Genomic DNA, 57,671 nt, shown 5'->3' with positions numbered 1-57,671 from the left:
GTTTGCCGCCGGATGGCCCAAATCGCGATAATCTCCCACGGTAATCTCCCACAACAGCTGGGACGTGCCCCATGTGGCAATCCCTGCATACCGTCCCGGTGGCCGGCGCAGACAGGGGTCCGCATCTGCGGGAGCGGACATATCCGGCCGCAAGCCGCCGCCGCGAGCCTCCGGCCGCGCGCCGCCCGCCATCGCAACATCAAACGTGACACGGGGAAAAAGGGCGCGGAAACGGTCAAAAATGCGTGGGGGTCGTGCTAGCATCGGTATAGATACCGTCACAGCGAGGGCATTACTCAAAGCGAGGTGGAGATTTATGGCTCTTTTGACGCCTAAGGATATTAGGGAGCATACCTTCCAAACGGTACGCTTCAAGGAAGGCTATGACGTCGATGAAGTCGATGACTTCCTTGACCAGGTAACCGAGACCGTGGAGGCTCTCGGCAAGCAGGCGATGCAGAACGGCCCCGCCACTCAGCCGCTCGGGCAGGACGTGGCGAATCTCAACGCCAAGATCTCCGAGCTGAACAACCAGATCGAGTCCCTCCAGAAGGAGAACGCCGGACTCAAGGCGTCCGCCGCGGCAGCCCCCGCCGGCAATGCCGCCGATGCCGAGAAGGCCTCGAAGGCCGCGGCCGAGCTGAGCAAGGCCGAAGAGAACAATCGTACGCTCGCAGCGCAGAACGACCAGTTCAAGCGCCAGAACGAGCAGCTTATCGCCCAGGGCAACCAGCTGCGCTCCCAGAACGAGCAGGCGAAGGCCCAGACCGAACAGCTGAAGACCCAGAACGCCCAGCTCAAGGGCCAGCTTGACCGTCTCAGCGCCCAGGTCGACCAGCTCACCGCGCAGGCCGCCAAGGAGTCCGGCAACAAGGATGTCGCCGCCCAGCTTGCCGCAGTCACCCGTGAACGTGACGAGTTCCGTGCGGACACGGAGAACCTCAGCCGTGAGCTCGCCACCGCGCGCCAGCAGCTGGCCGTGCAGCAGCAGGCCGGCAATCAGGTCAAGGACCTCCAGCGTCAGCTCGAGGAGTCCCGCGAACGCGAGAACAAGCTGCGCACGCAGATCGAGAAGGTCGAGCCGAGCACCGAGACCGGCAGCCTGCAGAAGATCGCCGGTGCCGCACAGGGCGCCTCCAGCGAGCCCGAGCGCGCCACCGCCATGCTCACCCTGGCCATGCAGCTGCACGACCAGTACGTTGACAAGGGCAAGGCCAAGGCCAAGGAAATCACCGAAGCCAGCCAGGCGAAGTACGAGGAGCTCGTCACCAAGGCGAACGATTACTCGAGCCGCACCCGCACCGAGGCCGACGATTACAGCAAGGCCGCCCGTGCCGACGCCGACGACTACAACAAGAAGGTTCACGCCGAGGCTGACGGCTACTCCGTCAAGACCAGGCAGGATGCCGACCTGTATTCCAAGAACAAGCGTGAAGAAGCCGACAACTACGAGGCCGAAGTCCAGCGTCGCGCTGCCGACTACGACAACAAGACCCGCTCCGGCGCAGACAACTACGCCAAGCAGGTCCGCGGCGAGCTGGAGAATCAGGTCAAGGTCATCGAAGGCAACATCCAGGGTCTCAAGCAGTTCGAAACCGAATACCGTGCACGGCTCACCGACTTCCTCGGCCAGCTGATGAACCAGGTGTCCGATTCGAACGCCTACAGCAAGGTGGACCAGTCCCAGTCCAGCCCGCGCAAGCACTGAGCGCGGTCCTGACACAACTGATACAGGTTCATCAGGTTTGGGTTCCATGAACAAACTAGCAACAAGACGGCCGCGTGGCATGTACGTGGCCGTCTTTGCCGTAGTGGCAATCATCGTGCTCGTCCTTGACCAGGGGAGCAAGGCATGGGCGAAACAGGCGCTGTCCGACGGGCGTGAGGTGGCGGTGATCCCGCGGTTGCTGAGCTTCTTCCTTGTGCACAATCCAGGCGCCTCCTTGGGATTCGGTTCAGGACACACCTGGGTCATCGCCGTACTGGCGATCATCGCATGCGCGCTGCTGGTCTACGCTTCCGCGGTAACCGATTCGAAGCCGTGGGCGATCCTGCTGGGGGCGGCTTTCGGCGGCGCGGCCGGCAATCTTATCGACCGCATCGCATACGCGCACGGCTTCCTTGACGGCAAGGTCGTGGATTTCATCAATTACGGCTGGTCCGTCGGCAATGTCGCGGATATTTTCCTCAGCATCGCCGGCATCGGCGTGGTCATCCTTGTGCTGTGCGGCATACCCTTCCGCCGCGAGCCTGACGTCGCCGTCACCAACGCACGCGACACCGGCGCGCGTGATACAGACGCGCGTGATACCGACGACCAGGACGCTTCCGAGCATGATCGCGGGGTGAACAGCCAAGGGAGTGAGAGCCGATGAGCCGTCTCGCCCCGGCACCGGATGCGCTGATCGGCAAACGGTTCGACGTGGCCGTCTCCAAGATGCTCGGCATGTCGCGCGCCAAAGCCGCCGAACTCATCGAAACCAGCCAGGTTCGCGGCCTCAACCGTGACATGGCGAAATCAAGCACGCTCATGGAAGGCGACATCGTCGAATTCGATATCGCCGAAGAGCGCCACGACCCTGAGCCGCTCGCCGAAGACATGGCGGTCGTCTACGAGGATGACGACGTGGTCGTGGTCGACAAGCCGGTGGGGGTCGCAGCCCATGCCTCCGTAGGCTGGACCGGACCGACCGTCCTCGGCAGCCTGCTGCAGCGTGGCGTGCATATCACCGCGCTCGGAGCGGCCGGCAGGCAGGGCATCGTCAGCCGACTCGACGTGGGCACCAGCGGGCTCATGCTCGTATGCAAGTCCGATCTCGCCTACAAGGAGATGCGCCGGCAGTTCGCCGAGCATGAGGTCGTGAAAACCTATCATGCGCTCGTCCAAGGCAACCTCAAGGAAGACAGGGCGACCATCGAGGCGCCGATCGGGCGGGCGAAAGTCTCCGACTTCCGGTTCACGGTGACCCCCACCGGCAAGGAAGCGATCACGCATTGGGATGTGCTCGAACGCTTCGGCGAAGCCACGCTGGTGAAAGTCAACCTCGAAACCGGGCGCACCCACCAGATCCGCGTCCACTTCTCGTCCATCGGGCATCCGCTGGTAGGCGACCCGATGTACGGGGCGAACCCGGTCATGGCGAAGGAGCTGGGTCTCGAACGGCAATGGCTGCACGCCATGCAACTGGAATTCCGCCATCCGCGCACCCACGTGTGGACGACCGTCAAGTCGCGTTACCCCGCCGATCTGCAACACGCGTTGGATTCGCTGGAAGCCAAGCACGCCACGCCGCCGGTCAACTCGCTTGGTTAGAGTGGACGGCATGACAGATTCCGGAAACTTCGTCCAGCTGCACAACCACACGCATTACTCGCTGCTCGATGGTGCCTCGAAAATCCCGGATCTGGTCAAGCGCGTCAAGGAACTCGGCATGCCCGCGGTCGGCATCACCGACCACGGCAATATGCACGGAGCCTACGAGCTCTGGCGTAACGCCGTCGACCAGGGCATCAAGCCGATCATCGGCATCGAAGCGTATGTGACGCCGGAAACCGCGCGGCAGGACAAGACCCGTGTCTCCTGGGACACCAACTGGGTGCCGCAGCCGCATCACGAACGCAATCCTGACGACGTCTCCGGCGGCGGCCTGATCACCCACCTCACCCTGTGGGCGGAAAACGACGAAGGGCTCGTGAACCTCATCAAAGCCTCGTCCGTCGCCAACCTCGAAGGCCGCGTCATGCGCTACCCGCGTATGGACAAGGAAGTGCTCCAGCGCTACCACAAGGGTGTTATCTGCTCGTCAGGCTGCCCCTCGGGCATCATCCAGACCCGCCTGCGGCTCGGCCAGTTCGACGAGGCCCTGCGTGCCGCCGGTGAAATGCAGGACATCTTCGGCAAAGACAACTTCTACATCGAGCTCATGGACCACGGGCTGGACATCGAGCAGCGCGTCACCAAAGACCTCCTGACCATCGCCAAGAAGCTGGACGCCCCGCTGCTCGCCACCAACGACTCCCATTACGTGCACGAACAGGACCGGGACGCGCAGGACGCGATGCTATGCATCAACTCCGGCTCCAGGCTCGACGACCCCGACCGCTTCAAGTTCGACGGTTCCGGCTACTACATCAAATCCGCGCAGGAGATGCGCGACCTGTTCAAGGAGCTGCCCGAAGCGTGCGACAACACGCTCGCCATCGCCGACCGGTGCAACGTGATCTTCGACGACCACGAGGACGGCGCGTTCATGCCGCGCTTCGACTGCCCCGAAGGCTGGGACGAGACCTCCCTGTTCCTCAAGCACGTGGATGAGGGCCTCAAACGCCGGTACGACGGCAATCCGCCCATCGAAGTGCTCAAGCAGGCCGACTACGAGTGCGGTGTCATCTGCCAGATGCAGTTCTGCGGCTACTTCCTGGTGGTCGCCGACTACATCAACTGGGCGAAATCGCATGGCGTGATGGTCGGCCCAGGCCGTGGCTCGGCGGCAGGCTCCATGGTCGCCTACGCCATGGGTATCACCGAACTCGACCCGCTCAAGCACGGCCTGATCTTCGAACGCTTCCTCAACCCCGAACGCGTCTCCCTGCCGGATATCGACGTCGACTTCGACCCCGACGGGCGTATGAAAGTCCTCGACTACGTGGCCAACAAGTACGGGCACGACAAGGTCGCCCAATGCGTGATCTACGGCACCATCAAAACCAAGCAGGCCTTGAAGGACTCCGCGCGCATCATGGGCTACGAGTTCTCCGTGGGCGAGCGCATCACCAAGGCGCTGCCGCCCAGCAAGAACGGCAAGGACGCGAGCCTGCACGACATCTTCGACCCCACGTCGAAACGGTACGCCGAGGCCCGCGAGTTCCGTGAACTGTACGACGCAGACCCGGATGCCAAGCGCATCACCGAGGAGGCCAAGGGCATCGAAGGGCTGATCCGGCAGACGGGTGTGCACGCGTGCGCGACGATCATGGGTTCCGAACCGATCACCGACACGTCGCCGCTGCTGGAACGCACCGACGGCACCATCACCACGACCTTCGAATACCATACGTGCGAGACGCTCGGCCTGGTGAAGATGGATTTCCTCGGGCTGTCCAACTTGACGGTCATCCGCGACACGCTGACGAACATCCGCAACAACGGCAAGGAGCCGATCGACTACACGAAGATCCCCCTTGACGACAAGCCGACCTACGAGCTGCTCGCCCGCGGCGACACCCTGGGTGTGTTCCAGCTGGATTCCGACGGCATGCGCTCGCTGCTCAAGACCCTGAAGCCCGATAACTTCAACGATATCTCCGCACTGATTGCGCTGTACCGGCCGGGCCCGATGGATATGGACTCGCATAACAACTATGCGAAACGCAAGAACGGCCTGCAGAAGATCACGCCGATCCACCCGGAGGTGGCCGAGCCGCTCAAGGAGGTGCTCGATGAGACCTACGGCCTGATCGTCTACCAGGAGCAGGTGCAGTCGGCCGCGCGAATCCTCGCGGGTTATTCGCTGGGCAAGGCAGACGTGCTGCGCCGAGCGATGGGCAAGAAGAAGCCCGAAGTGCTGGCCAAGGAGAAAGTCCCGTTCTTCCAGGGCATGAAGGAACACGGGTATTCGATGGAAGCCGCGCAGGCGGTGTGGGATATCCTGGTCCCGTTCTCCGGGTACGCGTTCAACAAGGCGCATTCCGCGGCATACGGCTTGATTTCGTACTGGACGGCGTACCTGAAGACGCATTACCCGGTCGAGTTCATGGCGGCGCTGCTGCAGAACGAACGCACGAACAAGGACAAGACCGCGCTGTACCTCGGCGAGGCTCGCCGCATGGGCATCAAGGTGTTGCCGCCGGATGTCAACGAGTCGCGGCTCGAGTATTCGGCAGTCGGCGATGTCGTGCGTTTCGGCCTGGGCGCCATCCGCAACGTGGGCGACAAGGCGGTCGCGGATATCATCGCGGAGCGTGAGACCAGTCGTGGCAAGTACGTGAATTTCATGGATTTCGTCCGCCGTGTGCCGGTCACGGCGCTGAACCGCCGTCTGGTGGAATCGCTGATCAAGGCGGGCGCGTTCGACTCGATCGACCCGAACCGTCGGGCGTTGTATGAGATCCATGAGACGGCCATCGAATCGGTGATCGGGCTCAAACGCAAGCAGGCGGAAGGCCAGTTCGACCTGTTCGCCGATGACGATGACGGCGGCACGGACATGATGGGCGACGCTTCGGTCGTGGTGCCGGACATCGAGGAGTGGGACAAGAAGACCAAGCTCAATTTCGAACGCGAGATGCTCGGCCTGTACGTGTCCGACCATCCGTTGAGCGGCATGACCGCGATCCTGGCGAACCTGCGGGAAATGTCCATCGCGCATCTGATCGACCGGGCCAAGACCATGGGCGACGGGCAGCAGGTCACCATCGCTGGGCTGGTCACGAACGTGGACCGGCGCGTGTCCAAGAAAGGCAACCCGTGGGCCATCGTGACGGTGGAGGACATGGAAAGCTCCATCCAGTGCATGTTCTTCGGCAAGGTGTACGAAGCCGCCGCAGCGCAGCTGGCGATCGACGAGGTCGTGCAGGTGCGCGGGCAGGTGGAGGTGCGCGACGAGACGGTCAGCCTGCGCGCCACTGAGATGCAGGTGCCGTCACTCGACGCCGAGGATGCCAGGCCGGTGGTGATCACCTTGCCGCAGGTGGCGCTCGACCGCGACCATGTGATGCAGCTGGGGCACGTGCTCATGAACCATCCGGGGTATTGCCCGGTGAAGCTCGCGATCATGGGGGAGAAGGGCGACGCGCAGGTGCTGACCTTCGGCGACCGGTTCCGGGTCAAGCGCGACACCTCGCTGTTCGCGGAGATCAAGATCCTCTTCGGGCCGAGCTGCCTGTCCGCCGCCTGAGGGCTCGCGGCTGGTTGTCTGGCGGCTGGGTGTCTGTCGGTTGTCTGGGCGTCCGCCGGTTTTCGGTCGGTATCTGTCTGCGGTGTGACCGAGTTGTCGCACCGCGAGCAGGTTGTCTGGGTTCTGGCTGGTTGTGCCGGAGTATCTGTCCGTGGTGTGATTCGGCGGTCGCATGGCGGGCGGATATCCCTTGTCTGGGCTATGGTCCGGCGACTATCTGCCTGTAGTGTGACTGGGCGGTCGCATGGCAGACGGATGACTTGGATATTGGTCGGGTTTCCGCCGGTATCTGCTCGCGGTGTGATTGGGGTGTCGCATGGCGGGCGGGTTGTCTGGATTCGGGCTTGTTGTGCCGGGGGAGGGGGTATCCGCCTGCAATGCGACTTGGTGATCGCACGGCGGGCTGATACCTCGGGCTCGGGGTGTTTCCTCCGGGGTATCTGCCTGCGGTGTGATTGGGGTGTCGCATGGCGGGCTGATAGTTTGGGTGCCTGCTAGGTTTCGGTTGGTATCTGCCTGCGGTGCGATTGGGTGGTCACATGGTGGGCGGATATCCCCTGTCTGGGCTATGGCCCGGCTGCTATCTGCTCGCGGTGCGACTGGGGTGTCGCACGGTGGAAGGGTTGTCTGGGTTCTGGCTGGTTGTGCCGGGGGAGGGGGTATCCGCCTGCAATGCGACTTGGTGATCGCACGGCGGGCTGATACCTCGGGCTCGGGGTGTTTCCTCCGGGGTATCTGCCTGCGGTGCGATTGGGTGGTCACATGGTGGGCGGATATCCCCTGTCTGGGCTATGGCCCGGCTGCTATCTGCTCGCGGTGCGACTGGGGTGTCGCACGGTGGAAGGGTTGTCTGGGTTCTGGCTGGTTGTGCCGGGGCTATCCGCCTGCGGTGTGACCGCAGAGTCGCACGGTGGGCGGATACGCCGGCCCGGGATCGGCTCAGCGCAGCACGGCCCACCGTCATCTCAGCATGTGACAGCGGACCGGGATTTTCCCGCGCAAGGTTTTCGCCCGTTGCTACCATGTGAGGGTATGAGCGACAATACGATGCGAATCATTGACCTGCGCGGAAAGCGCCTCACCCGTGCCGAGATGCTGGCGGCGATGCCACGTGCCGAGATGGGCACGAAGGAAGCCACCGATCTGGTGCGCCCGATCCTCGATGATGTCCGCGACCGTGGTGCTGCGGCCCTTCGCGATTTCGAGGAGAAGTTCGACCACGTGCGCCCCGAGCATCTGCGTGTGCCGGTGGAGGCCATGAAGCAGGCGCTCGACGAGCTCGACCCCGAGGTGCGCGCCGCCATCGAGGAATCCGTCCGCCGCAGCCGTGCGGTATCCGCATCCCAGGTGCCGCAGGACTTCCACACCGATCTGGCGCCCGGCGCCCGTGTCGCGGAACGCTGGATCCCCATCCAGCGTGTCGGCCTGTACGTGCCCGGCGGCAAGGCCGTGTACCCGAGCTCGGTCATCATGAACGTGGTTCCCGCCCAGACAGCCGGCGTCGAATCGCTTGCCATCGCCACCCCGCCGAGCAAGGCGACCGCCGACGGCCTGCCTGACAAGACGATTCTCGCCACTTGCGCGATCCTCGGCGTCGACGAGGTCTACGCGGTCGGCGGCGCCCAGGCCATCGCCATGTTTGCCTACGGCGCCAAGGGCTCCGAACCGCAGGACGGCGAGGTCCTGTGCGAGCCGGTCGACAAGATTACCGGCCCGGGCAATATCTTCGTCGCCACCGCCAAGAGCATGGTTTCCGGCATCGTCGGCATCGACGCGGTCGCAGGCCCCACCGAAATCGCCATCATCGCCGACAAGGACGCGAACCCCAGCTGGGTCGCCGCCGATCTGATCGGCCAGGCCGAGCACGACGAGCTTGCCGGCTCCGTCCTCATCACCGATTCCGAGGACTTCGCCAAGCAGGTGCAGGCCAGCCTCGACCAGCGCGTGCCCCGCACCGAGCACGCCGAGCGCGTCGCCACCTCCCTGACCGGCCGCCAGTCCGGCATCATCCTGACCGACAATCTCGACCAGTCCATCGACGCCGCCAACGCGTACGCCGCGGAACACCTGGAAATCCAGACCGCCGACCCGAATGCCGTCGTACCGCGCATCAAGAACGCGGGCGCGATCTTCCGCGGCCCGTACTCTCCGGTCCCGCTGGGCGACTACATGTCCGGCTCGAACCACGTGCTGCCGACCTCCGGTACCGCGCGCTTCGCATCGGGCCTCGGCGTGCACACCTTCATGAAGCCGGTCGAAGTCATCGAATACGACGAGGAAGGTCTGAAGGCGCTCGCAGCCCGTATCAACACCTTCGCTGTTTCCGAGGATTTGCCCGCACATGGTGAGAGCGTGCTGAGCCGCTTCATCGCCGATCCGTACGACAAGGCGACCATCAAGCAGCAGGAAGAGCAGGCAGGACTGCGATGAGCGAGAATACCATCCCCTCCAGCCTCCCGTTGCGCAACGACCTGATCGGCGAGGAGCCTTACGGCGCCCCTCAGCTCGACGTGCCGGTGTGCCTCAACGTCAACGAGAACCCGTACCCGCCGAACCCGGACGTCATCGACACCATCGTCGAACGTGTCCGCGATATCGCCCCCACGCTCAACCGCTACCCGGACCGAGAGCACATCAGGCTGCGCCAGGCGTTCAGCGACTACCTCGCCAAGGAGTCCGGCGCGCGCCTTGATATCAGCCAGCTGTGGGGCGCGAACGGCTCGAATGAGATCATGCTCCAGCTCTTCCAGGCTTTCGGCGGGCCGGGACGCACCGCACTGAGCTGCGACCCCACGTATTCGATGTACCCCGAGTACGCGCGCGACACGTTCACCGGCTGGAAGGTCGTCCATCGCAACGCCGACTTCACGCTTGACGTGGACCGCACCATCGAGGCGATCAACGAGATCAAGCCGTCCATGGTGCTGCTCACCAGCCCGAACAACCCGACCGGCACGCCGCTGCCGCTCGAGGACACCGAACGGCTGCTCGCCGCCTGCGAACAGGCGGATGTCGCCGGTGCAGCGCCAGGAGTGCACCCGATCCTCGTGATCGACGAAGCCTATGTGGAATTCCGCAATCCGGGCACCCCGAGCGCGGTCACCCTCGTCAACAAGCATGAGAACCTCGCGGTCAGCCGTACCATGAGCAAGGCCTTCGCGTACGCGGGCGCCCGCGTCGGCTATCTTGCCGCCTCGAAGGGCATCATCGACAGCGTGCGTATCGTGCGCATGCCGTATCACCTGTCCGCCGTGACCCAGGCCGTCGCCCTTGCCGCATTCGAACACACCGACGAGCAGCTCAGCCGTGTCGCCCATCTGCGCGAGGTGCGCAACCAGACCGCTGCATGGCTCAAACGCCAGACCTACAAGGGCGCACCGCTTCAAGTCGCGGATTCCGAATCGAATTTCCTGCTGTTCGGCGGGCATTTCGACAACCGCGAGCGGATCTTCCAGGAACTGCTTGACCGCGGTATTCTCATCCGCGTGGTCGGCCCGGATGGGTGGCTGCGCGTGTGCATGGGCACCGACGACGAGATGGCCCGCTTCTGCGAGGCGCTTTCCGAAGTGCTGCGCATCGTGGAAGCTGAATAATCCCGGACCGCCATCGGGTGAGTCCCGGCACGGGCGCCGACCCGGCCGACATATCAATCCGGCCCGCACACCCGGGCCGGAACTGAGGAGGAAACATGGCACGTACAGCCCACATCGTGCGCAAGACCAGCGAGTCGACGATCGACCTGTCGTTGAACCTTGACGGCACAGGAAAAACCGAAATCGACACGTCGGTGCCCTTCTATAACCACATGATGACCGCCCTCGGCAAGCATTCGCTCATCGACCTGAACATCAAGGCGAGCGGCGATACCGACATCGACGTGCACCACACCGTCGAGGACACCGCCATCGTCTTCGGCGAGGCCCTGCGCCAGGCGCTCGGCGACAAGCGCGGCATCCGACGTTTCGCCGACGCGACCGTCCCGCTCGACGAGGCGCTCGCCAAAGCGGTCATCGACATTTCCGGCCGCCCGTACGTGGTGTGCTCCGGCGAGCCGGAAGGCTTCGAATACTGCCTGATCGGCGGGCATTTCACCGGCTCGCTTGTCCGTCACGTGATGGAATCAATCGCGCTGCACGCCGGCATCTGCCTGCATTTGCAGCTGCTCGCCGGCCGTGACCCGCATCATATCGCGGAAGCCGAATTCAAGGCGGTCGCCCGCGCCCTGCGGTTCGCCATCGAACCCGATCCGCGCGTCGACGGCATCCCCAGCACCAAGGGAGCCCTGTGATGGCCGATGACACCAGGAAGCCGGGCGATCCGGGCGATCCGGACGGCACTCCGCCTTCGGATGACGGCGAACCCAGCGGCGACGGCCTGCATTTCAACGATGCCGAGCTCGAAGCGGCCATGGCCGATTTCGAACGCGAATTCGAGCAGGACACCGCCGGCGACCAAGCCGGCCGCGATCATCCCGCCGACCTATCCGATACACAGGCCACGGGCCAGCAGACCGCATCCAATGCCGCCGGCGGTCCCGACATGCCAGACGACCCCGACATGCCAGACAATCCCGCCGGTTCCGCCGTCTTCGACATCTCCGATATCGAAGACCCCGACGCGGCAGCCCCAGGCGACAGTCCATCCGCCATCGAAACCAGTTTCGACGACGAGCTGCAAGGACTCCTCGGCAACAAGGCCAAAGTCGCCGCCATCATCACGCGACTGACCTCGGCCGAACTGCTCGCCGCGTTCTGCCAGCTCAGCGACATCAGCGCCATCTGCCTGGACGACCCCCAGGGCGCGGTCGCCGTCCTGCGCAACCTCGACGGCGACGGGCCGGAAGCCGCAGCCAAGGACCTGACCACCGTGGTCTCCGGCATGCCCGCGGTACTGGTCGTCAACCGCGCCGACAAGCTCGAGGCGACCATGTACCTGCAAGGCGAGACGCGGGACAGCTTCGCCCCACCGATCCTGTTCTCCGCCGCGGCGCCGTTCGTCGAGGACCTCATGCTCGGCATCGCCCCGCTTAGCGCCATCCTGGAGGACACCAAGAGCTTCGACTCCGACAACCTCGACCGCGACCAGGCGCTCGCCATCCTCGCGCGACACACCAGATTCGGGCGCGGCAACTCGTCCATCGCCTGACCGGACCGCCGGAAGGGCGAAACAATCGCAGGGTAGCGTAGGAACGCCTGCACACGCCGGCACAACATACGGGCCGCGCGCACGCCGCAACGCGCGCGACAGCAAAGGAAAGGACAACGATGACATCGGTAGTGGTCTTCGACTACGGTTTCGGCAACGTGCGCTCCATGGTGCGCGCGCTCGCCAATCTCGGCCTGGACGTGACGCTCACGTCGGACCACCGTCAGGCCATCGAGGCCGACGGCCTGGTCGTGCCCGGCGTCGGCGCGTTCGGGGCATGCGTGGACAGCCTGCGCGAGGTCGGCGGGGACCGGGTGGTTCTCGACCGTCTGCGCTCCGGACGCCCCGTGCTCGGCGTGTGCGTCGGCGAACAGATCATGTTCGAGCACGGCAACGAGCACGGCGAACCATCCGACGGCCTGGGCCTGATTCGCGGCGACGTGGACCTGCTGGACGCGGACGTGGTCCCGCACATGGGCTGGGACACCGTCGAAGCGCCCCAGGATTCCGTACTGCTGCAAGGCGTGGGCGATGAGCGCTTCTATTTCGTGCACTCCTATGCGGCCATGGACGCGCAGCCCGCGGACCTGTCCGCCGAGCAGATCGACTTCGGCGGAGCGGAACAGAAAGTGACGTGGTGCACGTACGGGCGCAGCCGTTTCGTCGCCGCCTACGAGCGCGGCCCCCTGTCCGCCACGCAGTTCCACCCGGAGAAATCCGCGGAGGCGGGCGCCCGGCTGCTGCGCAACTGGGTCGCGACCTTCTAACATTCCCCGCCCATCCGCGGCGGTGTCGCATCGCGGACGGGCGGATACGCGCACCACAACCGATAGCCGGCCGGGCGGCCGGCCCCGACGGCGGGCACACCCCGCAGAAACGAGAACACCATGACCCTCACCCTTCTTCCGGCAGTAGACGTGCGCAACGGCAAGGCGGTCCGCCTGCGCCAAGGCGAATCCGGTTCCGAAACCGACTACGGCAGCCCGCTCGAGGCCGCCCGCACCTGGGTGGAATCCGGCGCGCAATGGATCCACCTGGTCGACCTCGACGCCGCGTTCGGCACCGGCGACAACCGCGACCAGCTGGGCGCCATCGTCAAGGAGCTGGGCGACAAGGTCAACATCGAGCTCAGCGGCGGCGTACGCGACGACGACAGCCTCGACGCCGCGCTCCAGGCGGGCGCCGCACGCGTGAACATCGGCACCGCCGCGCTCGAGAACCCCGAATGGACCGCCTCGGTCATCAGGAAGTACGGCGACCGCGTCGCCGTCGGCCTCGACGTGCGCGGACACACGCTCGCCGCCCGCGGCTGGGTCAAGGAAGGCGGCGACCTGTTCGAGACCATGACATTCCTTGACTCCGTCGGCTGCTCGCGCTACGTCGTCACCGACGTCGCCCGCGACGGCATGATGAGCGGGCCGAACCTCACGCTGCTGCGCGAGGTAGCCGAACGCACCGATGCCCACGTCACCGCCTCCGGCGGCATCAGCAGCCTCGACGACCTGCGTGCCATCAAGGAACTCGCCCCGCTCGGCGTGGACGCGGCGATTCTGGGCAAGTCCCTGTACGCACGCGCCTTCACCCTTGAGGAAGCGCTCGACGTCACCCGGTGATCGCCTCCAGCGGTGACCCCTGCCGGCAGCCGACACGATACCCACGTAACGCCGCCCGCATCGCGGATGCCGCAACCTGCGAAATCCGCGGTACAACCGGCGAAAAACCACGCAAACCGAGGGATGCGCACGGCAATGTCGCATCCGTGTAGCATGTCCGTAATATTTCGATGGGACGATGAGACCTATGGATAAACAGCAAGAGTTCGCCCTGCGCACAGTGGAAGAACGAGACGTGCGCTTCATCCGCCTATGGTTCACGGATGTACTGGGAACACTGAAATCAGTGGCCATCGCCCCCGCCGAACTCGAAGCGGCGTTCGAAGAGGGGCTCGGCTTCGACGGCTCCTCGATCGAAGGCATGACCCGTGTCTCCGAAGACGACATGATCGTCAAACCGGACCCGTCCACCTTCCAGATCCTGCCATGGCGCGGCGGCCCGCAAGGCACCGCCCGCATGTTCTGCGACATCCTCACCCCGGACGGCGAGCCGTCCCTCGGCGACCCGCGCCACGTGCTCAAGCAGGCGCTCGCCAAGGCCAAGGAGAAGGGCTTCACCTTCTACGTGCACCCGGAGATCGAGTTCTACCTGTTCGAGAACCAGGAAGACTGGTCCAAGGCCCCCACGCCCATCGACGAAGGCGGGTACTTCGACCACGTGCCGCGCAGCCCGGGGATGGACTTCCGTCGTGCGACCGTCAACATGCTCGAGCAGATGGGCATCTCCGTCGAATACTCGCATCATGAGGCCGGCCCCGGCCAGAACGAGATCGACCTGCGATACGCTGACGCGCTGACCACCGCGGACAACATCATGACCTTCCGCACGGTGGTCAAGGAGATCTCCCTCGAACGCGGCATCCACGCGAGCTTCATGCCCAAGCCGCTCGCCGACCAGCCGGGTTCCGGCATGCACACGCACCTGAGCCTGTTCGAAGGCGATTCCAATGCCTTCTACGAGGCTGGCCAGGAGTTCAACATGTCGCTGATCGCCCGCCAGTTCGCCGCCGGCATCCTCTACCATGCGGCGGAAATCTGCGCGGTCACCGACCAGTACGTCAACTCGTACAAGCGTCTGTGGGGCGGCGCCGAGGCGCCGAGCTACATCTGCTGGGGCCACAACAACCGGTCCGCGCTGCTGCGCATCCCGCAGTACAAGCCGGGCAAGGGCAATTCCGCGCGTATGGAGTTCCGCGCGCTCGATCCGGCCGTGAACCCGTATCTCGCGTTCTCCGTGCTGCTGGCCGCAGGCCTTGACGGCATCGAGCAGCAGATGACCCTGGGCGAGCCGACCAGCGACGACGTGTGGGAGCTTACCGACGCCGAACGCAAGGCGATGGGCATCCAGCCGTTGCCCGAATCGCTGGACGAGGCGCTCAAGATCATGGAGAAGTCCGATTTCGTGGCCGGTGTCTTGGGTGAGCACGCCTTCGAGTACTTCCTGCGCAACAAGCACCGGGAGTGGGAGGAGTATCGCCGTCAGGTGACGCCGTACGAGCTCGGCAAGTATCTGCAGCGTCTGTGATTCTTCGGGCTGTTGAGTACCCACCGTGCCCCGTTGCGACTCGATCGCAGCGGGGCACGGCCCATGTTGCTGCCTTTGGGCTTTACGGCGGTTCGTGCCGATGGTGTCTCTGGCGGCTCCGGTGGTTCCTGCGGTTCGATGGCATCAGCGGGATGGGGAGCGCAACCGGTGCGGGCGGAGCGGCAGGATCGTCACACGATTGACACGCTGAAAGAGGATTCAGGCACGCCCGGTGGTTCACTAGGGTGGGCGGCAAACAGCCGCACGGAAGGAGCCTCGGGATATGATTGACGATACCGATACGCGCGAACACCATCCGAAGAACACGCCTACCCACACCAGGTTCTTCACGCCGGCGGTCGTCACCTTGGTCGCGTTGAGCTTCATGCTGGGGCTCAGCGAGTTCATCATGGTCGGTATTCTCCCGCAGATCGCGCGCGGACTGCGCGTGAGCGAAGTCACCGTGGGCAACCTCGTCTCCCTGTTCGCGGTCGCCTACGCCCCGGCCACGCCGATCGGCTCGGCGCTGTCCGCACGCTTCCCGCGTTTCGCCACGCATATGACATTGGTTGCGGTGTTCCTCGCCGGCAATATCCTGTGCATGGTCGCGTCGAACTATCCGGTGCTGCTCGTGGCACGCATCATGATCGCCCTCGTGGCCGGTACCACAGTCGCCGTGTCCATGACGTATGCGCCGGACGTATCCAGCGCTGCGAATCGCACACGGTTCATCGCCTGGGTGTTCTCCGGCTTTTCAATCGCCTCGGTCGTCGGCGTGCCTGTGGGCACGTGGGTCGCGGAGACCTTCGGATGGCGTGCGGCATTCGTGCTGATCGTCGCCCTGACTGTCATCCTCATGATGGCGATGGTCGCGGTACTGCCGCGCAACAGCCATCCGATGACCATCGGTTTTCTGCCGCAATTCCGCCTGTTCGCCGACCGCCGCATCCGTCTGGGCGTGTTCGCGGTGCTGTTCGGTGCGGCTGCCAGCTACGTGTTCTACACGTATCTCACGCCGATCATGCGTGACGATATCGGGATTCCACAACGGTTCGTCAGTATCGGACTCATGGTGTTCGGCGCCGCATGCCTGTGCAGCAACCTGTACAGCGGGCGGCTTGCCAACCGGGGGACCGGCGTGGCGCCGATGGCGCGGATGCGTCCGGTCTACCTCATCCATGCAGTGCTGCTGTGCCTGCTGGCGTTCGCCGGGCTCCTGCCGGTCGCCGGGGCATTGCTGCTCATCATGCTCGGCCTGTTCATGTACCTGCAGAACTCCTCGTCCCAGGTGCTGTACATGGATGTTGCGGCGCAGGCGCATCCGGGATCCATGAACCTTGCGGCGTCACTGAACTCCATGTCGTTCAATATCGGCATCGCGCTCGGATCAGCGGTGGGAGGCGTCGTCAACGACCATCTTGGATTGGCATGGCTGGGGCCGTTCGGCGCCGTCTTCGCGCTGCTCGCCGCCCTGAGCGTCAGCGGATTGCACCCGTCCCAAGCCGAGCTCGGCAAGTGAGCCCAGGACTTGCGGTAGCTTACAATGGCAGAGATGATGGAAGACCAGCATGATGATGACAGGCACGGCATGACGGGCTCCAAGCACGACGGACGGCAGGAACGTGGCCGCCACAACGACAGCAAGGCAGTCCAGGGCGGCAGGACAGTGAAATCAGGGAAGACGGCGTCTGTCAAAGCCGGCAACAAGTCCGATAAACCAGCCAAATCGGGCCAACCAGGCAAGTCAGGCAAACCGGGGACACCGGCGTCCACAGCAGCACCTGCCGCAGGAAACGCAGCAGGCAAGCCACGGCGTGCCGCCGCGCAGCAACGAGCGGTATCGCAACGCGGTACCACGCGCAAGACATCCGGAACGTCCTCGCAAACACCTTCCAAGAAGTCCGCGAAGGCCTCAGCCAAGGCTGCTTCGCCGCGCAAGACCGCAACCCGGCGCGGACCGGCCTGGAAACGGTGGATACGCGCACGCCAATCGCAATACCGCACCGCATGGAAGAACGCAAAACCCGGCAAACGCTGCCTGATAGCGCTGGAAACCATCATGGCGATCATCTGCGCCATGGCGCTGGTCATGGGACTTGTCCGGGTCATCCAATGGCGCGCCGAAATCGCCGTCGCCGAATACCGGCAGAACCGGACCGCCGAACAATACGGGTTCAACCCGGGCAACATCATCTCCGACGGTCAGTTCTTCAACGGCAACGCCATGAGCCAAGCCGAAATCCAGGCGTTCCTCGACAAGCAAGGCGCCTCCTGCACCGGCAGCCAATGCCTGCGCGTCATGACCTTCGACAGCGAAAACGAGCCAGCCGGCAGCGAATGCGAAGTCTACCAAGGCGCGCAAGGCGAAACCGCCGCGGCGATCATCAGCAAATCAGCCAAAGCCTGCGGCGTCAGCCCGAAAGTCCTGCTCACCGTGCTGCAAAAGGAACAGCACCTGGTCACCGCGACCAGTACGACCGCCTTCCAGTTCAAGGCGGCGATGGGCCTGAGCTGCCCTGACGACAACAGCTGCGACCCGCAGTACGCCGGATTCTTCCGGCAGGTGTACGGTGCGGCAAAACGCTACAAGTACTACCTGCAGCACGAGGACACCTACGGATACCACGCCGGGAAGATGAACTACATCCAATACAGTCCCGACGCAAGCTGCGGCGGCAGCCAGGTGTACATCGAGAACAAGGCGACCGCGCTGCTGTACATCTACACGCCCTACCAGCCGAACACGGCCGCGCTCGCCGCCGGGGCGGGGGAGGGCGACTCCTGCTCAGCCTACGGCAACCGCAACTTCTCGATCATCTACACCGGCTGGTTCGGCAACCCGCGCTCGTAGTGGAAGGCGGATGTCGGCGGCACGGGTTGCCGGGCTGTCACACGGACAGAGTGTGAGGGTCGGCTCACACGGCGGCTCCCGGGGGAGTCGCCATCGACCGGTTCGTAGCGTTTCGTAGCGTTCTGGCCGTCGTTGTGTGAGGGTTGGCTCACATGGTGGTGCCTTGGGGAACCGAGGCGGTCGGTTCGCAACTCTCTACCTGTCATCGTGTGAGGATCGGCTCACACGATGGTGGGTGGAATGGGCTAAATCGGGGATCCGTGGGTGCCGGACAGTCTTTGTGTGAGGTTTGACTCACACAACAGCGGTCACGACTGTCCCCTAAGAATGATTTGGCCTGCCCGATGGCTGTAGTGTGAGCCGATCCTCACACGGTTGGGTGTGAACCCGTCCGCGGCCGATGGCCGATTGAGACGCGTCAGACACCTCGAGTGTCCCGCCTATGCGAGCGCCTTGCGGATCCGCTGGATACTCACCGGTTTGGCCGTGCCCAGTTCCTGCGCCCACAGGGACACATAGAACTCTTCGAGCATCCACCGCGCTTCGGTCGCCTTGCCCAGCAGCAGCTCATGGCGCGGTCCGGCCGGCTCCGCCTTGGCGCGTTCCATGGCCTTGTCCACGAGCTCGCGCGCCTCATCGGCCTGCCACGCCCAGCGCACGTCCCGGTTCTTGTCGGTTTTCGCTTTGGCCAGACGCATCAGATCAGCGTGCAGATACCGTTCGATATTCGGCAGGGCATCGGGGGGAGCGGCCCCGATGAACCCGGGGAACACGAGCGTGGCGATATGCTCACGCACCGATTGCAGCACCGAGAGCATCGGCAGGTCGGCCTTGCCGGACACCGCCTTGTCCACTTCGGCGTACCGTTTGAGGATCGCGATTACGTCATGCGCGACCGCGTACACGGTATCCTCAAACACTTCCGAGACCCCGCTGACCGCCTGGGCGAGCGCCTCATCGTCCGGCAGCCTGTCCACGCGCGGCAGCAGGCGCTTGACGGCGGCGAGCTGTAGGTCTTCGACCAGATCTGCGGTGGAACGGTAGGGTGCGCTCGCCAGCATGAGTGCCTCGGCACCCAGCCATCTGGAGGAGATGCGCTCCGATGGCAGACGCAGGCTGTCCAATGCGCCGGCCCACAGGATGTCGGCGCGCGGTTTGGTGGTGGCTCCCGCCTTGTGCAGCAGGTTCGCCTGCTGCACGATCTTGCCTTGCGCTTCGGCCGCTTTCGCCTGCCGTTGCACGACTTTGCGCGCGGATGCGGCGGCGAGCTGAGCGAACTGCCGTTGCAGCCCGACCAAGGATTTGCCGGTACCAAGCACTTTGACTGTCGGCCGCCCGCCATGCCCATGCCCGTTGCCGTGCCGATGCTGGGATTTTGCTTGCGGCAGCGGCTGTTCGATGCTGAAGGTCATCCGCAGATAGGGCGCGAGTTTGCTGATCTGCTCGTCGGTGTAGACCTCCGGATGGATTTGCGCGCCGACGGTCGAGATCGCGGCTGCGGTGAACGCGTGGACAATATCCGGCCACACGTTCGCACCGGCTCCCTGTGAGTTTTCTTGCAGATCACCATCAGGCAGGTTCGGCTTCCCCATCTCCCCGGATCCGGGCAAATCCGGATATCGTTCGTCAATCGCCTCGCGGATCGCTTTGGCCGTGTCGGGGGCCGGAACGAACTGGACGCGCAACGCTTTGGGCAGGGATTTGATCATGCCGAGCAGCAGCTCGTCGAGCAGGCCTGGCACGTTCCATGTGAACTGTTCAGGTGTCAACCGTGACAGTTCTTTGATGGGAATGTGCACGGTCACGCCGTCGTCCGGGGCGCCCGGCTCGTACTTGTAGCTCAGCCGCAGGTCGATCGGCGTGCCGTCGGTGCCGAGCGTATGCCAGTATTCCGGGTAGTCGTCCATGCTGACGCTGCCGGATTGCTGGAGCCGCTCGACATTCGCCGGGTCGAAATCCAGCAGGTGCGGCTGCTGGTCATGCTCGACTTTCCACCATTTCGCCAGATCGGCGACACTCGTGATATCCGTAGGAATGACGGCATTGTAGAAGTCGAACAGGTCCTCGTCGCTGACCGTGTCGGCGACTTGCCGGGTGCGGTCCGCATCCTGCGCGGCTTCCTCGAGGATGTCACGGTTGCGCTCGATGAAGCCGTCATACGGGAAGCGCTGCTGGATATCGCCTTCGACCAGGCCTTGCCGCAGCAGGAAATCACGCGCTTCGGGCGGGTTGATGCGCCCCCACTGTACGGGGCGGTCCTGCACGATCGGCAGGCCGTACAGCAGGACTTTCGATTGCGCGACCGCCGACCCGCGCGAGCCGGACCAGTGCGGTTCCGCATAGGTGACACGGGTGAGCGAGCCGGCCAGCGGTTCCGCCCATGCCGGGTCGATCGCGGCGGAATACCGCGCCCATAGGCGGGAGGTTTCCACCAGTTCCGTGCTCATCACCCACGGGGGAGTGGTTTTCGCGACCGCGGACGCGGGGAACAGCGCGAATCGTGTGCCGCGGGCGCCCTGATAGTCGTTTTTCGCGGTTTTCTGCGCGCGTTTCATTGCCCGTGCTTTGGCCGCCCCCTTGAGTCCGGCGAAATCCGAGGCTTTCGGCTCGCGCACCACCTGCATGCCCATCATGGACAGCAGGCCGGCGAGCATCGACTGGTGGATGCCTTGCGCGTCCCACGTGCAGCACATGGAGTGCGCCGCCTGCTGGTTCATCGGCAGATTGCGGATGTCAAGCCCCGGCCGGGAGATCGGCTGCGGTTCGCCTACACGGAATTTCAGTTCGCGGCACATCTGGGACAGCTGGGCGACCAGGTCTTTCCACTGCCGCATGCGAAGGAAGCTGAAATACTCGGCCTTGCAGATGCGACGCAACGTGTTGTTGCCCGGCTCGCCGTCCACTTGGAACACGCGGTCCCAAATATTGAGCGCGGTGAGGAAATCACTGGTCGGGTCGGCATACCGATTGTGGATCCGGTCGGCTTCCTCGCGTTTGTCCTCGGGGCGTTCCCGCGGGTCTTGCAAGCTGAGGAACGCGACGACGACCAGCACGGCGGCCAGCGTGTTCGGCGTGGTGTGGGTGGCGGCTTCGATGACCATGCGCCCGAGTCTGATGTCGATCGGGATGTGGGACAGTTGCCGGCCTATCTTGGTCAGTCTGACTTCACCATGTTTATGACTGACCGCCTTGAGTTCAGTCAACTCGTTGAATCCGTCGGACACGGAACGCACATCCGGCGGGTCGATGAACCCGAAATGCGTGATGTCGTCGACCGTGTGCGCCACACCGACCGACAGCATGTGCAGCACCACCGCGCCCAGCGACGTACGCAGAATCTCAGGCTCCGTGAAGCGAGGCCGCGTCTGATAATCCTCGTTCGAATACAGACGGATCGCGATGCCATCGGCCACACGCCCGCACCGGCCGGAACGCTGGTCGGCGCTCGCCTGCGAAATCGGCTCGATCGGCAGGCGCTGCACCTTCGCCGTTTTCGAATAGCGTGAGATACGCGCGGTACCGGGGTCGACGACATAGCGGATTCCCGGCACGGTCAGCGATGTCTCCGCCACATTCGTAGCGATGACGATGCGTTGGTGGGTGTGCGGTTCGAACACCTTGTGCTGTTCCTTGGCGGACAGCCTGGCGAACAGCGGCATGATCTCGATGGCGTCGGGGCGGCGCATATCCGCGGTCCGCGGACCGAAATGATGGTGCAGGGCGTTTTCGAAATCATGGATGTCCCGCTCGCCGGACGCGAAGACGAGGATGTCCCGCGGCCCGTGCTCATGGCTGGAACGGATGACCAGTTCGGCGCAGGCGCGTGCAACCGCGGTAGGCACGTCGGTCTGGTCGTCGTCGCTGTTCGCGCTGTTGCCGACGCCTGAGTTGCCGTCGCGAGCGTCGCCCCCGCCGAGCACGGGATTGCGCGGATTGGCGAAACCGGGCACATGGTTCATGAGCGCCGGCAGCGAGCCCAAGGGCTCGTAGACGATCTGCACGGGGTAGGTGCGTCCGGAGACCTCGATGACCGGCACCTTGGTGTGCAACGCGTGCTCGAAATGGTCGCGGAACTTCTCCGAATCGATGGTCGCCGAAGTGATCACGAGCTTCAGATCGCGGCGTTTGGGCAGCAGCGCGGTCAGATAGCCGAGCAGGAAGTCGATGTTGAGGCTGCGTTCATGAGCCTCGTCGATCACGATGGTGTCGTAGCGGCTGAGCTGCGGGTCGCGCTGGATCTGTGCGAGCAAGATGCCGTCGGTGACCACGCGCAGCCTGGTATTGGGGGAGCTTTCGTCGGTGAACCGCACCTGGTAGCCGATTTCACTGCCAAGTTTCACGCCCATCTCCAGTGCGATGCGTTCAGCGACCGTGCGCGCGGCGAGACGGCGTGGCTGCGTGTGCACGATCTGGTGGCCATGCGTGCCACGTCCCATTTCCAGCAGCATCTTCGGGATCTGCGTGGTTTTGCCGGAACCCGTCTGCCCGGAGACGATGACGACCTGCGAGTGTCTCACCGCCTCGATGATCTCGTCGTGGGCCGCGGAAATCGGCAGTTCTTGGGGGTATGTGAATTTCATGCCTGACGCAGCACCTCGATGACGCGATACCCCTTGGAACTCGCGTATTTGCTTACCGAATACCCGTCGCCGAGCGCCTGGGCGAGCCAGGGGATGAGCGAGTCGGAGCCGAGGTTCTTCTGCACCACCAGATATGCGGCACCGCCGTCGTTCAATCGCGGCAACCATGCCATGAGCAGCGTGTGCAACGCCTCTTTGCCGATGCGGATCGGCGGGTTGGACCAGATCACGTCGAAAGCCAGATCGGCCGGCACGGCGTCCGGCGTGACGGCGTGCACATGTTCCAGACCGTTGGCTTTCGCGTTCTCGCCGGTCAGGTCCACGGCGCGTTCGTTGATGTCCACCGCCCAGACGTCAAGTTCCGGCGATTCGAAGCCGAGCGCCAGGGCGATCGGCCCCCATCCGCACCCCAGGTCAAGCCCGGTGCCATGCTCCGGCGGCATGGGCGCATGACGCAGCAGCACGGACGTGCCCAGGTCGACACGATTGCCCGAGAACACGCCGTTGGACGTCTGCACGGTGGCCTCATAGCCGCGCAACGTCACCTGACGCTCGCGCCTGACATCCGCGGACTGGGGATTCGCGGCGAAATACTGTTCGTTGCCTGCACTCTGCTCGGCTGTGCTTTGCTTGTCTGTATCCTGCTCGGCTGTGCTCTGCTCGGCCGTGCCATGCGTGTTGTTCCCGCGCCGGGCATCGCGATTCTTGGTGCCGTGATGTGCCTTCGATACTGCCATATCCCTTGTGTTCTTTCCTGCAAACGTCCGTTGGCCGTGCCGTCCCGCCCCGCCTGTCGCTGACGGCGGAACCGGCTTGGTGTTGTCGTCCAACAAGTTGATAATAAAGACAATAGTTGATACTAGGAAGATACCGCCGGTCGTGCCGTCGATTCGGCGATGCGAGAAGAAGGAACCGCCATCACCACGACAGCTTTCGCACGTATGGACGACGCTGAGGACACCAGGGGAAACCAGGACGATGTGACGGGCGTGGCATCGCAGCAGATGCGGCGCCCGGAGCTCCGGCGCAAGGCGCATATGGCATCCGCTCCGGACAACGATGCGAGTGCCTCCGGCCAATCCTCCCGCATACAAGGCGAGGATGTGCTTGCGGAACATTCCGAGGTCTTGCTTGACGATGCCGCCGCACACTCTATCGCCCATGAGGACCAGGAATGGCGAGAGCGCGAGGCCCGCAACGAGCTCAAACGCGTCGCCGGTCTCGGCGAATTGCAGGATGTCACCGAAGTCGAATACCGCAAGGTGCGTCTCGAACGCGTGGTGCTCGTCGGCGTGTGGTCGAGCGCGAAAACCACCCAGGCGCAAGCCGAGGAATCGTTGCGAGAGCTCGCCGCGCTCGCCGAAACCGCCGGCGCCCAGGTCTGTGATGGCTTGTTGCAGCATCGTCTGCGCCCTGATTCGGCCACCTACGTGGGCTCCGGCAAGGCCAAGGAGATCGCCGGCGTCGTCGCCCGAGACGAGGCCGATACCATCATCGTCGATGACGACCTGCCGCCGAGCCAGCGGCGAGCCTTGGAGGATGCGACAAAGGTCAAGGTCGTTGATCGCACCGCCGTGATTCTGGACATTTTCGCCCAGCATGCGACCAGCCGCGAAGGCAAGGCGCAGGTCGAGCTCGCCCAATTGCAGTACATGTTGCCGCGACTGCGCGGCTGGGGCGGGTCGCTGTCCCGTCAGGCGGGCGGTCGCGCGGCCGGCGCCGACGCGGGTATCGGCTCGCGCGGCCCCGGCGAGACGAAAATCGAAATGGACCGTCGCGTCATCCGCAACCGGATTGCCAAATTACGCAAACAGATTGCTCACATGGCCCCCGCGCGCGATGTCAAACGCGGGTCGAGGCGTCGTTTCGGTCTGCCCACGGTCGCCGTGGTCGGGTATACCAACGCCGGCAAATCGTCATTGACCAACCGGCTGACCGGTTCGCGCGAGCTGGTGGAGAACGCGCTGTTCGCCACGCTCGACACCGCGGTGCGGCGTGCGAGCGCGAAGGACGGCCGTCAATACGCCTACGTGGACACCGTCGGATTCGTACGCCGGCTGCCCACGCAACTGGTCGAAGCGTTCAAATCCACGCTCGAGGAAGTCGCCGACGCCGATGTCATCGTGCACGTGGTCGACGCTTCGCACCCGGACCCGTTCGCCCAGATCGACGCGGTCAATGCCATTCTCGCCGATATCAACGGCACCGAAAGCATCCCGCGCATCCTGGTGTTCAATAAGATCGACCGCGCCGACCAGGCCACCCGCGACCGGCTTGCGGCGCTCGCTCCTGACGCCCACTTGGTGTCCGCGTACACCGGCGAAGGTATTGACACGCTGCGGGAGGCGGTCGAAGTGCTCCTGCCGGTACCGGACGTGCATGTCAGCGCATTGCTGCCGTACACCGCCGGGTCTCTCGTGTCGAAGATCCGCGAATACGGCCAGATGGATTCCATCGAATACCGCAATGACGGCGTGATGGTCGAGGCGCAGGTGGACAGCCAGCTGGCAGCGCAGATCGTCGATGCCGCCATCGATGAATAATCGATGAATACCCTTCGAAGGGCCGGCGAATGAGCGTAGAACGGCACAAGGCTTGTCCGCCCGATGTTGTGAACGCTCTCAATTTTCTTGTCGTACCGGTTCGCCGACAAGGCGTTTCCGTGCCGGAAACGTCACGGAGAACCACTAGAGTGGAAGCGTTACTGAATGAAACCCGTCACAATCGGGTCATTGCCAAGGAGAAGTAGCAAATGGTGAATTCAGCTGTAAAGCCCACGAAGCTCGCTATCATCGGTGCCGGCGCTGTCGGCTCAACGCTTGCCTTCGCGGCCGCCCAGCGTGGCGTTGCACGCGAAATCGTTCTCGAGGACATCGCCAAGGAGCGTGTCGAGGCCGAGGTGCTCGACATGCAGCACGGCTCCAGCTTCTATCCGACCGTCTCCATCGACGGTTCCGACGACGTGGAGATCTGCCGTGACGCCGATATGGTCGTCATCACCGCGGGCGCCCGCCAGAAGCCGGGCCAGTCCCGTCTGGACCTCGCCGGCGCGACCATCAACATCATGAAGTCCATCATCCCGAACGTGGTGAAGGTCGCCCCGAACGCCATCTACATGCTCATCACGAACCCGGTGGATGTCGTCACCCACGTGTCCATGAAGCTGTCCGGCCTGCCGGCGAACCAGATGTTCGGCTCCGGCACCAACCTTGATTCCGCGCGTCTGCGCTTCCTGATCGCCCAGCAGACCGGCGTGAACGTGAAGAACGTGCACGCGTACATCGCCGGCGAGCACGGTGACTCCGAAGTCCCGCTGTGGGCTTCCGCCACCATCGGCGGCGTCCCGATGTGCGATTGGCAGCCGCTGCCGGGCCGTGAGCCGCTCGACGCCGCCAAGCGCGAGGAGATCCACCAGGAAGTCAAGAACGCCGCCTACAAGATCATCCAGGGCAAGGGTGCGACCAACTACGCGATCGCCATGTCCGGCGTGGACATCATCGAGGCCGTGCTGCGCGACACCAACCGCATCCTGCCGGTGTCCTCCATGCTCACCGACTTCCACGGTATCTCCGACGTGTGCATGTCCGTGCCGACCCTGCTGAACCGTCACGGCGTGAACTCCCGCATCAACACCCCGCTGTCCGACCATGAGCTCCAGGAGCTCAAGAAGTCCGCGGAGACGCTGCGCGAGACCGCTGCGAAGTTCGGCTTCTGATACCCACTCGAGCGGTACGCCGTTATGACGGGCTTGCCGTCGTGACGATATACCGGGTACACTCGAAACGACAAGGAAACCCCGGCTCCATGCCGGGGTTTCGTCGTATCTACACGGATGAGAATGGTAATGAGAAGCGGTTTCGGCAATGTGCAGGCGGTGAGGCTCCAGGTCTTCGCGCTGTTGCATGGGCCTGTCCGCGGCATGCCAAGGAGGGTATGCGATGACGCACGGTGAAGGAACGTCCTTCCAAGCGGGAAGCAGCCGGGAGCACCAGCGACGATTGACGATGTCACTGGCATTGACGTCGACGGTGTTTGTTGCCGAAGTGATCAGCGCGGCGGTGACCGGATCGCTGGCATTGCTCGTGGATGCAGGTCATATGCTCACCGATCTGTCGGTGCTGGTCGCCTCGGCGGTGACAGCGATGCTGATGCGCCGCAAACCCAGCAACACCAGGACCTGGGGGTGGGCGCGGCTGGAAGTGATCACCGCAGCCCTCGGCGCGCTCATCCTGCTGTTCGTCGGCATCTACGCGCTGGTCGAGGCGGGGATGCGCCTGTTCGGTGGGACGGATGATGGCGTGCGAAGCGTCGGCCTGCTGCTGTTCATGGGTATGCTCGGTCTGGCGGCGAATATCGGCTCGATCGTCATCCTTCACGGGAACAGCGAAGACAACATGAATATGCGGGCGGCCTTCCTTGAGGTGGTCAATGACGCTTTGGGGTCGGTCGCGGTCATTGTCTCCGCGATCGTGCTGCAATGCACGGGGTGGGGCGGTTTCGACGCCATCGCCGGCGGCATTATCGCGCTGATGATGATCCCGCGCGCGGCGATGCTGCTGCGTAAGGCCGTGCGCGTGCTCCTCGAGGAGACGCCTGAGGGGTTGGATCTCGATGAGGTGCGCTCGCATATGGAGCGTGTGCCGCATGTCGTGGCTGTGCATGACCTGCATGCGAGCACCGTGTCGACCGGTATGCCGGTGCTCATGGCGCATGTGGTGGTCGATCCGGGGCTGTCCATGGCTCAGGGGGCCGAGATTCTCGCGCAGTTGCAGAGCTGCCTGCGTGAGCATTTCCCAGTGTCGGTTCCTCACACCACGTTCCAGTTGGAGCCGGCCGGCTGCGAGGCGGTGCGTACGGAACACCTGCACGATACCGCTGATGGCGCTTCGGCCGATTCGTCGGATTCGCGGCGGGATGCGGGCGATGATGCCGGTGCTGCGGGTGCGGGTGGCTTGTGACTGCCGGGGGCGCACGCCGGTGAGTCAGCCGACTGAGACCGGCTGGCGGGGTTGGTATCTGTCTGTTGTGTGACTGCTGGGGCGCACGTCAGTGGGTTAGCCGTTCCGAGCTGGTCGGCGGGGTTGGTATCTGTCTGTTGTGTGATTACAGGGTCGCATGCCGGCCAGTTGGCAGTTTGGGATCGGCTGGTGGGGTTGGTATCTGTCTGTTGTGTGACTGCTGGGGCACATACCGGTGAGTTAGCCTCTTGAGACCAGCTGTTGGGGTGGATATCTGCCTGGCATGTGATTGCTGGGTTGCACGCCGAGGAGGTAGGAGCCGCAGATTGTGATGACGGCGTGGATATCTGTCTGCGGTGCGACTGTTGGGTTGCATACCGGCAAGGGAGGACGTGTCGGGTCGGCGTGCCGGATATCCATATGGCGGCGATTCAAGTGCGGGGTCGCATGCCGGCCGAGCGGCCGGAACGGCGTCGGATATGTGCCGATGCGCCGGCCTAGATCTTGCGCAGCACGGTGACGACTTTGCCCATGATCTGCGCGTGGGTGCCGTCGATGGGTGAGTATGCCGGGTTGTGGGGGATAAGCCACACATGCCCCTGCTCCTTGCGGAAAGTCTTCACGGTGGCCTCGTCGTCGAGCAGCGCGGCGACGATATCGCCGTTTTCCGCCGTCTGCTGCTCGCGGATGACAACGAAGTCGCCGTCGCAGATGGCTGCATCGACCATGGAGTCGCCGTGGACTTCAAGCATGAACAGATTGCCTGTGCCGGTGAGCCGTTCGGGCAGACGCATGACATCCTCGATGTGCTGCCGTGCGGTGATCGGGGTGCCTGCGGCAATCCTGCCGACAAGCGGCACGTCGTGCGATTCCACAATGGATGCCTTGCCAATGGATGCCTCGTCGATGGGTGCCTCGTCGCGCGTCTGCCCGTGCGCGGGGAAGGGGAGGATGTCCGCCGTATGCGTTGTAGGGGAGGGAGTCGCCGGAACATCGGGTTGTTTGTCGTCGACGAGCTCGATGGCACGACCCTTTTTCGCGCCGATGCGGATATAGCCGCGGTCGGCGAGGACCTGCAGCTGGTGCTTGACGGATGACGGGCTTTTGAGCCCTACAAGGTCGCCGATTTCGCGGAATGAGGGGGCATAGCCATGGTTGGCCACATGTGAGCGGATGGCATCCAGCACCTGGCGCTGACGGGCGGAAAGCACGGGGGGTTGCCCGTCTTGCGTGCCGTCATGGCGCGGCGTGAATGTGATAGTGCCCACAATGGTTCCTTTCGTTCTGTTGTAAGCATAACCGCCCGGCGGGGAAAAATCAAACATCTGTTCGACACACCCTTGTGTTCGTCGCCGAACTGTGGCATACTTAGAACATCTGTTCGACAGAACACATGTTCGAACGGTGGTTGTACTGACGGAGACAGTGAAAGGCGGAGACTATGAAAGGCGGGAATCATGATTGAATCTCGTAGATATGTCAGGTATGGTGCCGCCGCTCAGGGCGGCTCGGTTTCGAGACCTGCCGGTGCCTTCGCCGGGGCGTGTCGCCGGCGCGGGGGCGCGGCCTCCCGACGTGCAAGACAATCCGTGGATCGGGCACGGGAGACTAGGGAGGCTACGCCGGCGATGGCGATGGAGGGTATGCCTGCGTATCTGTCCAAGGCGTTGGTCGCGGCGTTGCTTGCCTTCGCCATGGTATTCGGCTGGAGCATGCTCACGTCCAGGACCGCTGAATCGGCGACACCGCGGCATACGGTGACCTACAGCGTGCAGCCGGGGGATACCCTGTGGGGTTATGCCGAGCGGGTGACTCCTGCCGGCGGGGACGTCAGGCAAACCGTAGACGAGATCGTCGAGCTCAACGGCCTACAGTCCACGAGTCTGGTCCCGGGACAATCCATCGTGGTTCCCATCGCCAGGTAGCTGCCTTGTGCGTACAAGGAGGTTGGCGGTGGCAGTGTACACATCTGCACGTTGACGGCAGCCGACCCGTGGACAAGTGGAGGTTGGGGCTGCCGGCTATTGTGGATAGCATGCATTGCCCGTATTGCCAGAATCCTGAAACCAAGGTGGTTGATACCCGTATCAACGAGGACGGCCACTCCATCAAACGACGCCGCGAATGCCTCAAGTGCGGACGGCGCTTCACCACCGTGGAAACCACGATGCTGCTGGTGCAGAAACGATCCGGCAATGTGGAGCCTTTCGATCGCAACAAGGTGGTCAACGGCGTGCGCAAGGCATGCCAAGGCCGTCCGATCGATGAAGACCAGTTGAAGACACTCGGTCAACGTGTGGAGGAGGACTTGCGTTCCCGCGGGCTGGCGACCGTCAAGTCGGAAGAAGTGGGCAAGGCGATTCTCAGGCCGTTGCGCGATCTCGACGAAGTCGCCTACATGCGGTTCGCAAGCGTCTATCAGAATTTCGAGAACCTTCAGGATTTCCAGCATGCCATCGACGAACTCAACGCCAGCAAGGCCAAGGAGTTCAACGGCGTCCACTGACACCGGCGGCGGGCATCGATATGCTGCGAACAGCATCGATACGCTGCGAACCGAAAAGGGGGCTGGTCCGACCGTGTGGTCGGACCAGCCCCCTTTCTATACCGGAACCGTCGCCGGACAATCAGTCGCCGGCCAGCACCCGCATACGGATGGTGCCTTCGATATGGCTCAGCGCATCAATGGTCGCCTGGTCGGGCTTGCCTGACACGTCGGTGACCACGTATCCCAACTCGCCTTCCGTACCCAGTGACTGCGCGGAGATATTGATATTCTCCTCGCCCAGGATATGGTTCATCTTGCCCAGCACGCCGGGCAGGTTGGCGTGAAGATGCGCGATACGAACGTTTCCGCGGTTCGCCCCCAGCGTCAGCTGCGGGAAATTCACGGACAGCATCGTCGAGCCCTTGTACCAGTAGTCTTCCAGACGCTGCGACACGAAATGGCCGATCGATTCCTGCGCTTCAAGTGTCGAACCGCCGATATGCGGCGTGAGGATCATATTGTCCTCATCCGCCAGCGGGGTGGCGAACGGGTCGCCGCTCTTCTTCGGCTCGGTGGGGAACACGTCCACCGCGGCACCTGACAAGTGCCCCGAATCCAAATGGCATTTCAGCGCGTCCAGGTCGGCGACGAACCCACGCGACAGGTTGATGAAGATCGCGCCCTGCTTCATGTGCGAGAACTGCTCCTCACCGAAGAAGCCGGTATTCGACTTGCGGCCGTCCACGTGCAGCGTCACCGCATCGGCCTGTTCGAGCAGATCATTGAGACTTGCCATGCGCTTGGCGTTGCCCATGGCGAGCTTCTCCTCAAGATCGTAGAACAGCACGCGCATGCCCATCGCCTCGGCGAGCACCGACAGCTGGGAACCGATATTGCCGTAGCCGATGATGCCGAGCGTCTTGCCGCGCACCTCGTGCGACCCGCTGGCGGACTTGTCCCACACGCCATGCTTCATATAGTGCGTATGGGCGGGGATGCGGCGCATCAGGCAGATGATGTCGCAGATCACCAGTTCGACCACCGACCGCGTGTTCGAATACGGGGCGTTGAACACGGCGATGCCGCGCTTGCCCGCATACTCGAGATCCACCTGGTTGGTGCCGATGCAGAAGCAGCCGACGGCGGTGAGGTTCGGCCGCGCGTCGATGACCTTGCGCGTCACGCTCGTCTTGGATCGGATGCCAAGCACGTCGACGCCGTCGAGGGCGTCGATGAGCTCATCCTCGCTCAGGGCTCCCTTGAGCGTCTCCACCTCGAAACCGTGGTCCCGCAGCGATTGCGCCGCGAACGGATGAATATTCTCTAATAACAATGCTTTGGGCATACTACTACCTTAAATCATCAGCTGACGTTCGTCATCATCTGTCCGCACTATAAGCAGGCGCTGCGTCGGCCGTGTCATCGCGACATACAGGTCGGCGGCGGCGACCAGGCGCGCCGGGGCGGTCTGCTCGATCTGACCCGGCTGGACGACGATGACCGCATCGAATTCAAGCCCTTTGACCTCTTCGGTCGTACACACCATGATCTGGCGGTCCCATGCGCTCTGCTCGCTGAGCCGGGTGAAGCGGTCCGCGGACAGCCCGCTGCGCAGCCTGTCGGCCACGGTCCGGCGCAATGCGGCGACATGCGGTGCCGCCGCGATGACGGCGATACGGCCGGTACCGTCATCGCCGACGTACTCTCGGGCGAGCGCGAGGGTCTCGTCGGCGACCCGCGCGTCGAGACTGGCCTCGTCGGCGACGTGGATGCGGTGCACGGAATCGTCGACACGGCGGACCGCCTTGACCGTGGAGACATACAGGCCTTCGTGCTCGGCGAAGCGCGAGGCGAGGTCGGATACCTCCTGCGGATTGCGGTAGTCGATGGTCAGCTCGTTGAGGTCCCAGTGGTCGGGGCCGAACAGCCGGTCCATGGTCTTCGCCCACGAGCGGGTGCCGCCGAGCGCCGAGGTCTGTGCGACGTCGCCGACGATGGTGAAGGAGCGTGACGGGCATCGCCGGATGAGCATCCGCCAGTCCATCGCGGTCAGTTCCTGCGCCTCGTCGACGACGATATGCCCGTAGGTCCATTCGCGGTCCGCCGCGGCATGCTGGGCGATGAGCTCGTCACCGCCGCCGTTGATGTTGTCCAGGAGCATCTGCGAGGTCACGATACCCGAGCCGATGCCGGCCTGGGCGAGCGTGTCCTTGGCGAACTGCTCCTCCTCGGCCCGTTTGGCGTCCTTCGCGGCCTGCCGTGCGGCGAGTTTGGGATCAGGGCCGAGCAGTTCCAGCGCCTCGTCGAGCAGGGGGATGTCGGAACGGGTCAGCGGGGAGCCTTTCGGACGGGTCAGCGTGGTGATGTCACTGTCGCTGAGCCATGGGGCGAACCGCTTCAGCTGCTGCGGCTTGGCGAACAGCTGGTCGATCAGCCATTCGCCGGTCATGGGCAGCCAGGCCTTGTTCAGGGTGATACGCACCTGGTCGTTCATGCGCAGCTGGGAGACGACATCGTAGAGTTCCGCCTGGTTCGGTTGGTAGTCCAGCTGCTCGACATACCGGTCGCGCAACGCGGTGAGCATCTCGCGCACGAACGTCTCGCGCGCCTTGTTGTGCGGCTGGCGGGTGCGCTTGGCGTTGGCGATCGCCTGGTCGAAGTCGACGCGCAGCATCGGCACGTTGAACCCGTTGAGCGAGATGACCGGCAGGTGCGAAGGGATGCGTTCCCTGGCGGTGACGGCGTTCTCGATGACATGACGCATCCGGTAGTCGCCTTTGAGCATGGCGGCGCGCGGGTCGTCCTCATGCGAGGCGACGATGCCGGGGATGAGGTCGGCGATGGTTCTGCTGACCACGCCGGTCTCGCCGAGGGAGGGGAGCACCTGGTCGATGTAATGCAGGAACCCGGTGCTGGGGCCGATGACCAGGACGCCCGAGTTGGCGAGTCGGCGGCGATGCGTGTACAGCAGGTAGGCCGCGCGGTGGAGCGCGACGGCGGTCTTGCCGGTTCCCGGCCCGCCCTGGACGATGACCACCCGGTCGAGTGGAGCGCGGATGATGCGGTCCTGCTCGGCCTGGATGGTGGCGACGATGTCGGTCATCTTGCCGGTGCGCTTCGAGTTGAGGGATGCGAGCAGCGCCCCTTCGCCGGTGAGCGTGCCGGCGTCCTGCGCTTTGCCGACCTGGTCGGAGTGGACGTCGAGCACCTCGTCCTCGATGCCGGTGACCTCCCTGAAATGCAGGGTGATATGGCGGCGCATGACGATATCGCCATGGCGTGAGGGGGTCGCCTCATAGAACGGACGCGCCGCCTCGGCCCTCCAGTCGGTGAGGATCGGCTCATGGTCCGCACTGGACAGGCCGATGCGGCCGATGTAGCGGCGTTTGCCATGGACGTCGTCGAGCCGGCCGAATACGAGCCGGTCCTCGACGGCGCGCAGCTGCATGAGGCGGTCCTCATACATGGTCGCGAAGGAATCGCGCTCGGTGCGCTGCGTCGGCGAACCATGCGACCCGGCGGCGCGCACGGCCGCGAGGCGTTCCCTCGCCTGGTCGCGCAGCGAATCCAGCCGGTCATACGCTCGTGTCACTGCAAGTTGTTCCTCGTGAAGCTGGGAGGAGTAAGTCGTCATGCTGTTCCGTTTCCGATGTCGGGTGCTGCGATTCAGGCATTCCAGTGTACCGCGGGGCGGCTACCTCCGCCGGAGGCGACCGGGGTGGAGGCGATGCGGGCCGGCGCCAGGCAAGGCGACCGCCATGCGGTACGTCCGCGTCTCCGATGCCGGACGGCATCCGGATGCCACAGCCACTCTGGCGCGTCGACTAGGGCATATTCACCATTTTCACTTCGAAAGAACAGCGAATCGTAGGCATCATATAAGAATGCAAGGGATGATTCACCGTCAATACACCATATTCATGAGGTTGCCGTGTCGGCGTGATGTCGACCCAAGACGGCGGCCTGGCCCGCCAAGCGGCCACGAAGGCCGGACTTCAGGCGAAACGCCGGATATCAACCGTTTTTTCAGCGCTGCCAACGTTCACGGCCCGCTCACGTGAGGTTTTTGTGTACTCGTGGTGGAAAATGGGGATTCGTGGGGTAAAGTGGTGAGACAGGTGTGGCGGAGTGTATCCAATAACGATAAAGGAGGTGGGATCGATGGCTGAACGCGATGACGATATCAAGCCCGCGGTCCCCTCCGACACCCCGCCTGCCATGCCCGGCGAGGCCCAGCCTCCCGTTTTCGCGGTTCCTCCCACCTCTTCCGCACCACAGTTCACCGCGGATCCGTCCGGGCAGCAGCCCGCCTCGCAGCAGTTCCCGCAGCCTGCTGCCCCGCAGCCTGCCGCCCCGCAGCCCGGCATGGTCGCCTACGCCTATGATCCCCGGCAGGGGTGGGTGCTGGTGAACCAGTCGCAGCAGCCTATGCAGCCCGTGCCGCCCGCGTTCATGCAGCCGGCAGTCCAGCCGCAGCCCGGCCAGACGATTCAGCCGGGCCAGGTCGCGCAACCGCTTTCGCCTGACCAGCAGGACCAGTCTGCGCCGTTCATGCAGCCTGCCATGATCCAGCCTGCCATGCCCCAGTCGGCCGCCCAGCCGTACGGGCAGCCCGCCATCGGCCGGGAGGCACCCCGGCCCGCCGCCCAGCCGCAGCAGTCCGGCACCGGTGCCGAGGTCATGCTGCTCGGCACGTATTCCCCGAAGATCGACGTGAAAGGCCGAATGGCGTTGCCCGCGAAATTCCGCTCCCAGCTCGGGCCGGGCGTGGTCATGGCGCGCGGACAGGAACGTTGCATCTACCTGTTCCCGCAAGAGGAGTTCCGGCGCGTTGCCATGCAGATCCAGCGCACGTCGCTGGGCAACAAGGCGGCCCGCGAGTATCTGCGTGTCTTCCTGTCCGGTGCGGTCGACCAGACCCCGGACAAGCAGGGCCGAGTCCTGGTGCCGCAGATGCTGCGCGACTACGCAAAGCTCGGCGACGACATCGTGGTCATCGGCGTGGGCACCCGCGCCGAGATCTGGAACCGCCAGGCCTGGGACCAGTACCTTGCCGACAACGAGCAGGGCTACTCCGATATTGCCAACGACGTCCTGCCGACGATGGAATGGTGAGCGCGTATGACGGATTTCTCGACGATTCATCAGCCGGTCCTGCTTGACGAGTGCGTGGACCTTGTCGCCCCGGCGTTGCGCGAACCCGGCAGCATCGTGGTCGATTGCACCCTCGGGCTCGCCGGGCATGCGTGCGCGTTCCTCAAGGCGGCCCCGCACGCCCGCCTGATTGGCATCGACCGTGACCGCGAAGCACTGGGCATGGCGACGCAGCGCATGCGCGAGGAAGGGCTTGAGACGCGCTTCACCCCCGTGCACGCCGCCTTCGACGAATTCAGCCGTGTCCTGCACGATCTGGGCATCCACAGCGTCCAGGCGGTGTTCATGGACCTGGGATTGTCCAGCCTGCAGATCGACGAGACCGACCGCGGCTTCTCGTACTCGCATGACGCGCCGCTGGACATGCGCATGGACGTCACCCAGAGCCTGACCGCCCGGACCGTGCTCGCCCAATACAGCGAACGCGACCTCGCCTACATCTTCAAAACCTATGGCGAGGAACGTTTCGCGCGTCAGATCGCCCACGCCATCGTCGAGGAACGTGCCACCGGCCCGATCGTGACATCCGGCCAGCTCAACCGTCTGGTGGACCGCACCGTGCCCAAGGCGCACCGGCCTGCAGGCAACCCGGCGAAGCGGGTGTTCCAGGCGCTGCGCATCGAGGTCAACGGCGAACTGGACAAGCTCGCCCACACCCTGCCGCAGGCCGCGAACCATCTTGCCGTCGGCGGCCGGCTGGTCGTCGAGTCCTACCATTCGCTCGAAGACAAAACCGTGAAAAGCTTCATGCGTGACGGTCTGGAATCGGATGCGCCCGCCGGCCTGCCGGTGATCCCCGACGACGCCAAGCCGTTCTTCACCGCCCTCACCCGGGGTGCGGTGAAAGCCGACGAACAGCAGATCGCCGACAACCCGCGCTCCGCATCCGTGCGTCTGCGTGCCATCGAACTCGCCCGTCCGATCCCCGAACGATGGCGTGAACGATTCGAACACATGGCTGTCGACGGCGTCGGGCGCGATCGAAGGGCCGGCAGCCAGCATCACGGGCATGGAACGCACGGAACAAGGAGAGGATGATGGCGGCTCCCGCACGCAGAATACATTCGAACGCGACCCCCGCGAAGCATACGGAACGCGCCGAGGAGACCCGTGAGGCCAGCACCCGCCCGGCACTGCACCTGGTCAAGAACGAGCGCGTCGAGGCGAGCGCCCGGCGCAACCGTTTCCAGCAGTTCCTTGAATGGACCCGGTCGCGCAGGGCCCCGCTCCTGCAGATCGCGGCCGCCATCGTCTTCCTCTCGGCGACGCTGGTGGTCGCGCTCGGCCTGCGCACCCAGATGGCATCGAACTCGTTCGAATCGGACCAGACCGAAAACCATATCGAACAGCTTCAGCAGGATATCCAGACCGACCAGACCAAGCTCGACTCCCTCCAGGCGTCGCTGCCGCAGAAGGCCCAGGACATGGGGATGGTGGCCCAGCAGGATTCCGTGACCATCGACCTCAACGGATACCAGCCCAGCGACGGGAGCAAGTGATATGCGTCCATGGAAACGGCTGTCGCGCTCGCTCGGGCAGTTCGGCACCCGCTGCGTCCTGGTGATGCTGGTCTTCGCCCTGGTCGCGGCGGCATGCCTGCTGCAGCTGGGGAACCTCCAGCTGATCAACGCGAAAAGCTACGCGGCGGCCGCGCAGAAGGGGCGCACCACCACGGTGACAATCAAGGCGAGCCGCGGCAAGATCGAAGACACGAACGGGACCGTCCTGGCGCAGAGCGTGGAACGCTATGACATCATCGGCGACGCGGTGCTCTCCCAGAGCTTCAAACCGGTGAACTGCACGTCGAAGAACAAGTCGTACTGCCATGCCGTCAACGGCAAGCCGGTCGGTACCACCGGGGCGGCGGCGGTGGCGCGCCTGGTGTCAGGCATTCTCGGCATCGACGCGAAGACCCTGGGCGCACAGCTGAGCACCAGCTCGCAATACGTGGTCCTGAAGAAGAACGTGTCCCCGGAAGTCAAACGCAAGATCGACAAGCTGCATCTCGGCTGGTGTGTGTACGGCATCCCGTCAAGCATCCGCGAATACTCCAACGGCACGCTCATGGGCTCGCTGCTCGGCGGTGTCGACGCGAGCGGCAAAGGCGTCAGCGGCATCGAGCTCATGGAAGACAAGACGCTGACAGGCACCAACGGGAAGGTGACCTACCAGACCGGTGGCCAGGGGCAGACGATTCCGGGCACCCAGGTCGACAAGACGGAAGCGGTCAACGGCTCGGACGTCAAGCTCACCATCGACGCGGACGTGGACTGGTATGTCAAGAAGGCACTGACCGACGGCGTCAGCCAGTTCCACGCCGCGTGGGGCATCGCAGTCGTCCAGGACGTGAAGACCGGGGCGATCCTCGCGCTTGAGGACTCGGACCAGGTGGAAGCGGGCAGCACCCAGGCCATGCAGAACGCCTCGCGCGCCGTGGCCACGACCTTCGAACCGGGGTCGGTCGGCAAGGTCTTCTCGATGGCGGGCATGCTCCAGCTCGGTCTGCACAAGATGACCGACCAGTTCACCGTCCCCAGCACCATCACCGTGGACGGGCAGGACTACAAGGACTCTCACGAGCATGGCACGAGCAACTGGACGCTTGCGGGGATCCTGCAACAGTCCTCGAACGTCGGCATGATCATGGCCGCCGACAAGTACACCAGTGAGGAACGCTATGAATTCCTCAAGAAATTCGGCATCGGCCAGGCCAGCGGCATGAACCTCCCCGCGGAATCAAGCGGTTCGCTGAGCAGCCCCAGCAGCTGGGACGGACGCACCCGCAACACGGTGCTGTTCGGGCAGGGCTATTCGACCAATGTCCTGCAGATCACGAACGCCATCGCGACCATCGCGAACAAGGGCGTGAAGAACCAGCAGTACATCATCAAGTCCGTCACCGACGCCGAAGGGCACACGACCACGCCCAAGCGCGGCGAGCCGGCCCGTGTCGTCGATGAATCGGTGGCCTCCCAGATGCTCAACGCCATGGAATCGGTCGGCGAATACTACCAGAACGAGGCCGGTGTACCCGGGTACCGGATCGCCGCGAAGACGGGAACCGCCCAGGTGGCCGGCGCGAACGGCGCCCTGACCTCGATCGTAGCTGACTGGGTGGGCGTGCTGCCCGCCGACAATCCGCGCTTCGTGGTCACCGTCGTCCTCAAGGACCCCGAGGGGACATACGGCGGCATGACCGCAGGCCCGGTCTTCAAGACCATCGGTGAATTCCTTATGCAGAAGTACCAGGTGCCGACCTCCTCGCCGCGCACCGATGCTATCCCGGTGACGTGGTAATGCATAAGGCATACGCCAGGAACGGCGGTCGAACCGGTTTGGAACGGACAATCACAGAAAGGGACGCCTGATGAGCGTGGTGACAGAGGCCGTAGGCCTGCGGATGACACTGGGCGACATCTGCGCACGATACGATTTCGAACTCATCCCCGGGTTCGCGGGCGGTGTGACCGTCACATCGATCAGCAACGACATCGACTCGATCAAACCCGGCTCCCTGTTCACCCCCTTGCAGGACGTCGACGCCGAGACCCTGCACGTCGCCCATGCGCACGGCGCATACGCCGCACTCATCCCGCACACGTCGAAGGATCTCGCCGAACAGGCGGGATACCCCGTCATCGTCGCCGAACCCACGCCTGCGCAGATCGGATCCCTCGCCGCCACCATGGCCGGCGACCCGTCCAAGCCGCTCGCCGTCTTCGCCGTCGGCGGCCACGACGATGACGAGGTGCGCGCCTGCACCATCCGACTGGCGGCGTTCCTGCACATGCTCGGCAACCCGGTGGGCCAGATCAACGCCGCCGGATCATCATCATTGGAACGGCAGCTGAGCCTGTCGTACCCGCTGAACATCTACGATATCCAGCACATCATGTCCGTGTGCGCCGAGGACGGCGCCGCCGCCATCATCATCGCGCTCGAACCGGGCACCCTCGCCGACCATGCGCTGGAAGGCGCCGAAGTCGACGTGGTCGGCTCGCATGACACGCTCACCGCCGACACGGGTCATGCCATGCTCGACGAGTGGATGGAACGCTACGGGTTCAGCCTCAAGGACGGCGACCGCACCATACGCCAGCGTGACGCGGAAACCGACGGCATCGCCGCCGAAGCAGTCGACGGCGGCCCCGGCACGGCGGAAGCGTCCCGGCTGAGCCTCGCCATCTCGATGGTCATGGCCGCCGGCGTCAGAAAATCCAACATCCGCAGCGCATTGAGGGTCTCCCACGAGATGCGCTAGCGGCTGCCGGCATCGCGGCGGCGAACCGCGACGCGAAGCGGCCGCCCACGCGGCATACGGGACATTCGACACAGACCCTGACCGGCACATGCCGGAGACCACAACCATCAGGAGGACAGGACAATGACACAGGAAGCGGCCATGATGCCGGTGACGCTCGCGCAGGTCGCCGAGGCGGTGGACGGCGCATTGCACATCCCGGACCAGGCCCGGGCCCCGCAAGGGGTGTTCGAACCGACGGTGGTCAGCGACTCCCGCCAGGCGCATGACGGTTCGATATTCGTCGCCATCCCCGGCGAACGGGTCGACGGGCACGATTTCGTCGCCCAGGTGGCCGGCAAGGGCGCTGCGGCGGCGATCGTGGAGCATCCGGTCGACGCCCCCATCGCCCAGATCGTCGTCAAGGACTCGGTCATCGCCCTGGGGCGTCTCGCCCGGTATAACCTCGCTGCACGTCGCGCCGCCGACGGGGATTTCACCATCATCGGCATCACCGGTTCCGTTGGCAAGACCACGACCAAGGACCTGCTGCACGCCCTGCTTGACGAGCTGGGGCCCACCGTGGCCCCCTTCGGCTCGTTCAACAACGAGATCGGGCTGCCGCTGACCGCATTGCATGTCGGCAAGCGCACGCGCTACCTCATCGCCGAAATGGGGGCGAACCACGTCGGCGAAATCGCCCGCCTCACGCAGATCGCACCCCCGGATATCGCGGTCGTGCTCAAGGTCGGCGTGGCACACCTCGGCGAATTCGGCTCACGCGAACGCATCGCCCAAGCGAAAAGCGAAATCGTCCGCGGCCTGGCCCCGCACGGGACCGCCGTACTCAACGCCGGCGACCCGTATGTCGCCGCCATGGCGCGGATCGCCCCGGCGCGCGTCCTATGGTTCGGCCTCGACGACACCAGGCAAGAAGGCGCGGAACCGGCGACCACAGCGCGCGACATCACCCTCGACGACCTCGACCACCCCTCCTTCACGCTCGTGGACGCCGACGGCGCCACCGCCAAGGTGACCCTCGGCATCAGCGGGCGGCACAACGTGGCCAACGCGCTCGCCGCCGCCACGGTCGCCCGCGCGTGCGGCATGACGCTCGAGCGCATCGCAAGCACCTTGAGCCGCGTGGACCGCATCAGCGCCCACCGCATGGCGGTATCCCGCATCGAGCGGGGCGGAGCGCACTTCACGCTCATCGACGACAGCTTCAACGCGAACCCCGACTCCATGAAAGCGGGGCTTGACGGCCTGGCCGCATGGCATGCGCAGGACGGCAGGCAACCGTACCGGATCGCCGTGCTCGGCGCGATGCTCGAGCTTGGCGACACCGAACGCGACCAGCACCGGCAGATCGGCGCTTACACGGTCGGGAAGGGCATCGATGAGATCATCGCCGTAGGCAACCGTGCCGATGCGCATTTCGACGCGCTCGCCGAAGCGGTATCGCAGGGCGCGCGGGAGCGCGTGGAGGCGTCGGGCCGTGACGGTGTCTCGATACACTGGGTACATGATGCCGCGCAGGCCGACGAGCTGGTCGTGTCCGCGGCGGCGAACCACGCCGACACGGTGGTGCTGCTCAAGGGCTCGCATATGTCCGGGCTCAGCGCGCTGGCCGAACGTTGGTCCAAATAAGTCCAAGCAAGGCTTCGTGAGCTGAACAGGAAGTGGAGTAGACAGTGATCTCGCTTATCATCGGCATTCTGGTTTCGCTGCTGGTCGTGTTCTTCGGCACGCCGGTGCTCATCAATATCGTGCACAAGCTGCATTACGGCCAGTACATCCGTCAGGACGGTCCCAAATCCCATCAGGTCAAGCGCGGCACGCCGACGATGGGAGGGCTGATCATCGTGCTGGCCATCCTGCTCGGCTGGGGGGCCTCGGCGCTGTACCGTTTCTGCACCGGCGGCTCGACGCCCTCATGGTCGGCGGTGCTGGTGCTGTTCGCGATGGTGTCGATGGGCCTGCTCGGCTTCATCGACGATTTCGCGAAGGTACGCAAGAAGCAGAACCTCGGCCTGTCCGTGCACGCCAAGTTCATCGGCCAGTTCATCTTCGCGACCTGCTATGCGGTGCTCGCGCTGATCATCCCCACGAAATCGGGCTTCCCGAGCGCCCAGGCCGGTATGAGCTTCATCGAGAAGCCGTTCTGGAACTTCGAATCGGCCGGCAAGGTCGGCGCGATGATCCTGTTCATCATCTGGGTGAACTTCCTGATGACGGCGTGGACGAACGCCGTGAACCTGACCGACGGCCTGGACGGCCTGGCCTCGGGCTCGTCGATGATCGCGTTCGCCGGCTACGCCATCATCGCCTACTGGGAGTGCTACCACCTCAAGGGCGCCGGGCATGAAGGCTTCTCGTACGCGGTGTCCGACCCGCTTGACCTGTCGATCATCGCCGTGTGCGCGGCGGTCGCCTGCTTCGGTTTCCTGTGGTACAACTCCAATCCGGCGACCATCTTCATGGGCGACACCGGATCCCTGGCCTTGGGCGGCCTGTTCTCCGCCCTGTCGATCGCCACGCACACCGAGTTCCTGGCGATCATCCTGGGCGGCCTGTTCGTCATCGAGGTCATGTCCGACGTCATCCAGGTCAGCTGCTTCAAGCTCACCCACAAGCGCGTGTTCAAGATGGCGCCGATCCACCATCATTTCGAGCTGCTCGGCTGGAGCGAAGGCAAGGTCGTCGTCCGGTTCTGGATGATCGAGCTGCTGTTCACCATGACGGCAATCATGATGTTCTACGGCGATTGGGTGACACGCTCGGGATTGCTGCTGTAGCACGAACCCCCGTAACCGGAAGGCGTTACGGTCGTGTCGAACACCTGCGGATTGCGCGAGAGCGCGGAAAAGAGATGACATGAACGACGAAAAGAGCGACGAGATGAGTGGCAGCGGCAAGACGATCGCCGACATGACGGTACTGGTCGCGGGGCTCGGCGTCTCCGGTACAAGCATCGTCGAGGTGCTCAAGGGGCGGGCCAAGGATGTGATCAGCGTCGACGAGCGTAAGCCGGAGGCTGATCTGCACTCCTTCGACGACGTGGACTGGGACCGCATCGACCTGGTGATGACCTCCCCGGTGTTCAACCCCCGCACCCCGTTCATCCTTGAGGCGCAACGCCGCGGCATCCCCGTGTACAGCGAGGTGGAGCTCGCCTGGCGTCTGCGCGTCGACACCGCCGGGACGGGCCGGCCGGCGCCGTGGATCGGCATCACCGGCACGAACGGCAAGACCTCGACCACCGAGATGACCTCGGCGATGCTGACCGCCTGCGGACTGCAGGCGCCGGCGGTGGGCAATATCGGCAAGGCGGTCTCGCATGCCGCCGTCGACCCGGCCAATGACGCGCTGTGCGTCGAACTGAGCTCGTTCCAGCTGCATTTCACCGAATCGCTGGCATTGGAGTGTGCCACCATCACGAATATCGCCGACGACCATCTTGACTGGCATGGCGGCATCGACAACTACGCCGCCGACAAGAGCAAGGTGTTCCGCGGGGTGCGCAAGGCGCTCGTCTACAACGCCGACGACCAGCGGGTCAGCGCCCTGGCGCGCGCGGCCAAGACGGCCCCCGGATGCCGCCTGGTCGGATTCACGCTGCACGAGCCCCAGGACGGCCAGATCGGCGTGGCCGACGGATGGATCGTCGACCGCAGCGGGGTCGCGGGCGCCCAGCCCGGGCAACCTTTCCAGGTGGTGAAGGTCAGCAACCTCACACACCTGTGCGAGCCGGATGGCACGGTCTACCCGCATCTGCTCGCCGACGCGATGACCGCGCTTGCCTTGGTGCTCGGCTTCGGCGCCGACCGTACGCAGGCGGTGCGTGCATTGTGCGGTTTCGCGCCGGGCGGCCACCGCATCCAGACGGTCGCCGCGGCCAGTGTCGATGGCGGCACCATCCGGTTCGTGGATGACTCGAAGGCGACGAACGCGCACGCCGCCCGCGCATCGCTGTCAAGCTTCGCCCCGAAATCCGTGGTGTGGATCGCCGGCGGCCTCGCCAAGGGCGCGACATTCGAACAGCTGGTACGCGACCAGAGAGGCACCATCAAGGCCGCGGTCATCATCGGCACGGACCAGCGGCCCATGATCGACGCGTTCAAGGCAAGCGCACCCGACATCCCGGTGACGATCATCGACCCCGCCCACCGCGAGCAGGTGATGGAACGCGCCGTCGAGGCCGCCGGGACGTACGCCGAGCCCGGGGACGTCGTGCTCATGGCGCCCGCATGCGCGTCCATGGACCAGTTCCGCTCATACGCGGACCGCGGCGACCAGTTCGCCAAGTCGGCGCAACGTTGGGTGGAGTCGCATGGCAGGTACTGAACGCCGGACACGTTCCGAATCCAGGGGCCGTACAGCGCAATCGAGCGTGTTCCCCGCTCAGCGTGCCGATGGCGCACGCCGCCGCAGCCGTGACGATTTCGATATCCTCGCCGCCACGGACACGCCTGCGGGCCGCGGCGGTTCCCCCACAAGCCGAGGCATCCGGCCGCGTTCCGGCGGACGGCAGGGCGGCCAGGGGCGCCCCTCTCCGGACGGGGCCGACCAATCACGGTTTTCCCGGCTGTGGGAGCAAACCAGGGAAGGGCTGTCACCCAAGCGGATCGCCCGGCATGAAGGCGCATACCATGAGCAGGGCAAACCCGTGCTGGACATGGCCAGACGTGGCGGGTACCAAGGCATCCGCATGCTCCTGAACCCCCTGTGGTGCTACCACTGCTTCATCGGCGTGGTGATGTTCCTCACCTTCGCCGGCGTGATCATGGTGTTCTCCAGCTCGTCCATCACCATGCTCTCCCGGGACAAAAGCCCATGGTCCCAAGGCGCGAACCAGGCGATGTACTGCCTGGGCGGTCTGCTCATCTGCGCCGTCGCGGCGCATTGTCCGGCGCGCTTCTACCGGCGGGTGTCCGGTGTGGGACTCGTCATCTCGTGGGCGGTGCAGCTGCTCACCCTGTCGCCGATCGGCGTCGAGGTGAACGGCAACAGGGGCTGGATCAGCCTCGGGTTCACCACCGTCCAGCCTGCGGAGTTCATGAAGCTCGCCGTATGCATATGGATGCCGCTGGCGGTCATCATCGCGGCGAGCCGGTCCGAGGAAAGCCGCAGCCGCGCACCGTACACCGTGCCGATCGTCATGCTCGGCGTGTGCCTCGCCCTCGTGCTGCTCGGCAAGGACATGGGCACGGACATGATCATCCTCGCCATCGGCGTCGTCGCCCTGCTGATAGGCGGCATGCCGTTCCGCTGGTTCATGGGCATGGTGGCGCTGGCAGGTGTCATGGCCGCCGCCCTCGTGATCCAAAGCCCCAACCGTCTCGCCCGTGTCACCGCCGCATACACCAAGTGCAGCACCACCCAGGTCCAAGACACGTGCTACCAGAGCATCCACGCGAAATACGCGCTCGCCTCCGGCGGGTTCGCCGGCGTCGGGCTCGGCAACTCGCGAGAGAAATGGAACTACCTGCCCGAGGCACATAACGATTTCATCTTCGCAATCATCGGCGAGGAACTCGGCTTCGTCGGCACGGTCCTGGTCATCGTGCTGTTCGTGATCCTGGGATGGTGCCTGCTGAGCGTCGCCTTGCAGGCGACGGACCGGTACACGTCCATGGTGCTGATGTGCATCATGGTGTGGATTCTAGGCCAGGCGCTGGTCAACATCATGGTCGTGATCGGGCTGCTGCCCGTGATGGGCGTGCCGATGCCGTTCATCTCCGCCGGCGGGTCGTCACTGATCATGTGTCTGGGCGCGGCAGGCGTGGCGATGAGCATGATGCGCCAGCAGGCGCAGATCGCCACCGCCACTGACCGGCTGAGCTCGTGACCCCGTGGCCCAAGCCATACGCGGCATCGCCATGGCAACGCACACACGTAGCGGTAGAGTGGTAAGTCGATGCTGGTACCGGTGACACGTATCAGCCCGGACATACGCGAGGTGGACACAAGCATGACGAATATCGTATTGGCCGGCGGCGGCACCGCCGGACATGTGAACCCGCTCCTGTCGGTTGCGGACGCGATCAGGCGGATCGAACCCGACGCGAACCTGAGCGTCATCGGCACGGCGGTCGGCTTGGAGCACGACCTGGTCCCGCAGGCGGGCTACGAGCTGGACACCGTGGAGAAAGTCCCGTTCCCGCGCCGCCCGAACAAGGACGCGCTGACCTTCCCATGGCGCTGGAACCGCGAGAAACGCAAGGTGCGCGCGATCCTGGAACGCCGCGGAGCGCAGGTCGTCGTCGGCTTCGGCGGCTATGCCTCCGCCCCCGTGTACTCGGTCGCCCACGGCATGGGCATCCCCGTGGCCATCCACGAGCAGAACGCCCGCGCCGGCATGGCCAACAAGCTTGGCGCCAAATGGGCGTCGTTCATCGGCACGGCATACGGCAATACCGGGCTGAAACCAGGCAAGGGAACCGTCATGGAACGGGTCGGCCTGCCGCTGCGCCCCGCCATCGCGCAGCTCGCCGCAACCATCAGGACCGACTATCGTGCGGTGCGCGCCCAGGCGGCGGCACAGCTGGGCATCGATCCGGACCGTCCGGTCGTCGTCGTCACCGGCGGCTCGCTCGGAGCGCTGAGCCTCAACAAGGCGGTCGCCGGTGCCGCCGCGGATCTGCTGGAACGCGCCCAGGTCATCCACCTGACCGGCAAAGGCAAAATCGACCAGGTCACGGCCGACGTGACAGCAGCCGCCGGGGCAGGCGTCCTGAACGACCTCGACCCCGCCCATACCGGCCAGGGCGATTATCACGTCGCGCAGTACCTGGAACGCATCGACCTGGCGTTCGCCTGCGCCGACCTGGTGATCTGCCGTGCGGGCGCCGGCACGGTATGCGAGTTGACCGCGCTCGGCCTGCCCGCCGTATACGTGCCCCTGCCGATCGGCAACGGCGAGCAGCGGTTCAACGCGCAGCCGGTCGTCGACGCGGACGGCGGAATCATGGTCAATGACAGCGATTTCACCCCCGATTGGGTACGCGGCCATATCGCCGGACTGCTGGACGACCCGCAACGTTTGCACGAACTCGGCGACCACGCCTGGCAGTACGGCATCCGCGATGCCGCCGACGTCATGGCACGCCACATCCTCGCGCTCGCCACAGCGCGCGGATAACCCAACAGACGACAACACCCCACGGCAAGCCGGACGGTGTACAAGCCGTCATGCCATAATGGCCATACCACACAGGGACAGCAACCAAGAGAAAGCAGTGCCTTCCATCATGAATACAGAGCCCATCGTGCTTGACCCGACCGTCGCAGCCTTCACCGAAGACCAGCACGTCAACGATCTGGGAACCACCCATTTCATCGGCATCGGGGGAGCGGGCATGAGCGTCCTCGCCGAAATGCTCCACGAGCAAGGCGTGCACGTCACCGGCTCGGACAGGGAGCGCAACGCCAAAACCGAACGGCTCGAAGCCCTCGGCATCCCGGTCGCCATCGGCCAGCATGCCGACAACGTGCGCGACGCCTCCACCGTCGTCTACTCCAGCGCCATCAAACCCGACAACCCGGAAATCGTCGCCGCGGCGGCGCAAGGCGCGCACATCGTGCACCGCAGCGACATCCTCGCGCTGCTCATGAACCACCACGACGCCGTCGCCGTGGCCGGCGCACACGGCAAGACCACCACCAGTTCGCTGCTGTCGCACATCCTCGTCCACGCCGGCACCGGCGACCTCGCCGATCCAAGCTACGCCATCGGCGGCACCATCCAAGGCCCCGACGGGCAGACCCTCGACGGCGGGCACGCCGGGAAAGGCCATATCCTGGTCGCCGAAGCCGACGAATCCGATGGCAGCTTCGCCAAATACCGGCCCGCCATCGCCATCATCACCAACGCCGAAGCCGACCACCTCGACCATTACGGCACGCCCGACCACTATTGCGAAGCCTTCGTCGCCTACGCGTCACACGCCCGCGACCATGTCGTCATGACCGCCGATGACCCGGGCGCCCTCGACGTGCTGCGTGGCCTCGACGATGCGGTCATGCACCGCACGGTCATCTACACCACCCAAAGCCGCCAGCTCGTCATCGACGCCGTCGCCCAGGCCGCCGACGCCACCATCGTCACCATCACCTCCGAAAGCGAACATGCCGGCAACGGGGAAGAACAATTCACCATCGACATGCCCGCCGCGCTCACCGGCGACGAACACGCCATCCCCGTCAGTCTCAAGATCCCCGGCATCCACAACGCCCGCAATGCGACCGCCGCCATCATCACGGCCGCCCTGCTGGGCATGGACCCCGATGCCGCCGCGCAAGCCGCGGGAAGCTTCCTCGGCGCGTCCCGCCGCTTCCAGGTGCGCGGATGCGAAAAACAAGTCACCGTCGTCGACGACTATGCACATCACCCCACCGAAATCACCGCACTGCTCAACGCGGCACGCCGCCGATACCCCGACGCCGCCATCCGCGTCCTGTTCCAGCCGCACCTGTTCTCACGCACCAAGTTCTTCGCACGCGAGTTCGCTGAGGCGTTGGCGCTCGCTGATGATGTGATTGTGACCGGTATTTACCCGGCACGCGAAAAGCAGGAGGATTTCCCGGATATCACCGCGCAGACCATCGTCGATGCCGCACAGGGGATTGACCACGAGCCGGCGGACTGGATTCGTGCGGTCGACGACATGCATACCGCGGCGCTGATGATGGCGATGCGTGCACACCATGGGGATGTGATCTTCACCGTGGGTGCCGGCGACATCACCGCCATGGGCGCGGTGCTCCTGCATGCGCTCGAGGCGCACCGCGAGAACTGCGAGGACTGACATGCCAGGACGCGTCGCACGAAGCGGGCAGGACAGCGGTGACGGACACCGCCATAGCGGCGGGCGTACGGCACGATCGGCGGCAGGGCGCGCCGACGGACTCTCCGCGCGCTCGCAAGCGGTATCGGACACACCGCTCGACGCGGCCCGCGACGCCTCATCGGCCAAGCCGGTCTCCCGTCGTCAGCGCTCCGGACGTACTGCCATTCCCGGGCGAACCATATCCGGGCGAACCGTGTCCGGCCGTATCGTCGGCTCGCAGTCCGGTGCATCCCGGCAGACCGAGCCGGGGAAAGTGCCGGGAACATCCAACGGCAACGCCCCACTGCGCAGGGCGTCGCGCGGCATGGCGTCGCGCGGCGTGTCGGCGGCACGTGACGCGGTTTCCCATGATACGGGATCACGCGGTACGCAATCACGCGGCATGCAATCACGTGGTGCGCGATCACGTGACGTGCAATCACGTGACGTGCGTGGTGCCGTAGGTTCTGCACGTGTCGCCGGCAACAGGGCGGCCGCTTCCGCATCGCAGCAAGCCGCCACGGTATCGGGCGGCGTATCCCGCGCGACCGGTTTCGTGGACGCGCGCACCCTGCGCAGCGAGGACCTGGTAGCCAAGACGCTCAGGGAAACCACCGGGCCATTAGGGGTGGCGGCACGCCCGAAAGTCGTGGATTTCAACGAGCGGGTCAAAGAGCGCAGACATGCCGGTGCACTCATGGTGGTCAAGCGCGTGGCGATTGCGATCGTATCCATCGCCGCCGTCGTCGGCGTGGTGTGGGCGCTGTTCTTCTCGCCGCTGCTCATGCTGGATGCCGCGCAGATCACCGTGAGCGGCGCCAACGAGTGGGTGAGCGAAGACAAGGTCGAATCCATCGCGTCCGCCCAGGCGGGCAAATCCCTGCTCCTGGTGTCCACGCATGATGTCGAGACCCGTCTTGCAGACATCCCGGGGGTAAGCAAGGCGTCCGCGACCAAGCAGTATCCCAACGGCATGAACGTCGTGATCACCGCGCAGGAGCCCGCAGCCATGCTGAAAACCCCGGACGGGTCGCTCACCGCGGTTGACGGCAAGGGGCGGGTGCTCAACTCGGTCAAGAACGCCTCAACGGACGGGATTCCCGTCATCGAGGTGAAAGACGTGGCCAAAGGGCTGAAAAGCCGATCCGTGGTGACTGCCGTGAAAGTGCTGGACTCGCTGTCTTCCGCCATGCGCGCGCGTGTGAGCAAGGTCACCGCGCAGACGCAGGATTCCATCACCACCGAACTGGACAACGGCAACTACACCGTCATCTGGGGTGATGCCTCGCAGATGAAGCTCAAGAAAGCCGTGGTCGACAAGATCATCAACGATCCCAATGTGATCGGCGACAAGCATTCCGTGGACGTGTCGGCTCCGCTGCGGCCGATTATCAAGTAGCCGGTTGGCGGTTGTGTGGGCGCGCGTTCGCGTGCGTGGCGGGTGCGTGGCGGGTGCCGGTTTCGTGAGGGTTGCTTGCTGTTGTCGCCTTGCGTATGTGGCGGCATGCAGAATGCGCCGTAATCGCTAGGCGATAGCCGGTTCTGTGGGGATATGTCGGCTTGCGTATGCAGTGACATACGCGATGTACCGTTTGGCGGCATGCACGGACTTGTCAAGCGAGTATGTCGTGACTTTCGTATGCAGGGACATACGCAACTTGCGATTACTCTTGCCGGCGATACTGGTTTGGTGAGGATATGGCGCGTTGTGTATGTGAAGCCATACGCAGCTTGCGCATCGGTACGCGAGATTGACGCGGCTGTGCAATGGACAGACGGCTGCGCATGGATTGACATACGTAACCTATCGATTCGGTGGTTGGTGATTCGACAAATCTAGCAAATTCAATCAGCCAGGATGCTCAGACCAGCCAGACCGCCCATGTCGTCCGGTCCGGTCAGACCACCGGCCGGACCAGTTCAGTCCTCCCGGTCGTTTTCGGCGGGCATCCTGGTCGGTCGGGCGGTCAGCGTGTGAGGATTGGCTCGCACACTGACCGGTTGGGTGATTCCGAATCGGTGGTTTTACTCGGTGTGGTGTGTCCGTGTGAGGATCGGCTCACACAACGCCGGGTTGACGAGTCCGGAAGCGCTGATTTGGTTTGGTTGTGGGGCATTGTGTGAGGATTCGCTCACATGGTGACGGGTCGGATGCTCGGAACTGGCGAGATCGGCATCCCAAGGAGCGGGTATGTGAGGATTGGCTCACACGGTGACGGTGCAGCACGTCGCGGGTCGCTGATTCGGCTTGATTGTGTGCCATCGTGTGAGGATTGGCTCGCACAATCGCCGGGATGATGCGGCCAGAGCCGACCCACACGGCGCGAAAGCGGTCACCTGTCACTTCGCGTCGACAATCGCCGCCGGGTGCCGCTTGCTGAACCGCAGGTAATACAGCGCCGAGCAGATGAGGATTGACAGCAGCGAGCCGAGTGGCGCGGCGCATCCCATGGGGAACAGGTTGTCCGGCCACAGCAAGGATGCCGCATACGCCCCGGGGATGCGCACGAGCAGCACCGACGCAATATTGTGAGCGAACGTGTACAGGGATTTGCCGTAGGCGCTGAAGAACCCGCTGAAGCAGAAGTGAACGCCTGCCAAAATACAGTCGAAGGAGTAACTGCTCAGGTATTGCGCCCCGTACCTGACCACCGCTTCGTCGTCGGGGGAGAAGACGCGCACGATGTCGGCGCCCCAGATTTGGCTTGCGAGGCACACAACCGCACCGTACGTTATGCACATGGTGATGCCGTATCGCAGCGCCGTCTTGCTGCGCGAATGTTGCCGTGCACCGGCGTTCTGCCCGGCGACCACCGACACGGTTGACAGCATTGCCGAGGGCACAAGGAACAGGAAGGAGATGATTTTCTCGACGATGCCGACGGCGGCGGAGATTTCCAGACCGCGCCCGTTGGCGATGGCGGTGATCACGATGAACGAGACCTGGATGCACAGTTCCTGCAGTGCGATTGGTGTGCCGATGGTCAGAATCTGCCGTGTGCCGGCCCAATCGTAGGCGAGGTCGGCTTTCCGGACGCGAACGCCGGTGTTGGCGAACTTGAGATAGATGAGGGCCGCTGCCACCGAGAACGCTTGAGAAATGACCGTGGCGAGCGCGGCGCCTGCCGCTTGCATATGTGCGCCGCCGATGAACGCGAGGTCGAGTCCCACGTTGAGCAGTCCGGCGAGGGCAACGAAGTACATCGGGTGTCGGGAGTCGCCGAATCCGCGGAATATCGCGCTGATCACGTTGTACGCGACAATGAACGGGGTACCGAAGAAGCAAATGGTCACGTAGTCGTGCGCCTGGCTGAACGCTTCAGGCGGCGTGGACAGCAGACGCAGCAACGGGTCGGCGCTCGCGGTCAGGGCGATGGTGGCGATGATCGCGACAAAGGCGAACAGACGGATGGATTGTCCGATCTGGCGTTGCACCTTGCCCATGCGCCGGGCACCGATCGCGTGGCTGATGGTCACGGTGATGCCCGTGGTCAGGCCGACGATGGTGACGGTCACCAGGTGGGTCATCTGGCTGCCCGTGGAGACGGCTGAGACGGAGTCCGCGCCGTTGAATCTGCCGACGATGAGCAGATCGGCCAGTTCGTAGCAGCTTTGCAGGAAGCAGGTGATGAGATAGGGGATTGAGAAGCGCAGCATGGTGGGGATCAGCGGCCCACGGGTCAGGTCCCCTTTGAGATTTCCTGTGGTGGAGCGTGCATCGGTGGTTGCGGGAATCGCATTGTTTGCAGCGGTATTGGTATCGCTCACGTCAGTTGCGGTATGCTGCGTTTCGCCGGCTTGTGCCATGGTTCTCTCCTCGCGATAGCCGCAGGTCGAGTGGCGCGACGGCATGCGGTCGGCCGGTTGAAACCGGATGGTTCCATAGGTAACGCCGGCTGTAGACAGGGGAGAGGTGCGGGATGGCATTATTAATGCCAACGCAGTTGACCAATCACTGTTCACGGTAAACAAAAAACGCCACCCCTTGCGGAATGGCGTTCGTTGTTCAGTGGAGCTGCGGGGAATTGAACCCCGGTCCGGTGACCGTACCCTCAGTCTTCTACGTGCGTAGTCTGCTGGCCGTGCGGCGGTTTTTCTGCCCCCATCGATGTCGCAGACAACTGATGGCGAGCATATCCGCAGAAAAAGTCCCCCAGCCACCCTGCGGTGCAGTGGCCGGAGCAAGTCTCCTAAACGACGCTCAACATCTCCCCGAAGACGAGGGAGAGTGAACGGAGCGGCTGCTCACTGGTTAATCCTGGCGCGAAGCTCAGGCAGCGAGAGCAAACTCAGTGCGGTTAGATTTAGCACTTATTGTTTCGCGGAGGGCATCACGAGTGGACTCCGCGTTCTCGGCACGCTTCCCTGCGACGAACAGGTCACCGTCGAAACCGATCAGCCCCTTTTGAATTATCAAACCCCGGATTAGACCGGACTTTTCAGTATACGACATATCGGCGCTCGGCTCAAATCGGCTGCGAGCCGAACGGATGATGGTGCAAACGAGTGGACGAGCGGAACGCCGAAACCAAACAAACCGCCGCACGAGCGTAATCACCCCGCCATGGCCGTGCGATAAAGTGGCGGTATGAGAATCGTATTGCAACGGGTTAGCGAAGCCAGCGTCGACGTGATCGACCCCTCCACGAACAGCGTCGATCCGACATTCGCCAAGCAGACCGTCGGCACGGGGTATGTGCTGCTCGTCGGCGTCGCGGATGCGGACGGTCAGCGGGAAATCGACTGGCTTGCCGGTAAAATCGCCCGTCTGCGCGTATTCGAGGATGCGGACGGCCGCATGAACGAGTCGATCGCCCAGCATGACGGCGAAATCCTCTCCATCTCACAGTTCACGCTGTACGGCAACATCCGCAAAGGCAACCGACCGAGCTTCATCGCCGCCGGCGAGCCCGAACACGCCAAACGTGTCTGGCTCGCCTTCAACGAAGCGTTGCGGGCGCAAGGGCTCACCGTCAAAGAGGGACGATTCGGCGCGCACATGCGGGTGTCGTTGGTCAACGACGGGCCGGTGACGCTCGTGGTGGACACTGCGGAGGTGTTGGGGGAGTAGGAGCCAAGGTGTCTGAGCTGGCGGCACGTGCATAGTTGTTGATGTGTTCGTAGTGTCTTGTTTCTTGGACGGTATTGCGAAGTGTGGTGATGATGGGCTGACTTAAGCAAACGCAAAGTAAAGAAAAACGTTGAACGATGCTATAGTGATTAGCGGGAATCCGCGCTTTCCGTAGTGTGTTCCCCGCGCATGCGGGGATGATCGCTTGTCATCAAGATGATTGAAATCTGCGGAAACGACAAGAAAACGAGGAAACGGGAATAAAGGCAAGGGGCTCCGAATATCCTAAGTATCCGGAGCCCCCGGCCCCGACCATACAGCATGAGGCGAACATGAACAAGCAGTCAAAGACATGGTGCACGCTGTCGGCTGTTGCCGGCATTATCTCCTGCCGGTATCGGAGGCAACCCGATCGCCGCTGGACTTGCCGGAATGTCAGCCGGGTTGCTGGCCGCCACCGCCATCATCACTGGGCGTGACGCATGAAACGGTATCTCAGCCTGACCGAGGTGGCGCAGCGGCTCGGCATCACCAAAGGCGCCTTGGCACGATACAAACTGCCAGAGCCGGACGTGGTCGTCGGCAGCATCCGCGGGTGGAGCGAGCAGACCATCGACGAATGGAACGCATCCCGTCCCGGACACGGCGGCAGGCCACGCAAGACCGCGTGACAATGCATGAAACGCCCCGCATTTGGTGAGCGTCAGGAGAGAAGTATTTCCGTGCATGCAGGGATGACACAACGTATGCGGCGTATGTTCTTTCCATAGGTGTTCCATAGGTAGAAGGACGTGCTCGTTGATGCGCTCAGGGATAGACGCTGCGATTGATTCGCTCGTTGCCGGTGCCGTTTTGTGTGATGCTCACCGCATGTGCCGATTCATGAACCCGCAGAATGGAGAGACAACGTGGCACTGTATTTCTCCAGCGCGGTGGAAGGGGAAACGACTATCATGAGAATCGACGATTGCGAGATAAACATCCCGGTCATTCGACGGCTGTGCGAGGAGGCGACGTAGATGATCACATACGAGCAGGCATGCGATATCGCCGCGTCAGCGTTTCCGGGCGCTGTGTTCTCGGCTGCATTCGAATACCCAGGGGGCTGGGTGATCAACGTCGAATCGCATGGGTGGACGGAAGACCAGCCCGTGAATGAGTTCGGCGTGTCCGTCATCGTCCACAGGTCAGACGGCAAATGGGATTACTTTGACGTCGGCAACCCGGAGTTTCTGGATGTCCTCGGCATAATGAAGCGTATCGCGTTGCCTGACAAGTACGTCGAGATGATCCGCCCCAAGCACAATGCTGGATAGATAACCTGCAGAACCAATGTCACAAGCCGCCTTCGGGCGGCTGTTCCATTACTCGGCCCGACACAATGCGATGGCATGCTCATGCTGGGGAGAAAAACAGCCTGTCTCGGTACCACCTACAGGTGGTATCGAGACAGGCTCCACCTAAAATATATCAAATATTCGCGTGCTAGCCAAGCTTCCCGTTTTCACAGTGCGGGTGCAACACCTCGGCTAGGGGTTGTGGGTTGGGGGAAAGACTACAGGCCCCAGAGGAGTATTGCGCTGATGTCGCACTACTGCTGCCTAGTGGCAAACAAACTGATTGTAGTCGGCGGGCTCTGTTTCAGTGGAAGATTGAAAAATCTGCCGGCTCGTGGGGTATTGTTGTTCTTTCATCAGTGACGGGGTGTTCCTGCGGATTCGCCATGAATTCTGATGATGTGCTCGTTGCCAGGGTTGCTGTGCGGAACGTCGACAGCGAGTCCGCGCACTGTCTGCCGGTCGACGGGCATACTGATCTGTTGGTGATTCGTGCGGTTCGTACCAGTGGTCGGCAACGAGAGCTGCAGTGGCGTGATCCGTTGTATGTCCTAGATATATTACCGGGCGACATGGGCAAGGAAGAGCTCGGGGAAATCACCTGACGGATTAATAACATGCTATTGAGAGACCTCGGATGTCTTCATGCCGGCTCAGGCGTGGGACGAGCAGATGAAGCGACTTGCCGCCAAGGGGATACCTGTCCAAGGTGGATTCCGTGCAATAAACCCCTACCAACAATCCCGAGTGGTGTTGCACTTCAAACAAAAATGACGTGGACACGGCCGGAGGTGTTGGGGAAGTATTATGAGAACTGATCTTCGCGTTTTCATGGTGAATGATACGCGGCAAATATGAAAAAGATATGAAATAAGTAATATGTTTATTATATCATTATCGTATTAATGAATATATAATAAGAATATACAAATTCTTTCTCGATGCCGCGCCTTTCAAAAAACAAACAGCAGATGATAATAAACATTATTTAGAAGCTTATCGTTTGGTGCGAACCGATAGTTCTCATCTTGGGATGGGCGTGCTCGCACCATATTTTTGTGTATTATTAGGGCATGAATCGAGTATTTCGACTTCACGGCAGTTTGAAAAATGACAGAGTGTTCTAAGTTTGTCGTGCGTGCGGTATTCTAAATATGGCGATATGGGAATGTGTCCACATGGTGGATAATATCTTTCATTTTCGCGGTCGCTCCCCGTATGGGGAGCGTGAGTTGAAATATCTTCGAACACCTCGCCGACTATATCGACGAATGTCGCTCCCCGTATGGGGAGCGTGAGTTGAAATTCGAAGAATCAATGCACATGTTCGCGCCATATGGGTCGCTCCCCGTATGGGGAGCGTGAGTTGAAATTCAGCGTCACGCGCCGCAACATACGCACTGTCCGTGTCGCTCCCCGTATGGGGAGCGTGAGTTGAAATATGAGTACGTCGACAGGCTCTCGCAAGAGAAGAACAGTCGCTCCCCGTATGGGGAGCGTGAGTTGAAATCGCTAGGCTGGTTGCCCTTAGCTTGCACGAGCGAGTCGCTCCCCGTATGGGGAGCGTGAGTTGAAATAATGGCTGGAGTTGCTGTCCTGCCGTGGCTTGTGGTCGCTCCCCGTATGGGGAGCGTGAGTTGAAATAACGTTACGACGTCACGATCACCTATACGGCCGGTCGCTCCCCGTATGGGGAGCGTGAGTTGAAATGAGGGCGGTGCGACCACCGTCGCGGAAGGCGGGGTCGCTCCCCGTATGGGGAGCGTGAGTTGAAATTACGGAGATTCCGCCGCATGGGATGCGTACGCGCGCGGTCGCTCCCCGTATGGGGAGCGTGAGTTGAAATGGTCTGATATGCGACCTTGATGTAAGAAGTGGAGTCGCTCCCCGTATGGGGAGCGTGAGTTGAAATCCCCACTTTGCGTGGTCTACCGGTATCTTGTGCGGGTGTCGCTCCCCGTATGGGGAGCGTGAGTTGAAATACTGCCATAGAGACGGATACGATGATGAGTGCATGTCGCTCCCCGTATGGGGAGCGTGAGTTGAAATTGAAGAAATCAGCAAGCAATGGCATGAGCAACGCGTCGCTCCCCGTATGGGGAGCGTGAGTTGAAATCAGGCATGGAAGTCGCTGCCCTTCGACACGCCGGGTCGCTCCCCGTATGGGGAGCGTGAGTTGAAATGCCAATCAGGTCTTCGAGACCATCGATTTCAGGTCGCTCCCCGTATGGGGAGCGTGAGTTGAAATTATCACTCATGTGGTATACTTGTCCTTAGTCACGGGTCGCTCCCCGTATGGGGAGCGTGAGTTGAAATATCCTTTCAGCCAATCAGGTGGAGAGCCTGAAGCACGTCGCTCCCCGTATGGGGAGCGTGAGTTGAAATAACCGCTCATAGCTGACAGCGGAACGATCATCAGTCGCTCCCCGTATGGGGAGCGTGAGTTGAAATTTGTTCGCGATAATCATTGGCTCGTTGCCGGTGGGTCGCTCCCCGTATGGGGAGCGTGAGTTGAAATTACCTCGAAATGGGCGGTTTGCGCGCGATGGGCGGTCGCTCCCCGTATGGGGAGCGTGAGTTGAAATGGCCTTGAGGCAACCGAAAAAGCGTGCACGTTCCGTCGCTCCCCGTATGGGGAGCGTGAGTTGAAATGGCCACTACCTTGCCTCGGCTCGCGCTTGCGCGGCGTCGCTCCCCGTATGGGGAGCGTGAGTTGAAATATCATCGAATCGTAATAGGCGTCCCCGCTCTCAGTCGCTCCCCGTATGGGGAGCGTGAGTTGAAATGAGATCGTCGGCCGCGGCCTTTGCGATCGCTTCCGGTCGCTCCCCGTATGGGGAGCGTGAGTTGAAATATATATGAAAGGAACACAATGCACGACGACGAAGTCGCTCCCCGTATGGGGAGCGTGAGTTGAAATACCGTCGTGTCGCGTTGGTTGGCGCGCGCGGTGTTGTCGCTCCCCGTATGGGGAGCGTGAGT

40 protein-coding genes, 1 other RNA gene, 2 pseudogenes and 1 CRISPR repeat array are annotated in these 57,671 nt (G+C 63.5%); of the genes and pseudogenes, 34 read left to right on the top strand and 9 right to left on the bottom strand.

Features of this window, described 5'->3' with window-relative positions:
- Nucleotides 1-316 precede the first annotated feature (316 nt).
- From WD012_RS02050 to WD012_RS01990, 13 genes are all read left to right on the top strand, one after another.
- Entirely contained in the window at nucleotides 317-1,708 is a 1,392-nt protein-coding gene (locus WD012_RS02050; RefSeq protein ID WP_339562134.1) for a DivIVA domain-containing protein, read from the top strand.
- A gap of 46 nt (nucleotides 1,709-1,754) precedes the next feature.
- Entirely contained in the window at nucleotides 1,755-2,375 is a 621-nt protein-coding gene (locus WD012_RS02045; protein WP_339562133.1) for a signal peptidase II, read from the top strand.
- On the top strand, nucleotides 2,372-3,313 hold the full coding sequence (locus WD012_RS02040; RefSeq protein ID WP_339562132.1) for an RluA family pseudouridine synthase: 942 nt from the start codon (nucleotides 2,372-2,374) through the stop codon (nucleotides 3,311-3,313). Before WD012_RS02045 ends, WD012_RS02040 begins: the two co-directional genes overlap by 4 nt.
- A 10-nt stretch (nucleotides 3,314-3,323) precedes the next feature.
- On the top strand, nucleotides 3,324-6,896 hold the full coding sequence (dnaE, locus tag WD012_RS02035; RefSeq protein WP_339562131.1) for a DNA polymerase III subunit alpha: 3,573 nt from the start codon (nucleotides 3,324-3,326) through the stop codon (nucleotides 6,894-6,896).
- Between the two features lie 1,032 nt (nucleotides 6,897-7,928).
- Nucleotides 7,929-9,326: a histidinol dehydrogenase gene (hisD, locus tag WD012_RS02030; RefSeq protein ID WP_339562130.1), complete on the top strand. Its 1,398-nt coding sequence runs from the start codon at nucleotides 7,929-7,931 to the stop codon at nucleotides 9,324-9,326.
- Nucleotides 9,323-10,489 (top strand): histidinol-phosphate transaminase, encoded by a 1,167-nt coding sequence (locus tag WD012_RS02025; RefSeq protein WP_339562129.1) that lies wholly within the window; start codon nucleotides 9,323-9,325, stop codon nucleotides 10,487-10,489. Before hisD ends, WD012_RS02025 begins: the two co-directional genes overlap by 4 nt.
- A 95-nt stretch (nucleotides 10,490-10,584) precedes the next feature.
- Nucleotides 10,585-11,184, top strand: a complete 600-nt coding sequence (gene hisB / locus WD012_RS02020; RefSeq protein WP_339562128.1) for an imidazoleglycerol-phosphate dehydratase HisB — start codon at nucleotides 10,585-10,587, stop codon at nucleotides 11,182-11,184.
- On the top strand, nucleotides 11,184-12,041 hold the full coding sequence (locus WD012_RS02015; RefSeq protein WP_422614334.1) for a hypothetical protein: 858 nt from the start codon (nucleotides 11,184-11,186) through the stop codon (nucleotides 12,039-12,041). The genes hisB and WD012_RS02015 overlap by 1 nt, the downstream gene beginning before the upstream one ends.
- 119 nt (nucleotides 12,042-12,160) lie before the next feature.
- On the top strand, nucleotides 12,161-12,808 hold the full coding sequence (gene hisH / locus WD012_RS02010; protein ID WP_339562127.1) for an imidazole glycerol phosphate synthase subunit HisH: 648 nt from the start codon (nucleotides 12,161-12,163) through the stop codon (nucleotides 12,806-12,808).
- A gap of 120 nt (nucleotides 12,809-12,928) precedes the next feature.
- Nucleotides 12,929-13,654, top strand: a complete 726-nt coding sequence (gene priA, locus WD012_RS02005; RefSeq protein WP_339562126.1) for a bifunctional 1-(5-phosphoribosyl)-5-((5-phosphoribosylamino)methylideneamino)imidazole-4-carboxamide isomerase/phosphoribosylanthranilate isomerase PriA — start codon at nucleotides 12,929-12,931, stop codon at nucleotides 13,652-13,654.
- 187 nt (nucleotides 13,655-13,841) lie between these two features.
- Entirely contained in the window at nucleotides 13,842-15,179 is a 1,338-nt protein-coding gene (gene glnA, locus WD012_RS02000) for a type I glutamate--ammonia ligase (RefSeq protein WP_339562125.1), read from the top strand.
- A gap of 283 nt (nucleotides 15,180-15,462) precedes the next feature.
- Nucleotides 15,463-16,698, top strand: coding sequence for an MFS transporter (locus WD012_RS01995; RefSeq protein ID WP_422614333.1), 1,236 nt, complete (start codon nucleotides 15,463-15,465; stop codon nucleotides 16,696-16,698).
- A 456-nt stretch (nucleotides 16,699-17,154) separates the two neighbouring features.
- Entirely contained in the window at nucleotides 17,155-18,030 is an 876-nt protein-coding gene (locus WD012_RS01990; protein WP_339562264.1) for a hemagglutinin, read from the top strand.
- A gap of 440 nt (nucleotides 18,031-18,470) precedes the next feature.
- On the opposite strand, the pseudogene WD012_RS01985 reads toward WD012_RS01990, so the two are convergent.
- The 3 genes and pseudogenes from WD012_RS01985 to WD012_RS01980 form a co-directional block, all read right to left on the bottom strand.
- Nucleotides 18,471-21,890: pseudogene (locus WD012_RS01985) on the bottom strand (DUF3418 domain-containing protein); the annotation flags it as partial.
- A gap of 68 nt (nucleotides 21,891-21,958) precedes the next feature.
- Nucleotides 21,959-22,610 (bottom strand): annotated as a pseudogene (locus WD012_RS08460) (DEAD/DEAH box helicase); the annotation flags it as partial.
- Complete coding sequence (locus WD012_RS01980) at nucleotides 22,607-23,347, bottom strand: class I SAM-dependent methyltransferase (RefSeq protein ID WP_339562123.1); 741 nt, start codon at nucleotides 23,345-23,347, stop codon at nucleotides 22,607-22,609. The pseudogene WD012_RS08460 and the gene WD012_RS01980, both read right to left, overlap by 4 nt.
- 300 nt (nucleotides 23,348-23,647) lie before the next feature.
- Here WD012_RS01980 and hflX point away from each other — a divergent pair, with 300 nt between their 5' ends.
- The 3 genes from hflX (at nucleotide 23,648) to WD012_RS01965 (ending at nucleotide 27,568) form a co-directional block, all read left to right on the top strand.
- Nucleotides 23,648-25,153, top strand: coding sequence for a GTPase HflX (gene hflX / locus WD012_RS01975; RefSeq protein ID WP_339562263.1), 1,506 nt, complete (start codon nucleotides 23,648-23,650; stop codon nucleotides 25,151-25,153).
- 209 nt (nucleotides 25,154-25,362) lie between these two features.
- Nucleotides 25,363-26,325 carry an L-lactate dehydrogenase gene (locus tag WD012_RS01970; RefSeq protein ID WP_339562122.1) on the top strand — a complete coding sequence of 321 codons (963 nt, stop codon included), beginning with the start codon at nucleotides 25,363-25,365 and terminating at the stop codon, nucleotides 26,323-26,325.
- A gap of 223 nt (nucleotides 26,326-26,548) precedes the next feature.
- Nucleotides 26,549-27,568 (top strand): cation diffusion facilitator family transporter, encoded by a 1,020-nt coding sequence (locus WD012_RS01965; protein WP_339562121.1) that lies wholly within the window; start codon nucleotides 26,549-26,551, stop codon nucleotides 27,566-27,568.
- A 497-nt stretch (nucleotides 27,569-28,065) separates the two neighbouring features.
- Here the strand turns inward: WD012_RS01965 and lexA are convergent, their stop codons facing one another.
- Nucleotides 28,066-28,836, bottom strand: a complete 771-nt coding sequence (gene lexA / locus WD012_RS01960; RefSeq protein WP_339562120.1) for a transcriptional repressor LexA — start codon at nucleotides 28,834-28,836, stop codon at nucleotides 28,066-28,068.
- A 375-nt stretch (nucleotides 28,837-29,211) separates the two neighbouring features.
- Between lexA and WD012_RS01955 the strand changes: the two genes are divergently transcribed.
- Nucleotides 29,212-29,493 (top strand): LysM peptidoglycan-binding domain-containing protein, encoded by a 282-nt coding sequence (locus WD012_RS01955; RefSeq protein ID WP_339562119.1) that lies wholly within the window; start codon nucleotides 29,212-29,214, stop codon nucleotides 29,491-29,493.
- Nucleotides 29,494-29,603: 110 nt separating this feature from the next.
- The gene (nrdR, locus tag WD012_RS01950) at nucleotides 29,604-30,074 is read left to right on the top strand and encodes a transcriptional regulator NrdR (RefSeq protein ID WP_339562262.1); all 471 of its coding nucleotides are present in this window, start codon (nucleotides 29,604-29,606) and stop codon (nucleotides 30,072-30,074) included.
- A 121-nt stretch (nucleotides 30,075-30,195) separates the two neighbouring features.
- On the opposite strand, the gene serA is transcribed toward nrdR, so the two are convergent.
- Together serA and WD012_RS01940 are read right to left on the bottom strand one after the other, a co-directional pair.
- Nucleotides 30,196-31,401: a phosphoglycerate dehydrogenase gene (gene serA, locus WD012_RS01945; protein WP_339562118.1), complete on the bottom strand. Its 1,206-nt coding sequence runs from the start codon at nucleotides 31,399-31,401 to the stop codon at nucleotides 30,196-30,198.
- Between the two features lie 9 nt (nucleotides 31,402-31,410).
- Entirely contained in the window at nucleotides 31,411-33,690 is a 2,280-nt protein-coding gene (locus WD012_RS01940; protein WP_339562117.1) for a HelD family protein, read from the bottom strand.
- Nucleotides 33,691-34,634: 944 nt separating this feature from the next.
- On the opposite strand from WD012_RS01940, the gene mraZ reads away from it, so the two are divergent.
- The 12 genes from mraZ to WD012_RS01880 all read left to right on the top strand — a co-directional run bounded on the left by mraZ (nucleotide 34,635) and on the right by WD012_RS01880 (nucleotide 49,680).
- Nucleotides 34,635-35,171: a division/cell wall cluster transcriptional repressor MraZ gene (mraZ, locus tag WD012_RS01935; protein WP_422614340.1), complete on the top strand. Its 537-nt coding sequence runs from the start codon at nucleotides 34,635-34,637 to the stop codon at nucleotides 35,169-35,171.
- 6 nt (nucleotides 35,172-35,177) lie between these two features.
- Nucleotides 35,178-36,248 (top strand): 16S rRNA (cytosine(1402)-N(4))-methyltransferase RsmH, encoded by a 1,071-nt coding sequence (gene rsmH, locus WD012_RS01930; RefSeq protein WP_339562116.1) that lies wholly within the window; start codon nucleotides 35,178-35,180, stop codon nucleotides 36,246-36,248.
- On the top strand, nucleotides 36,248-36,709 hold the full coding sequence (gene ftsL, locus WD012_RS01925) for a cell division protein FtsL (protein WP_339562115.1): 462 nt from the start codon (nucleotides 36,248-36,250) through the stop codon (nucleotides 36,707-36,709). The genes rsmH and ftsL overlap by 1 nt, the downstream gene beginning before the upstream one ends.
- A gap of 1 nt (nucleotide 36,710) precedes the next feature.
- Entirely contained in the window at nucleotides 36,711-38,507 is a 1,797-nt protein-coding gene (locus WD012_RS01920) for a peptidoglycan D,D-transpeptidase FtsI family protein (RefSeq protein ID WP_422614331.1), read from the top strand.
- A 70-nt stretch (nucleotides 38,508-38,577) separates the two neighbouring features.
- Nucleotides 38,578-39,471, top strand: a complete 894-nt coding sequence (locus WD012_RS01915; RefSeq protein ID WP_339562114.1) for a UDP-N-acetylmuramyl peptide synthase — start codon at nucleotides 38,578-38,580, stop codon at nucleotides 39,469-39,471.
- Between the two features lie 141 nt (nucleotides 39,472-39,612).
- Nucleotides 39,613-41,100 (top strand): UDP-N-acetylmuramoyl-tripeptide--D-alanyl-D-alanine ligase, encoded by a 1,488-nt coding sequence (locus tag WD012_RS01910; protein ID WP_339562259.1) that lies wholly within the window; start codon nucleotides 39,613-39,615, stop codon nucleotides 41,098-41,100.
- A gap of 44 nt (nucleotides 41,101-41,144) precedes the next feature.
- The gene (gene mraY, locus WD012_RS01905; protein ID WP_339562113.1) at nucleotides 41,145-42,248 is read left to right on the top strand and encodes a phospho-N-acetylmuramoyl-pentapeptide-transferase; all 1,104 of its coding nucleotides are present in this window, start codon (nucleotides 41,145-41,147) and stop codon (nucleotides 42,246-42,248) included.
- A 103-nt stretch (nucleotides 42,249-42,351) separates the two neighbouring features.
- Nucleotides 42,352-43,797 (top strand): UDP-N-acetylmuramoyl-L-alanine--D-glutamate ligase, encoded by a 1,446-nt coding sequence (gene murD / locus WD012_RS01900; RefSeq protein WP_339562258.1) that lies wholly within the window; start codon nucleotides 42,352-42,354, stop codon nucleotides 43,795-43,797.
- Complete coding sequence (ftsW, locus tag WD012_RS01895) at nucleotides 43,784-45,301, top strand: putative lipid II flippase FtsW (RefSeq protein WP_339562112.1); 1,518 nt, start codon at nucleotides 43,784-43,786, stop codon at nucleotides 45,299-45,301. The genes murD and ftsW overlap by 14 nt, the downstream gene beginning before the upstream one ends.
- A gap of 123 nt (nucleotides 45,302-45,424) precedes the next feature.
- Complete coding sequence (locus tag WD012_RS01890) at nucleotides 45,425-46,594, top strand: UDP-N-acetylglucosamine--N-acetylmuramyl-(pentapeptide) pyrophosphoryl-undecaprenol N-acetylglucosamine transferase (protein ID WP_339562111.1); 1,170 nt, start codon at nucleotides 45,425-45,427, stop codon at nucleotides 46,592-46,594.
- Nucleotides 46,595-46,703: 109 nt separating this feature from the next.
- The gene (gene murC, locus WD012_RS01885) at nucleotides 46,704-48,260 is read left to right on the top strand and encodes a UDP-N-acetylmuramate--L-alanine ligase (protein ID WP_339562110.1); all 1,557 of its coding nucleotides are present in this window, start codon (nucleotides 46,704-46,706) and stop codon (nucleotides 48,258-48,260) included.
- A gap of 1 nt (nucleotide 48,261) precedes the next feature.
- A complete protein-coding gene (locus WD012_RS01880) occupies nucleotides 48,262-49,680 on the top strand; it encodes a cell division protein FtsQ/DivIB (protein ID WP_339562109.1) in 1,419 nt (472 codons plus the stop codon).
- 126 nt (nucleotides 49,681-49,806) lie between these two features.
- Here the strand turns inward: WD012_RS01880 and WD012_RS01875 are convergent, their stop codons facing one another.
- The 3 genes from WD012_RS01875 to ssrA form a co-directional block, all read right to left on the bottom strand.
- Entirely contained in the window at nucleotides 49,807-49,932 is a 126-nt protein-coding gene (locus WD012_RS01875) for a hypothetical protein (protein WP_339562108.1), read from the bottom strand.
- A 689-nt stretch (nucleotides 49,933-50,621) separates the two neighbouring features.
- Nucleotides 50,622-52,088 carry an MATE family efflux transporter gene (locus WD012_RS01870; protein WP_339562107.1) on the bottom strand — a complete coding sequence of 489 codons (1,467 nt, stop codon included), beginning with the start codon at nucleotides 52,086-52,088 and terminating at the stop codon, nucleotides 50,622-50,624.
- A 200-nt stretch (nucleotides 52,089-52,288) separates the two neighbouring features.
- Nucleotides 52,289-52,684: a transfer-messenger RNA gene (gene ssrA, locus WD012_RS01865) on the bottom strand.
- A gap of 185 nt (nucleotides 52,685-52,869) precedes the next feature.
- Here ssrA and dtd point away from each other — a divergent pair.
- The 4 genes from dtd to WD012_RS01845 all read left to right on the top strand — a co-directional run bounded on the left by dtd (nucleotide 52,870) and on the right by WD012_RS01845 (nucleotide 55,294).
- Nucleotides 52,870-53,352 (top strand): D-aminoacyl-tRNA deacylase, encoded by a 483-nt coding sequence (dtd, locus tag WD012_RS01860; RefSeq protein WP_339562106.1) that lies wholly within the window; start codon nucleotides 52,870-52,872, stop codon nucleotides 53,350-53,352.
- 482 nt (nucleotides 53,353-53,834) lie between these two features.
- On the top strand, nucleotides 53,835-54,023 hold the full coding sequence (locus tag WD012_RS01855) for a helix-turn-helix transcriptional regulator (RefSeq protein ID WP_339562105.1): 189 nt from the start codon (nucleotides 53,835-53,837) through the stop codon (nucleotides 54,021-54,023).
- A 348-nt stretch (nucleotides 54,024-54,371) separates the two neighbouring features.
- On the top strand, nucleotides 54,372-54,668 hold the full coding sequence (locus tag WD012_RS01850) for a hypothetical protein (protein ID WP_339562104.1): 297 nt from the start codon (nucleotides 54,372-54,374) through the stop codon (nucleotides 54,666-54,668).
- Nucleotides 54,669-55,075: 407 nt separating this feature from the next.
- The gene (locus WD012_RS01845) at nucleotides 55,076-55,294 is read left to right on the top strand and encodes a hypothetical protein (protein WP_339562103.1); all 219 of its coding nucleotides are present in this window, start codon (nucleotides 55,076-55,078) and stop codon (nucleotides 55,292-55,294) included.
- Nucleotides 55,295-55,895: 601 nt separating this feature from the next.
- Nucleotides 55,896-57,609: a CRISPR direct-repeat array (repeat unit 33 nt; unit sequence GTCGCTCCCCGTATGGGGAGCGTGAGTTGAAAT).
- Nucleotides 57,610-57,671: the final 62 nt, after the last annotated feature.

This window comes from Bifidobacterium thermophilum, from assembly GCF_037482445.1.
GTDB classification, from domain to species: domain Bacteria; phylum Actinomycetota; class Actinomycetes; order Actinomycetales; family Bifidobacteriaceae; genus Bifidobacterium; species Bifidobacterium thermophilum_B.
This window is presented reverse-complemented; position numbering and strand designations above follow the sequence as displayed.

Coding starts and splice junctions, on each gene's coding strand:
- WD012_RS02045 (WP_339562133.1), top strand. CDS start 1,755: ATGAACAAACTAGCAACAAGACGGCCGCGTGGCATGTACGTGGCCGTC.
- glnA (WP_339562125.1), top strand. CDS start 13,842: ATGGATAAACAGCAAGAGTTCGCCCTGCGCACAGTGGAAGAACGAGAC.
- murD (WP_339562258.1), top strand. CDS start 42,352: ATGAGTGGCAGCGGCAAGACGATCGCCGACATGACGGTACTGGTCGCG.
- mraZ (WP_422614340.1), top strand. CDS start 34,635: ATGCCCCAGTCGGCCGCCCAGCCGTACGGGCAGCCCGCCATCGGCCGG.
- WD012_RS01980 (WP_339562123.1), bottom strand. CDS start 23,347: ATGGCAGTATCGAAGGCACATCACGGCACCAAGAATCGCGATGCCCGG.
- dnaE (WP_339562131.1), top strand. CDS start 3,324: ATGACAGATTCCGGAAACTTCGTCCAGCTGCACAACCACACGCATTAC.
- WD012_RS01890 (WP_339562111.1), top strand. CDS start 45,425: ATGACGAATATCGTATTGGCCGGCGGCGGCACCGCCGGACATGTGAAC.
- hisB (WP_339562128.1), top strand. CDS start 10,585: ATGGCACGTACAGCCCACATCGTGCGCAAGACCAGCGAGTCGACGATC.
- WD012_RS02040 (WP_339562132.1), top strand. CDS start 2,372: ATGAGCCGTCTCGCCCCGGCACCGGATGCGCTGATCGGCAAACGGTTC.
- ftsL (WP_339562115.1), top strand. CDS start 36,248: ATGGCGGCTCCCGCACGCAGAATACATTCGAACGCGACCCCCGCGAAG.
- hflX (WP_339562263.1), top strand. CDS start 23,648: ATGGCATCCGCTCCGGACAACGATGCGAGTGCCTCCGGCCAATCCTCC.
- priA (WP_339562126.1), top strand. CDS start 12,929: ATGACCCTCACCCTTCTTCCGGCAGTAGACGTGCGCAACGGCAAGGCG.
- WD012_RS01955 (WP_339562119.1), top strand. CDS start 29,212: ATGCCTGCGTATCTGTCCAAGGCGTTGGTCGCGGCGTTGCTTGCCTTC.
- hisH (WP_339562127.1), top strand. CDS start 12,161: ATGACATCGGTAGTGGTCTTCGACTACGGTTTCGGCAACGTGCGCTCC.
- nrdR (WP_339562262.1), top strand. CDS start 29,604: ATGCATTGCCCGTATTGCCAGAATCCTGAAACCAAGGTGGTTGATACC.
- WD012_RS02015 (WP_422614334.1), top strand. CDS start 11,184: ATGGCCGATGACACCAGGAAGCCGGGCGATCCGGGCGATCCGGACGGC.
- WD012_RS01915 (WP_339562114.1), top strand. CDS start 38,578: ATGAGCGTGGTGACAGAGGCCGTAGGCCTGCGGATGACACTGGGCGAC.
- dtd (WP_339562106.1), top strand. CDS start 52,870: ATGAGAATCGTATTGCAACGGGTTAGCGAAGCCAGCGTCGACGTGATC.
- serA (WP_339562118.1), bottom strand. CDS start 31,401: ATGCCCAAAGCATTGTTATTAGAGAATATTCATCCGTTCGCGGCGCAA.
- WD012_RS01965 (WP_339562121.1), top strand. CDS start 26,549: ATGACGCACGGTGAAGGAACGTCCTTCCAAGCGGGAAGCAGCCGGGAG.
- WD012_RS01995 (WP_422614333.1), top strand. CDS start 15,463: ATGATTGACGATACCGATACGCGCGAACACCATCCGAAGAACACGCCT.
- WD012_RS02025 (WP_339562129.1), top strand. CDS start 9,323: ATGAGCGAGAATACCATCCCCTCCAGCCTCCCGTTGCGCAACGACCTG.
- WD012_RS01920 (WP_422614331.1), top strand. CDS start 36,711: ATGCGTCCATGGAAACGGCTGTCGCGCTCGCTCGGGCAGTTCGGCACC.
- WD012_RS01875 (WP_339562108.1), bottom strand. CDS start 49,932: ATGTCCCTGCATACGAAAGTCACGACATACTCGCTTGACAAGTCCGTG.
- WD012_RS01940 (WP_339562117.1), bottom strand. CDS start 33,690: ATGACGACTTACTCCTCCCAGCTTCACGAGGAACAACTTGCAGTGACA.
- WD012_RS01880 (WP_339562109.1), top strand. CDS start 48,262: ATGCCAGGACGCGTCGCACGAAGCGGGCAGGACAGCGGTGACGGACAC.
- WD012_RS01845 (WP_339562103.1), top strand. CDS start 55,076: ATGAATTCTGATGATGTGCTCGTTGCCAGGGTTGCTGTGCGGAACGTC.
- WD012_RS01970 (WP_339562122.1), top strand. CDS start 25,363: ATGGTGAATTCAGCTGTAAAGCCCACGAAGCTCGCTATCATCGGTGCC.
- WD012_RS01850 (WP_339562104.1), top strand. CDS start 54,372: ATGATCACATACGAGCAGGCATGCGATATCGCCGCGTCAGCGTTTCCG.
- ftsW (WP_339562112.1), top strand. CDS start 43,784: ATGGCAGGTACTGAACGCCGGACACGTTCCGAATCCAGGGGCCGTACA.
- WD012_RS01910 (WP_339562259.1), top strand. CDS start 39,613: ATGATGCCGGTGACGCTCGCGCAGGTCGCCGAGGCGGTGGACGGCGCA.
- WD012_RS01870 (WP_339562107.1), bottom strand. CDS start 52,088: ATGGCACAAGCCGGCGAAACGCAGCATACCGCAACTGACGTGAGCGAT.
- rsmH (WP_339562116.1), top strand. CDS start 35,178: ATGACGGATTTCTCGACGATTCATCAGCCGGTCCTGCTTGACGAGTGC.
- murC (WP_339562110.1), top strand. CDS start 46,704: ATGAATACAGAGCCCATCGTGCTTGACCCGACCGTCGCAGCCTTCACC.
- hisD (WP_339562130.1), top strand. CDS start 7,929: ATGAGCGACAATACGATGCGAATCATTGACCTGCGCGGAAAGCGCCTC.
- WD012_RS01855 (WP_339562105.1), top strand. CDS start 53,835: ATGAAACGGTATCTCAGCCTGACCGAGGTGGCGCAGCGGCTCGGCATC.
- WD012_RS02050 (WP_339562134.1), top strand. CDS start 317: ATGGCTCTTTTGACGCCTAAGGATATTAGGGAGCATACCTTCCAAACG.